Raw genomic sequence first — 57671 nt, forward strand, 5'->3', positions numbered from 1 at the left:
CTACATGGGCAGCTATTCGCTTTATCACGTGCGTCTTCCGGGCGGCAAGGTGGTCGTCTCGAACCTCTCCAGCTCGCACCTCATGAACGAGGGCGCGCCCGCCTGGAACGATGACGTTTATGTGTCCTGGTCGCCGGCCAGCGGCGTCGTGCTCACGCAGTAAGGAGGCCGCGGCTATGAACTCCTCCATTGCTCGCGCGTTCTCGCGATTCGTGCCATCTGGGCGTACTGCTGTCATTGGCGTGCCATTCGTCTGGCTGCTGCTGTTCTTCGCGCTACCGTTCATGCTCGTGCTGAAGATCAGCTTCACCGACCTCGAACTGGGCATCCCTCCCTACACGGCGATGCTGCAGGCGCACGATGGCGTCGTGCACGTCGTGCTGCAGTTCGGCCACTATGCACTCCTGCTGCAAGACAGCCTCTATATCGCCACCTATATCAGCTCGCTGAAGATGGCGGCGGTGTCCACCGTCCTCTGCCTTCTGATCGGCTATCCGATCGCCTATTACATTGCGCGCTCGAATCCGGCCACGCGCAACCTGCTCATGATGGGCGTGATGCTGCCGTTCTGGACGTCGTTCCTGATCCGCGTCTACGCATGGATCGGCATCCTCAAGGACGACGGCCTGCTCAATCACACACTCGTGGCCATCGGCCTCGTCCATTCGCCGCTTCGGCTCTATCACAGCGACGCGGGCGTCTATATCGGCATGGTCTATTCGTACCTGCCGTTCATGGTGATGCCGCTCTACGCGCACCTCGTGAAGATGGACCTCACGCTGCTCGAAGCCGCCTATGACCTGGGCGCGAAGCCCTGGGTGGCGTTCACGCGCATCACGCTACCGCTCTCGAAAAACGGGGTCATCGCGGGCAGCTTGCTTGTCTTCATCCCGGCAGTTGGCGAATACGTGATTCCGGAACTGCTCGGCGGCGCCAATACGCTCATGATCGGCCGCGTCATGTGGGATGAGTTCTTCAACAACATGGATTGGCCGATGGCGTCAACCGTTACCGTGACGATGGTCTTGTTGCTGCTCGTGCCGATGGCCGTGCTCCAGTACTACCAGGTCAAGGAACTGGAGGCAGGCAAATGATCAAGCCAAACCGGCTCATTTCGACAGGTGTACTAATCGTAGGATTCCTGTTCTTGTACGTGCCGATCATCAGCCTCGTCGTCTATTCGTTCAACGCATCCCGCCTCGTGACGGTTTGGGGCGGCCTCTCGACGAAATGGTATGGCGCGCTGCTGCACGACGCCGAATTGCTCAACGCCGCGCTGCTCTCCCTGAAGATCGCGCTGATGACCGCGTTCACCTCCGTCGTGATCGGCACGTGGGCTGGCTTCGTGCTCGCGCGCATGGGGCGTTTTCGCGGCTACGCGCTCTACGCCGGCATGATCAGCGCGCCACTCGTGATTCCAGAGGTCATCCAGGGCATCTCACTGCTGCTGCTCTTCGTTGCCTTGCAACAGATGGTCGGCTGGCCAGCCGGGCGCGGTCTGCTCACCATCTGGATCGGTCACGTGATGCTGTGTCTTTCGTTCGTGGCGGTGATCGTCCAGTCGCGCGTGAAGGAGCTCGACAGATCGCTCGAGGAGGCGGCGCTGGATCTCGGCGCGCGACCACTGAAGGTCTTTTTCGTGATCACCCTGCCACTGATCTCGCAGGCGCTGCTCTCGGGGTGGCTGCTCTCGTTCACGGTCTCTATGGACGACGTGATCCTGTCTGCGTTCCTCTCGGGGCCAGGCTCGACCACGCTGCCGCTCGTCGTGTTCTCGCGCGTGCGAATGGGCCTGAATCCGGAGATGAATGCGCTCGCAACCGTGTTCATCACGGTCGTGACTCTTGGCGTGGTCGCCGTGAACTGGGCAACGCTCGTGCACAAACGTCGCAAGGCGGCTGAAGCCCATGCCGCGTTCGAGCGTCTCGAGGCAGATGCTGCACACATACCGATCGTGGCGTTGCCTGCCGCCCATAGGGCGACGCCCGGCGGGATCGGAGCGGATCGGATTGTTTCATGACAGACGTTCTTATAAAGACGAATGAAAAGGGGAAGAACTCGATGAAGAAGAGACTGTTATGCGCGCTGGTGGCCGGGGCACTGCCTGGGCTTGTCGCGGCAAGTCCGACCAGCGATCAGGTGCAAGGCTTGCAGAATCAACTCGACGCGCTGCAAAGGGAGGTCAGCTCGCTCAAGCAGGAACTGAGGGCCCAGCAGGAAAAAGACGCACATGTAAAGGCCGCAGCACCGACGGTCGACGTCGCGTCACCGGACTACGGCACACAACCCGCGCGGCTGTCCAATGACGATGTGGACGCGATGAAACAGCAGATCGCGAGCCAGCAGCTGAAGGTCGATTCGCTGACCGAGGCGGCCACTACTGGACCCATCGCCGGCCTGTCCATCACAGGCTATATCGATCCGTCCTACGTCTACAACCGCGCGCAGAGCAGTTCGTCGTTCCTGTTCGCGAACCACGAGAACGCCTACCAGTATTACAACAGCACCATAGGCGACCTGTACCTCGACATCAAGAAGACCTTCGGGGTTGGCCCCACTGCGCCGTCGGTCGAGGTGTCGCTGATGCCGAACCGAGGAGCGGGCATCTTCATGATGAACGAGCACGGCGACAGCGGGTTCAACATTCTCAATACCGCTTTCGCCACGGTGCCGCTCACATCGAAAACGGCGGTCGTCGCCGGCCTGATGCCAGGGCTCTCAGGTTACGAGTATCAGCAATCGAACCTCATGCTGACGCTCACGCACAACCTGCTGTACGACTTCTCGGACCCGGGTAGCTCGATCGGCGCGGGCGTCAACTATACGGGCGACCAGTGGGCCTGGAAGTTTCTGCTCGCCAACGAGCAGTTCCGTTCAAATGGCGCAGTCACGCAGACGGGCGTGAACGCGCTGGGCGACCCCATTACGACCAGCAACAAGATGCCGGCGTTTAGCGCGCGTGTCGACTATCTGCACGGCAGCGCGCTCGACATTGGCGGGTCGTTCACGATCGCGAGGCAGACGCTGCCGAGCGCGTTCGATCCGGCGACGGGCCAGACCGCTTACGGCTGGGGCGGCCAGGCGCCTGGCGCCTATGGCACGTTCTTTTTCACCGAGGCCGACGCCACCTACACGCTCGCCGACGTGCAGTACAACGCCGAACTCGACTACGGCCAGCAGGCGCACGCGGCGTTCAATGGCGGTCTCGCGCAGTGGTACGGACTCTCGCTGCTCGCGCACCGCAAGTTCAACGCGCCGCTCGTGGGCCACATGGGTGTGACGGCGCGCTACGACGTGCTCGTGAACAACAAGAATGGTGGCGGCGGGGGCGGTATCGCGCTCAATGGCAACGGTATGGACCCGTACAACGGGTTTGGCATCGACGCCGACTGCCTCGCCCGCTCGAAAGCAGGCGGCGGGTTCGGCTTTGAATGCAACGGTGCGGTTCGCCAGGATGTCGCGCTCGATGTGCTGTTTTTCCCGACGCAGAAAATCATCGTGAAGGTCGAGTACCGGCACGACTGGTCCAACAACCGGGTGTTCCTGCGCAATGATGGATCGTACGCGAAGTCGAACGATCTGCTAGCCGCGCAGTTCATCTACTCGTTCTAATGCGGAACCCATGGCCTCGCACCTCAGGTGCGAAGCCATTCATCGCAACTCGTGGCTTATGCTCAAATTCAGGAATCAGGCGCACGCGCCCTCGTATTACGCAGCCAGCGCCAATGACACGGCGCATCACGCGCCACTTGCGGGACGCGTGCACGTGGACGTCTGTGTCGTCGGCGGCGGGTTCACCGGTCTTTGCACGGCGCTCAACCTTGTCCAACGCGGTTTCTCAGTGGCGTTGCTCGAAGCTTCGCGCATAGGCTGGGGGGCGAGCGGCCGCAATGGCGGTCAGTTGATCACCGGTTATTCGTGTGGCATCGACACCTTCGCGCAATCGATGTCTCCGGAAGACGTACGCCGCATCTGGGACATGGGGCTCGAATCGGTCGATATCGTCCGCGAGCAGATCGAGGCGCACGGTATCGACTGCGATCTCACCTTCGGCTACCTGAACGTGGCCAACAAGCCGCGCCACGCCGACGCGCTTCAGGCGTGGTGCGACGAGGCGGCGTCGCGCTTCGGCTATCGCGGCTACCGCTATGTCCAGGCGGCGGATCTGGGAAGCTACGTCGAGTCGAAACGTTACGTGGGCGGTCTTTATAGCGAGGACAGCGGCCACCTGCACCCGCTCAACTACGCACTGGGGCTCGCGCGCGCTGCGAAGGCAGCGGGTGTTTCGCTCTACGAAGACACGTGCGCGGTGTCCCTGCGCAAGAACGCTGTGGGACATGAGGTGCTGTGCGAGAAAGGGCTGGTGGAGGCCCGCTACGTCGTGCTCGCGGGCAACGCCTACCTGGGGCAGCTCGCGCCCGCGCTCAAGCGCAAGATCCTGCCCGTGGCGACTTACGTGATCGCCACCGAGCCGCTCGGAAAGGCGAGGGCGCGCGCGCTGATGCCCGCCGATGCCGCGATTTGCGACAGCAATCATGCGCTCGAATATTTCCGGCTGTCGAAAGACGGGCGGCTGCTGTGGGGCGGCAGGGCCAGTTGTTCGACCCGGTTGCCGCCCAATACAGGTGAGGCTATGCGCCTCGACATGCTGAGGACCTTTCCGCAACTGGCGGACGTGAGGATCGACTACGCGTGGGGCGGCCTCATTGACGCGACGATGAACCGCGCACCGCACTTTGGCCGCCTCGCGCCGAACGTTTATTTCGCGCAGGGCTTTTCCGGCCATGGCGTGAACGTTACGGCGCTCGCGGGCAGGCTCATCGCGGAGGCGATCGACACACAGGCGGCGCGCTTCGATCTGTTCGGCCGGATCCAGCATCGCGAATTCCCGGGCGGACCGCTGTTGCGAAAGCCGATGCTGGCACTGGCGATGGCGTGGCATGCGATGCAGGACCTGTTGTGAGCGCAGGGGCGGCTGCAGTAGGCGCCGCCCCGCAGGATTCCGGAACGTGAAGAAAACTGGAGAATAAAGATGCTGAACGTCGCGCATATCGTCGACCTGATGAAGGATGAAGGCGAAGTCACCCAATACCGTCTGCCGCGAGGACTCCTGCTGGCGGGCAATCCCGTGCAGACACTGAGACACCGGTACATCAGTCCGTGCGGACAATTCAGCAGCGGCCTGTGGGAAAGCACATGTGGACTATGGACTGTGGAGTACGAAGAATCTGAGTACTGCGAAATGCTGAGCGGCGTTTGCGTGGTGCGCGACGCACTAGGCGGGGAGAAGATACTGCGCGCGGGCGACCGGTTTGTCATTCCGCATGGCTTCCGGGGTACGTGGGAGGTCGTGGAAGCGTGCCAGAAGATCTTTGTGTCGTACGCGCCCCAGGCGAAGCAGGCCGGGGCGTAGCGGAACAACACGCGCTGGCTGGAAAGTGGCCAGCGATCAGGCGCGGGGCCATCTGGCCTTCGCGAGGCCCCATTGCTTTGCACAGCAAGGAGTAGCGTAACGTGAAAGAGAATTTGTGGCGCTTGAGCGCAACCGAAATGGCGGCGCGTGTCGCGTCTCGAGACGTGTTGTCGGTGGAACTGGTCGAGAGCAGCCTGCAACGGCTCGAGGCCGTCAACCCGCACATCAATGCGATTGTCGACGTACTGGCGCAAAGCGCGCTGGCGGCCGCACAGGCAGCCGACGCGGCAGTGGAGCGCGGCGATCCGCTCGGCCCGCTGCACGGCGTACCGGTAACGGTCAAGGTGAACGTCGACATGGCCGGCTGCGCGACTACCAATGGCGTCGTGGCGTTCAAGGATCTCGTCGCGCGCGAAGACAGCCCGGTGGTGGCGAACCTGCGCAGGGCCGGTGCGATCATTATCGGCCGGAGCAATGCGCCAGCGTTCTCGTATCGCTGGTTCACCGACAACGCATTGCACGGTCGAACGCTGAACCCGTGGAATGCGCAACTCACGCCCGGTGGTTCGAGTGGCGGTGCCGCCGCGGCGGTTGCCGTGGGGATCGGAGCGATCGCGCACGGCAACGACCTGGGCGGCTCGATCCGCCACCCTGCCTATGCGTGCGGCGTGGCAGGCCTGCGTCCGACCTCGGGCCGTGTGCCGGCGTACAACCCGACCCAGGCGCGCGAGCGCACGCTCGCGGTTCAACTCGCGTCTGTGCAGGGACCACTGGCTCGGACGGTCAGCGATCTGCGCCTCGCGCTTGCCGCCATGGCGGCGCCAGACGCGCGCGACCCGTGGTGCGTGCCCGTTGCGCCCGGTGCGGTTGAGCCGCGGTTTCCCGCGCGCGTGGCCGTGTGCGCGGAATTGCCCGGCGTGCCTACCGACGCTACCGTTGCCGACGCGGTGCGGCGCGCCGCGCGGTGGCTGGAAGAGGCCGGCTGCATTGTCGAGGAAGTGGCGCCGCCGAGTCTGAACGAGGCTTGCGAGCTTTGGCTCAACCTCGTCACGACTGAAGCGTTGAGCGGGCTTGCCGAAACGATCGAGTCCAGCGGCGACGCCGCGATACGCAACGCGTTCAGCAGTCAGCGGCGGCTCGCGTCGCCATTCGATCTGGCTGGCTACGTCAACGCCCTCGCACGCCGGACCAGCCTTGTGCGCGAGTGGGAGTCGTTCTTCCAGCGCTACCCGTTGCTGCTGATGCCCGTTTCGTGCCAGCGGGCATTTCGCATCGACGAGGATCAGCGAGGCGATGCGCAAATGCGCAGCATCATCGAAGCGCAAAGCCCGCTGACCGCAACGGCGATCCTCGGCCTGCCGGGCCTTGCCGTGCCGACCGGCTTGAGCGCGGGGCTGCCGACGGGCGTGCAGATCGTCGCCGGACGGTTCCAGGAGGCGCTGTGCCTTGCCGCCGGCGAAGCGATCGAGGCGCGCGCCGGTCTTTGCACGCCGATCGAGCCGGTGCGCGGGCAATGAAAATCAACTGGAACTGACCGCGCGAAGCGCAGGTGCTCCCCCGTGCCGCCTGTTTTCGAATATCCAATCTGGAGAGATGCCATGCTGGAAAAAAAATACTTTTATATCGATGGAAAGTGGGTAGCCCCGGCAGCGAACGTCGAGTTGCCCGTCATTGATCCCTCCACGGAGCAGGCCTGCGCCGTCATCTCCATCGGCAACGCCTCGGACGCGGACCGTGCGGTCGAGGCGGCTCGTGTCGCGTTTGACGGCTGGTCGCGCACCGATGCCGCCGAACGTCTTCATCTCGTTGAGCGCCTCCTTGAAATCTACAAGCGACGCGCTCCGGAGATGGCCAGCATGATTAGCCTCGAGATGGGCGCCCCGATTGACATGGCTTTGTCGGATCAGGTCGGAGCTGGCACTTATCACATCGAGAACTTCATCAGGGCGTTCCGGGACTTTGAATTCGAGCGTCGTCTCGGGCCGCATGCTCCCAATGACCGTATCCTCATGGACCCGATAGGCGTTGTCGGTCTGATCACGCCCTGGAACTGGCCGATGAATCAGGTGACGCTAAAGGTCGTCCCGGCACTCCTCGCGGGTTGCACCATGGTTCTCAAGCCTTCCGAAATTGCTCCGCTCTCGTCCACGCTTTTTGCCGAGTATGTTAACGAAGCAGGGTTCCCCAAGGGGGTCTTCAATCTGGTCAACGGCGATGGCGAAGGCGTGGGCACGCGACTTTCATCGCACCCTGATGTCGATATGATCAGCTTCACCGGCTCGACGCGCGCCGGAATTGCCATTTCCCGGGCTGCCGCTGAGACGCTTAAGCGGGTGTCGCTTGAACTCGGCGGCAAGGGTGCCAATCTCGTGTTTGCGGACGCAGACCCCTCCGCGGTCAAACGAGGCGTGCTCCATTGCTTCCATAACACCGGTCAAAGCTGCAACGCGCCCACACGGATGCTGGTCGAGCGGCCCATCTACGATCACGTTGTTAGTGAAGCAACGAAGATTGCAGAAGCGGTGACTATAGACGCCGCTCACAACCCGGGTAAGCACATCGGACCGCTCGCGTCCGAAGCTCAGTTCCAGAAGGTTCAGGAAATGATCAAGAAAGGCATCGACGAAGGTGCGCGACTGGTCGTCGGCGGGCTCGGTCGTCCAAAAGGTCATCAAACGGGTTACTTCGTCCGGCCCACGGTCTTTGCCGACGTCAATAATCAGATGGCCATCGCTCGTGAAGAGATTTTCGGGCCGGTGCTGTCAATCATTCCATTTGAAAGCGAAGAAGAGGCGATTGCGATCGCCAACGACACCCCTTACGGCCTCACAAACTATGTTCAGTCGACCGACGGCGCGAGGCGCAATCGCGTGGCCGCACGACTGCGTTCCGGCATGATCGAAATGAATGGACAGCCGCGCGGAGCCGGCTCGCCATTCGGCGGAATCAAGTCTTCCGGTCGCGCGCGCGAAGGCGGTGTGTTCGGTATCGAAGAGTTCCTCGAATCCAAGGCTGTCTCGGGTTGGGCCTCGAGTCAGTAGCGCCTGATTTCGATTCGAAGCGAACGCATGCTGATGGAGCAGGTCGGCAATGTCGAGTCGATGCAAAGGGTGTGAGTCATCTCGACAAAATACGGCCTCCTGATTGATTTGCATGGAACGCTCTTTCGACGATCCAGCACAGCCACGTGAGCAGGCGCGCCGGAGTTCCGCGTAATGGCAGTCCCCGTTCACAATTTGACGTTGCCTTTTTGACCTGTGCGTACAACGAAGCAACATGCTATCGAATACCTCCGATCTCGACCTGCGGCTTATCCGCGTATTTCTCGCCGTGGTGAACGCGCGAGGCATCACGGCGGCCGAAGCGACGCTAGGCGTGCGACAGTCCACCATCAGCACGCAGCTCCTGGCGTTGGAGGCTCGCGTCGGCTTCAGGCTCTGCGAGCGCGGGCGCGGCGGCTTTCGCCTCACGTCGAAGGGCGAGCGCTTTGTGCCGTCGGCGCGCGCGCTCATCGCGGCCACGTCCGAGTTCGTCGAGCGCCTGCGAGAGATTGACCGCAAGCTCGTCGGCACGCTCGCAATTGGCGTGATCGGGCAGGCCTCGCATATCGAGAGCGCGCGCCTCGCGCAAGCGCTAGGCGCGTTTCGCAAGCACGACCAGGCCGTGCGCTTCACGATGAAAGTGGTTGCGCCGCAGGAACTCGAAGACAGCCTCGTCAATAACCGGCTCGATATCGCGATCGGCTACTTCTGGCGCCGCGTCGCCGGCCTCGACTACACGGAACTCTTTAGCGAGCGCCAGGAGCTCTACTGCGGGCGTGGGCATGCGCTTTTCCACAAGGCGCCCCACGTCAATATCGACGGGCTGCGCGAACAGGACTGGGTCTGGCGCAGCTATCCGATTCCCGAGGAATTTGCGGGCATTGGCGACCGGCAGGTGACGGCGCGTGCCGACAGCATCGACGCGGCCACGGTCCTGATCCTGTCGGGCAGCCATATCGGCTATCTGCCGGCCGTGCACGCCGAACCGTTCGAGCAACGCGGCCTCGTCCGGGCGTTAGGGCGCGCAACGTTTGGCTACGACGTGGCGATGCATGTTGCGATCAAGCGCGGTGCCTCTGAAAATCCCATCGTGCGCACGTTCTGCGACGAACTGCTCAACGTATATGGAAGGCATGCCGCGACGCCTGCGGATTCACCGGCCCCCCTCAGCGCTAGTTACCAGAGACACTGCGCAGGCGTTTGAAAATTTGGTCGGTCCGTTGGCTGGCATAAAACGGTCGTTTAATTGTCGCAAACCAGGAGCAGGCCAATGTCCGCAGATGGCTGCGGATTCAACCCGTCGATGCGACACAATCAAAGCCGCGCTCAGAGGAAGCTCCTGATCAGCATCGTCACCCAACGCCAGGCACCGCCGCAGCCGGCGGCCCGGCAGCGCGCATCGGGATCCGCCAGCAGGCGGCTATTGGCGTCGCTCACCGAACTTGAGTTGCGCAGGTAGTACGCCACGCTGTCCTGCAAGGGATCGAGCCCGTCCTCAGGGATATCTATCCACAGACCGTTTTCGGTATTCAAGCGGGCCGACAGCGAATCGAAATTGAAGCTGCCGAGATAATATCGATGGTTGTCGATGAGGACCAGCTTGGCGTGCATCATGCGGTTGTCTTGGTCGGAATACTCGCGCACCTCGATCCCGGCATTCACCAAGCCGGGCAGATCGTCGGCATAGGCGCGACCGACTGCGGGGAATTCCTGCGTGATGCTCGCCAACGAGGCGCTCACCAGGATCACGTGGACGCCGTCGCGCCGCTTGCGCTCGAGCGCCTCGCGCAGTTCCGGCACCAGGATCAGGTAGGGGTTGATGATCAGGATCTCGTGCTGCGCCGTATCGAACGCTTGCAGCATGTCCTGCAGTGTGCCTGGCGAGCGCTTGTCGGGCCAGTCGTGGACATAGCGCAGGCGATCGCAGGCGATCGGCATCCAGGCAGGATCAAAATCCTCCCCGGAAGCGGGCGCAGCGGCGGGGTCATCAGGCGTATCGGAGGCGGTTGGTGTATCGCTAGCGGCCAGGTCCGTCGCCCGGGCTGCGCCGTCGAGCGGAGCCAGCAGCCATTCGCGCCAATAGTGGATGCGCGCCGGGTCCAGCGTCGCATAGCCGTGCGAGACGCGATAAGGACTTGCGATTTCGAGGAATTTTTCCGGCTCGGGGCGAACCACTTCCGGGCTATTCCAGAACAAGGCGAAATGCTGGTACATGGCGTGCAGGGAGGAGGCGTCCTGGCTGGCGTTGCCCGACACCATCAGATCGCGCTCGCTGAGCCAGTTGCGGAAGCTCGCATCCCAGATCGAGGTACTGCCGATCACGGCCGTGTCGCCAACCAGGAACAGCTTGTCGTGCATGCGATGCGAAATCTCGATGAGATCGGATCGTGGATGGAAGATTCGCAGTTCGATGCCGGGAGCCACCTCGTGCAGGGCGACGATCAACTCGTCCTCGAACGCGAAGTGCGGCTCGGGGCCGATGCCATCGATCAGCAGCTTGACCGGCACGCCGCGGCGCGCGGCCTCGACCAGATGCCGCAACAGCAGGCCGCCGGTCTGATCGATTTCGAAGATGTAGGCGAGGACGCGGATCTGCTCGGCAGGCGTGGCACGGTCGACCAGCGCGATCCGCGACTGCATCAACTGACCGTCCTCAAGACTGGCGACCAGGTCGACACATTGCGCGTGGCCGTGCAGAGAAGTGGCAAGCACGCATGCCGGAATGAGCGCCAGTCTTCTTGCTGTGGTCATGATGTGGCGAACTGGTTCAATGTGTCTCGGGCCCTACATTCTTGAGGGTCTGGAAGGCATTGTCGCGTGAGCGCGGTCAAGTAGCTCGCTGCTACTTCGAGAAGGTAAACAGAACGGCGAGCCCGAGATAATTACCGTCGACAAGAGCGGCGCGAATCTGGCTGCACTTCAAGCACTCAGTAGACAGGACATCAGCGCAGTTGAAAAAATGGCTTTCCAGAAGGTCTGATTGTCGCCGATCTATGAGCACTGGGTCAGATGCTGAGTTGATGGCAACGAGTGGCGGCGGAACGGCTTTTCTCGGGTGAGTTGCTAGTCCCCGTAATTGCGCAAGCCCGCGCCTCCGAGCGCCTGTCGGCCGCCCAGGATCACGCGAGGAGATAAAAGAACGTGCCCGCCAACGCGATTGTGACTGGCAACGTAATCAGCCAGGTCGCGGCGATCCTGACGAGGGTGCGCCTCTGCACGCCTTGCCCGCTGGCAGCCATCGTGCCCGCAATGCCCGACGTAATGATATGGGTCGTGCTGACGGGTAACCCCGTCAAACCCGCCGTGCCGATCAACAGTGAGCCAACGAGTTCCGAGCTTGCGCCTTGTCCTGGCGTCATTTTCTGGCGCCCGAGCCGTTCGCCGAGCGTGCGGACGACGCGCCGGTATCCGACCATCGTGCCCGCGCCGAGACAGACGGCGCTGAGTACGCGCACCCACCAGGGAGCGTATTCGACCGGCGTGCTCATCGATTTGAGCAGCATGGATGCCTGTCTGCGCTCGGCTTCGGGCACGTTCTTCTTTTGGCTGACGTATTTCATCTCTGAAACCACGTCGTACACATAGCCGCGCAACTGGGAACGGGTTGCGCGATCACCAGCTTGCACAGGCTGGTTGGCGCTGAGTGCATCTGCTTCGCGTAGCGTATCCGGCCCGGCGCGCTGAAGTGCTTGTGCGGCATTGAGACCCTGCGTCTTGACGTCGTCGCCATACTCGGCGATCAGCGGTACGGCCTGCGATCCGTATTCGCTCAATTGTTTGATCTGTCCTGCCGACTGCGGGTTTAGCGCATAAGTCGCCGGCAGCAGGCCGATAACGGTCAACATGATGAGGCCGATGCTTTTTTGTCCGTCGTTCGTGCCATGCGAAATGCTCACTGTCGTGCACGTCGTAATCAACAGCGCGCGCATCCACCATACGGGTCTCTTTCCGTCGCGAGGCGCTTCGAGCAGATCTCCGCGTCGCACGACCATCCGCAGGATCCAATAGAGGCCTCCGGCAATAGCGAATCCGAGCACAGGGGAAACCGCAAGCGCTTTGAGAACGGTCACGATCTGGTGCCAGTCCACGCCTTCGGCGAGGTTGCGCGATTTGAGCAACGCATCGGCGGCCGCGACGCCAATCAACGAACCAATCACACAATGGGAACTGCTGTTCGGGATTGCGAAGTACCACGTCAGTACATTCCAAAGCAGTGCAGAAGAAAAGATCGATACGAGCATCGGGACCGCGGGCGAGCCGTCAGGGGGCGTCAGTACGTCGGGGGGCAGGATCGTGACGAGGGCGAACGCCACCGAAATGCCACCGACAAGCACGCCAACCAGGTTCATGAGACCCGACCAGACGACTGCGGGCACCGGTTCGAGCGAGTTCGTATAGATGACGGTCGCGACTGCATTTGAGGAATCGTGGAATCCGTTGCTCACCTCGAAGGCAAGTACCATGATCAGGCAAACGACCAGCATGGCAACGACGAACGGCGACGAGGGAGCGAAATGAGCGAGCATGGTGCACTCCAGAGTGCGGGACTGCAGCGATTGCCCTTTGTGCCGCCAATGGCATGCCCAGGCGCGTGAAGATTTTGTGACCGGTTGTCTGGAAGAGGTCAGCAGATTGGTTGGAATCGCAACCTCGCAATGACGCGCACAGCCGCGTTCAATGCGGGCTGCGACAGCAGCCAGTAGAGTTACATTCGTGTACGCCCAGGAGGCGTGCGCGGGGGCGATCTGACCGCAGTAACTGCGGAATGCGTATGGAAGCCGTGCTGGGCGATGTCTTCGGCGATCTACCACTGGGCAGGCGTGCGGGTGCGCAGGGCGTCGATCCGGCGCAGCGCAGGCAGACGGTCAAGATATAGGTTGCTGCGACAGGAAGAACTGGCGCGTGGATTGCCCTGCACAATCGAGCACAGGGTCACCGCGTGCAACCAATGTCATGGTGGTTGCGGCAGCGGCAATGCTTGCATTTCCAGCGCTTTGCGGGCCGACCGTGAAGTCGGCCGCGACGCTGATCAGCCGCGCCATTCTTCGTTAATGAAAGATGAGATACAGAATGACAAGAACCACTAACGGTACGCCAAGAAGCCAGCCAAGCAAGTAAGGCATGATGTGTTCTCCCGCGAAGGGCTATGTAGACCCCGCAGTGGAGAAGTCGCATGGGGCGTGCCCGGAGTCCTTGCCGGTCGCGGCGAGGCAGTGCAACCGTCTGGATGATTGAAGTTGATGAGAGGGAGAAGCGCACCTCACTCGAAACCGGTCGAGGCTCCAGAAAGATTCGCGCCGATTCTGGGCCACCCCCGTGGAGCAACTGGATCAGGCGCAGTCACGAGCGGTTATCGGCTGCGCCCCCCGTCAGCCTTGGCAGTTAAGGACTGGTTCCTGAAGTCCGCGGTATCCGGTGCAACAGGCTTCAGGATCAGGCTGATCTGGCCGTTCCGTTCAAGTAATGCTGAGTCGACCGCGTCGAGCGAGGTAGCGTGAAGTTTGTCGCGTACCGTTTCGTGCACGTCATCACGTGTGATAAGTGCAGCAGTCATCTGGGCATCGTCAAACTCTCCGTTCTGGTAAATCCTCCGGACCGCGCCCCCAAGCAGCCCGTCAACGAAGCTCGAACGCACGCACAGCCATCCCAGAGCCCGATGCAAAAGTACCAGCATCAACGACGCAGCTATCGTCGGAACCGCCGGAGATGCGCCCACGATGAACCGGCTCAGGGTCGCGCCAAGCAGAATTGCCACGACGTAATCGAAGGCGGAGCGTTGTCCGAAGGACCGCCTGCCCGAGATCCGGATGAGCACCAGGGCACAAAGGAAGGCCACCACTGCCCTGGCCGACATTTGCAGCGCATCGAGATCTTTTCCTTCTCCGAACAATGCAATCAGGACATTCATTTTGATTTGCCTCCTCTGCCTCCCACGTGGCCAGGGAGGCCGATGGCTCGTTCGCTTTTAGCCAGCCGCACAGCTTTTCTTATAAGTGTGTTAAACGCTGAATCGCTTTCAGGGAAGGGAAGCGTGGCACGAAAGAAGTCCGCCCACCGGAACTCCGCAAGGGGGACGGTGGTCGGCTCATAGGCGCCTGCGTCGCGTACGAACGCGGCGAGGCTACGATATTCATCATCCGCCAGGTCGCGGACGTGCCGCGGCAGAGCGACGAATGGAATTCGCCTACCTTGACTGTCGTACGGGTGGACCCAGTTGCGGTTTTCCATCGTCAGCCAGAACTGTGTCGGTAAAAGGGAAGACAGGTCCGCAACGAGAACGCAGGGAGCATCGTAGATGTCGGCCTTCCACAAGGCGGCTGCGACATGATGATGGTCGATCGCGAAGGGGGTTTGTCGTGGTCCGAGAACCACGGGTATGGGCTTCTCGGCGATCGCCATCTGCAGATCATGACCTGACAGCGAGCGAAATTCGTTAGTCTTCTGTTCCACCCCGCGCAGCCCGTGGGTCGCCTGCGTTGGACGGAGCTGGTTCAGGGAAACGTTCTTCATCGAGTATCGAGGCTTGGTAGATGGAGGACGCGGGCGTCTTACGGTAGGTGATTGCCGCCTGTAGCGCCGTAAATCTCGCCAGTCACGAAGCTCGATTCCTGCGAGGCCGGTACCACGTAGATTGGCGCAAGCTCGGCTGGCTGGCGCGCGAACTCCGGCCCGGGATACTGATTTGTCGGGTCTTGCATGGCGTACTGGTTGACGGTCGGTGACATGAGCGCTCCTGAAAGTGCGTTGCGCGTGTGGGGTGCGTACGCGGGTTAGCGCAATCGGCATTCCCTCCGTCCTGACACTTGTTGTTTCGGAGTATCGCCGCGGGCAGCCAGCGCACGAATGCGACCGACAATACGGCAAGTAGTCGCCTGAATCGTCAACGCGGGATCAACGCGTTGCAGCGCTGGGCCTGAATACTGGCGACTCGATAGTGTCGAGAGCAGATGAATGCGCTCCCGACATTTCGTATCAACAGTTAAGGCTGCGCCCGCTACCGACACCTGGGACTGCTGTCGGAATTTAATGAGCCAGCGCGTTTGCAGGTGAAGCGTTGCAGCGAATCCGTGGCGCAACACTCGCCGGTGCCAGGGTGCATGAAAAGAGCACCGGACGACCCGGTGCTCCTGACGCTTCGAAAAGCGGGTGGGCTGAAATGACAACGCCTAGAGATCCATCGGGTCGCGGGGAGGAACGGCACGCTCTTCGGGCAACCCAGCGGTCGACCAGTACGGGCGGCGGTGGTAGTAATCGTGCAGCTGGGTTCCCCACGATACGTCAGCCATCGACGGCCAGTGGTCCTTGTCGAAACCCGGATCGTCCTTGATCGCCTGCGCCGACAGGTCGACGCGGAAGCACTTTTCGGCCGTGTCCAGCGTTAGCGCGCTCCACGGAATCGCGTGAAGCGTGTTGCCCATGCCGAGAAAGCCGCCTTCGGAGAGAACGGCATAGGCGATGCGGCCGCTGCGCACATCGAGCATGATGTCGGAGATCTTGCCGATATGCTCATCGTCAGCCGAGATGACCTTGTCGCCGTCGAGGGTGGCCGCAGCCATGATTTCCGGGCCCGGGCCGGCACCCGCACCGCCGCCCGTGATCTGGGCGCCCGCGCCGGTTGGTTGAGGATTGAAGGTAGTCATTGCATTGCTCCTTGGGGTTGGAGGAAACGTAAGCGCATTCGCCATGCCGCGAGGTTCGCGTGGACGGCGGAAAGAAGCGTCGGGGCTGGGAGGCGATCTGCAGCGGATTGACCGGGAACCCGAAGTGCGGTGTAAGGGGAGTGAGGCAGTTCAGGGCGCCGCCGACCGGCACGTTGATGGACTGCCAGACAAGGACAGCCGTGGCGAACGTACTCATTGTGGATGACGACCAGCGGCTCCTTGAAGCCACTGCCGCACTTCTGGAGTCGGCGGGGCATACGGTGAGGTGTGCCGGAAATGGCGAACACGCCTTGCGGCTCGCGCGGGCGGAAAGAATCGATATCGTCCTCACGGACTATACGATGCCCGTGATGGACGGACTGCAACTGGCACGGGCCATTGATCTGGATCCCGAACTGTCGGCTATCCCCGTCGTGCTTGTTTCCGCCGTCGCGACGCCTCCAGTTGGATCGCCCATCCGTGCCAGTCTGCGCAAGCCCTTTACCGGCGAACGTCTGCTCGAACTCATTGCGCGCCTCGCGCTATGCCGGTCTTGAGAATCCTCAGCCGGGTCGGGCAGATTCACGCGTTGGGCTGTCGTTGCTCCGCTTGTTCTCCGGTGCGGCCTCCCAATTGCCTCCGCTCCGGGGAGAGGTTCGTTGTGTCCGATCACGTACGTTAGCAGCTGCGGGCCCGGCCCAGCCGCGCAAGGGGCAGATCGCCCGCCGTCAGCGTTTTTCGGTGACTTCCTTCGCCGTACGTGTCACATTGACCACGCGTACGATTTTCCAGCCGCGACGGAGAACGGGATGATCATTGATTCTGTGCCGCCACAAGACCTGTACATTACCGCCGATCTGCATCGAAGAATTCCGAGGGTTACTGATTATCTCGGCGAAAAGCTTGCGCTTCAGGATATCGGAGGGCAAATGCTCGATCATCCTGAACAGGTCCTTCCGAGGCTCGTCGAGCGCGCCATGCAGATGACCGGCGCGACGTCCGCCGGGATCAGCGCTTTCGAGCCACAAGAAGGCACGCCAGGCATTTTTCGATGGCGAGACCTGTACGGCGATCTGGCGTGTTTCGAAGGGGCAACCACGCCTCGGAATTACAGCCCATGCGGGGTTTGCCTCGACCGTTTCGAGCCGACGTTGACGCGGCGCCCGGAGCGGTACTACTCATGGATCGCGGACGCGGGCGTGGTATGCCCGGAGGTACTTCTCGTCCCGCTCTATGTCGCGCACGGTCAGCCACTCGGCACCTTGTGGGTCGTCTCGGAAAAGGAGGGGCAGTTTGATAGCGGACATGCCCGAATCATGCGGGAGCTGGCCTCCTTTGCAGGGATCGCCCTCGCTGTCCTGCAGAATCAGCAGCAGCTACAGGATGCTCTCGCTCACCAGGAGCTGGTGAGCCGGGAAATGGAGCATCGCGTCAACAACGTATTCTTCGTCATTGATGCGATGATTCACGTGGGCAAACGCACCGCGACGTCAACGCCGGAATTTGCCGATACGCTTTCCGGGCGCCTGCAGGCATTGGCAGCCGCACATGCCCTTGTGCGTCGTGGTTTCGGACTTGAGCCTCCCGGCTCCCAGCGCCCGGCCGCTACCTTGCACGAGCTCGTCGATGCGATCTTCAAACCGTACGCGACAGCGAATCAAAGTCGCCGTACGGTGAATGGCAAGGATTTCGACCTTAACGGCCGCGCCATCACCAGTCTTGCGCTTGTGTTCCATGAACTCGCGACCAATGCGGCGAAATACGGCGCACTCTCCGCAGAGGCGGGCCACGTTTCATTGAGCTGGGAAGCGCAGGGCGAAACGCTCGCCATCCAATGGCTGGAAGAGGGCGGTCCGCCAATCACGGCAACTCCTGCGCATGAGGGATTCGGCAGCACGCTGTTGCGCAACACGCTCATCAGACAGCTGGGCGGCAATTTTGTTACACACTGGCGCGAGGCCGGCTTGACAGTCGAAATCTCCCTGCCGCTGATGAGACTCACGAACTGTTCTTGACCGGGCGCCGGGCGGCTGTGATTGAGCAAAGAGGGCACAAGACTATCAAAGCCCCCTGCTGCTTCGAGGGCCGGTACATCATCAGCGGCGCTGTCCAGCGACTGAGGTCTTCGCGGCCAGGCGTCGAACCACATCGTCGAGGTCGACCGGCTTGGTGAGGTGATGGTCGAATGCCGCCTCGGCTGTATCCGCGGTGAAATTGACCATCAGTGCGAGCGCCCAGCCGGTCGTCACGCGGGAATCGGCAACGTTCGTACTATCGGCTGCTGGCAAACGAAGGCGGGATTCCACTATCGGCACCCGGAGGTTCTGCCGAGCCGCTTCATGGCGCGCTTCCCATGCCGCCCGCGCGTGGCCCGTTGTGCAAGTCAGGCACCGCGCGAGATCCCGGGAACACGTGTTGCGCTCCCATGTGCCACTGCCGACCGTACTACGCCGCAGCGCCGATCGAAGATGACGTCGCGTGCCGGCCTGGTTTTGCACCGCAAGAACAATGTCACACCGTCTATGGAAACCGGCTGGGTCCTCCGGCCGCGGCGCCACCGTCTGAAACACAGCGACCGCCCGGCACATGCCTGGGCTGCCAATATGGGGCCGGGACTCGTCACGATCGGCGCAGACAATGACCCGAGTGGCATTTTCACCTACACCCTCGCCGGGGCACAGTTTGGCTTCGATCTGCTGTGGGTATGCGTGCTCTCGTATCCATCGATGGTTGCGCTCCAGCTGATTGCGACGCGCGTCGCGGCCGTGACGGGTAAGGGACTTACGGAGAACATGCGGACGTACTACGCGCGATGGCTATTCGCGCTCGCTGTTGCGCGTTTCCTTCTGGCTAACACGTTCAATCTGGTCGCAGACATGCTGGCGATGGGTGAGGCCGCGCGGCTCATGTTCCACGGACCCGTCGGTCTGTTCGCAGTCGTATTCGCGAGCGCATCGATGGCGCTCCAGTGGTGGGTGCCGTACGCGCGCTACGCGGGCATTCTCAAATGGCTTTCCCTCGCGCTGTTCTGCTACGCGGGTACGCTGCTCATGACGGGCGTGGCATGGCGCAGCGTGGCATGGCACAGCGTGATGCCACACGTTACCTGGTCGGAGGGCTTTCTGGCGATGCTGATCGCGGTACTGGGCACGACCGTGAGTCCGTATCTCCTGTTCTCTCAAGCTGAACAGGAGGTGGAGGCGGGAGCCCAGGACAGTGCCTCGGCTCATGGCGAAGACGCCCGGTCATCAGGAGAGTCACCGCAGTTGCGAAAGATGCGTCGGGAGACGTTCATCCGGACGCTGCTCTCAAATGCCGTCGGCGCGCTAATCCTCTGCGCAGCCGCGGTGACGCTGCACGGCGCGCAGGCGCCGTCCACTTCCACTCCCGATGCCGTGAAGGTGCTTCTTCCGGCCGTGCACGGGTACGCGGCACAGGTGCTCGGTCTCGCGCTTCTTGGCACGGCGCTTCTGGCGCTGCCACCGCTCGCCGGCTCTGCGGCGCACGCCGCCGCGAGCTCCTTTGGCTGGCCTCGTGGCGACCAGCGCGACCACCGCATCGCTCGTGTTCTCGTCGCGCTCATGGCAACGAGCGCCGTCGCCGCGTGGCTGCTTGGGACACTCGGCGTTGACACGATGACAGTTTGCTACTGGAGTGCGCTGGCCAATGGCATGACCGTGACGCCTGTGCTTTTTCTGCTCGTGCTGTTGAGTAGCCACCGCGCGGCCGTAGGCGAGCTGAAATCACATTTGTTCGTGCGCGCGCTCAGCTGGCTCGCGGTGATCGTCACGGGAGTCGTGTTGACCGCCCATACGCTGCTGCAGTTCTTCTGACGATAGCCGGATCAGGCAATGCCACGTCATACCACCCGCCACTGCCGTACGCAGCCGCGCTCGCGCTGCCTGCCGGCAGTACGGGACTGCGGTACGCCGGGCGCCTTCGCCTTGCGATCCCGGAGCGTGGCATCGGCGGGTACTGAAGTTGCGGATACGCTCGCGTGCGGCCCTCGAGGGCTCACTGGCGGCAATCACCTTCCCTCCAATGGCAGCCCGAGGATCTCGCATGATTGGCTTCGTCATTCCCGCGCACAACGAAGAGCGTCTGCTTGCGCCATGCCTCGCCGCCGCCCTGCAGGCCGCGCAACACGTCGCGCTGCGTGGCGAGCCGGTGCGCGTGCTCGTGGTACTCGACGCCTGTACCGACGGCTCGGCGGTCATTTCGCAACGCAAGGGCGTAGAAACGCTGACCATCGATGCCTGCAACGTGGGCGTCGCGCGAGCGGCGGGCGCGCAGTATCTGCTCGACGAGGGCGCACGCTGGCTCGCGTTTTCCGACGCCGATAGCCGTGTTTCGCCGGATTGGCTAGCCGCGCAACTGGCGCTGGATGTCGACGCCGTATGCGGGCCTGTGATGGTGGACGACTGGAGCCGCCATCCGGCGCACACACGCGAGGCATGGCAGCGGCGCTATCGCGACGCCGACGGCCATCGCCACGTGCATGGCGCGAACCTCGGAGTCTCCGCTAAGGCGTACCGGCGCGCAGGCGGCTTTGCGCCGCTCGCGTGTGGCGAGGATGTCGCGCTCGTCGAAATGCTGGGAGTGACGGGAGCGGTGATTGCATGGAGCGCCGCGCCGCGCGTCGTCACGAGCGCACGGCTCGACGCACGCGTGCAGGGAGGCTTCGGCGACACGCTCGCCACGTGGGCGCGCGGCGAAGCCGAGGACGGGGAGGCGCCCGAGATTGCCATGCCATAGGGCTATTCACGTTAGTAGACAAGATCGATTGGGCGCGAGCGCGCCGCTTCAATACGCAAATAGTGCCTTCGTAACGCCTAAAAGACCGCCATGCGAATCCCTTCCTTGAAGCCCGAAAAGCCTTGTGCCTCGCCGCCGCTGTTCGTGGTCTCCCCACATCTCGACGACGCGGTGTTCAGTTGTGCCGCGCTGCTCGCGGCGCATGCGGGCGCACGCGTTTGCACGGTGTTCGCGGGCACGCCCGCCGATAAGCGAAGGACACCGTGGGATCGCGCGGCCGGCTATGACGACTCGACGCAGGCCATGCGCGGCCGCTGGCGCGAAGACGATCGCGCGCTCGAATGTTGCGGCGCGCAGCCGCTGCGGCTCGATTTTCTCGACGGGCAATATGGCCCGCTACCCGATGTCGACGCGCTTACCGAGGCGCTGAACGTGGAATTCGGCCTGGCGCGCGGCTCGACGCTCGTCGTGCCCCTCGGCGTGCATCACCCAGATCATGTGCGCGTGGGCGAGGCATGGGTTGCGTTGCTGCGTGCGGGCCTGGTGGCGTCCTGCATCGTTTATGAGGATGCGATTCATCGCGCGGCGCCCGGCGCGGTGGCGAAGCGGCTGGCCGCACTCGGGGCTGCCGGGCTGCACGCGACGTCACTCGACGACACCTGGTCACCCGAGCGCCTCGGCGCACGCGCACAGGCGCTCCGGCTCGATGGCATTGGCGCGTATGAGAGCCAGCTGCGCGCATTCGGTGCGGGCTTTCCCGCCGATCTCGCAAGACCCGAACGCTACTGGCGCGTCGCGCGCACATAGCGCAAGGCTCACAAGGGATGCTCGCCGTGCTCGCGCAGCTCGGGCTCGAAGTACACCCAGCGCGCCGCCGGGAAAGCTTCCTGAAGCTCATTCTCGATGCGGTTGATGGTCCGGACGAGTTCGACGGCGTCGCGGCGTTCCGCGAGTTCGGCTTGCACCGCCACGAGCAGACTGTCCGACCAGCGCAGCACGACGAGGCTCACGATATGACCGATCTCGGGCCGCGCATCGAGCCACGCGCGCATCGATCTGCGAACGCTTGCGCGCGCCGCTTCGCCAACGATCAACGACTTGATCTCGCGTAGCGAGAACACGGCCGTCGCCATCATCACAAGCCCCACGCCGATGCTGCCGAGCGCATCGAACCCCGCCCAGCCGGTGAGGGCCGCGAGCCCGGTGCCCGCGATGGACACGAGCACGCCCGCGAGCGCGGCGACGTCCTCGCCGATCGAAAGCATGATCTTCAGTTCCCCGGTTTCGCGAAACCAGCGCCATAAGCCACGCACGCCGCCCGCGCGCCGCTTCCTGTCGATCGAGCGGATTGACGCGCGCAAGGCACCGCCTTCAACGAGCGCGCACACGAAGAGCACGCCCACGGCAACTTCGGGACGCTCCAAGGTGGCGCCATGCCAGAGCCGCCACGCGCCGATCGCCATCGAGACGAGGCCGCCCACGGTGAAAAACTGCAGCGCGACGAGCATGGCGTAAAAGTGCGTCTCTCGCCCGAAGCCGAGCGGATGCTGCTCATCGGGCCGACTGTGGGCTGCGCGCCGTCCGGTGATGAGGAACACCTGATTCAGGCAGTCGGCGCTGGAGTGGGCCGCCTCCGCGAGCGTGGCGCCGGAGTTCGTGTACGCGGCGGCGGCGAACTTGCGGATCGTGACCACGACATTCGAGGCGAGGGCGTAGTAGACGGCACGAGGGACCGAGGCTTGCATCTTGCGGGACGGGCGTGCTCAGCCCGTGCGTTCGCACTGTGCGACGCTCAGTGCCTCGGCGCTCCACACGTCGAGCAGAAAATCGGCATCTTCGGCATGCACGACACGATGCAATGAGGCGCGCTGTGCCTGCGATGCGAAAGCGTCGTGCACGTCGGCGCTATCCACCATCCACGCTTCGCCGCCGTGCCGCCAGTGACAGCACACAAGCGTGCCGTCCTCGTCCAGCGCCGCCGTAGCGAGTGCCGCAAGCGCCTCGCAACCCGCTTCGCCGAGGTAATAGGCGATCTCACTCACCACGATGAGATCGAAACGTCCAGCGGGCCACTCATCGGGCATGGCAAGGCGCTCCACGCGCACGTGTCCGAACGCCGCGAGCCGCAGGCGCGCGATCTGCACCGCGCGCGGCGCGAAGTCGGCGCACAGCAATGCGTCGCAGCGTGGCGCGAGCACGGCTGAGAGTTCGCCGCTCGCGCAGCCCGGTTCGAAGGCACGGCGGTAACGGGCGCGGGGCAGCGCTGCGAGCGTCAGCGCGCGCTTGCGCGCTTCGTACCAGCTCGTGCGGTAGCGCCAGGGATCGGCGTCTTGCGCGAATTGGGCGTCGAAGTAGCCGGCGAAGGACGAGGGTGCGCTTTCCATGGCGTCAGCGCGGCTTACAGCGCCCAGTCCTCGCCGGCAGCGGCGAGTTGCTTCGCGAGAGCCGCGAGATCGTGCTCGGCGTGGCTTTGGCGCACGAACACGGGGAGATCGGCCGCCATGCGCGCGAACCAGCGGTCGCGGCACAACGGTCCCGCGCCTAGCGAGCGCGCGCACGCGCGCAAGGTCGCGTCCACGGCGTTTTCCACGGCGGCGCGCACGCGCAGTGCGAGCGTCATCGCGTCGGCCTGCGGGCAGGCGTCGATCGTGTGCGCCGCTTCGCGCAGCAAGGCGCGCGCGGCGCATAGCGCAGTGTCCGCCGCGCCAAGGTGGGCGTTCAGATGCGGATCGTCGCGCCGTTGCGCCGCGTTGCGCAGCCGCACAGCAAGCGCGGCCGCGGCACCATACCAGCAGGCGGCGATGCCCGCGCCGCCGTGCCAGAAGCCGGGCCGGTTCAGGTACGCCCCGCTCGGGCCGATAAGCGTTGCGCGCGCGTCTCGCACGTCGATTTCCACACTTCGAGTCGCCGCCATGCCGACGGCTTCCCAGCCGCGTGCCGTCACGCTCACGCCGGGCTGATCGAGGGGGAGAGCGGCCAGCCAGTCGCGCCCCTCGTTGTCGACGCAAGTCACGAGCGCGTGCGTGACGAATGCCGCACCCGAGCACCAGGGTTTGATGCCGGAGAGCGATACCTGCTCTCCATGCGTCGAGGCGAAGCTCAACTCGTCATGCGGCGAGCGCGCGGCCCACACGGCCCAGATTTCGGGCTGGGCATCCCCAGCGGGAACCGCACGCGGCATTGCGAGTTCGGCTTGGATGGCGAGCGCGTCGGCGTGCGCCTCGTAGATTTTCACGAGTGAAAGGTCATAACCCGCGAGGGCCGCCAGAAACTGCCAGCGCGCCAGCGTCCGGCCGCCGCCGGGCTGCGGAAGCGAGGGGTACGCTGCGATGACCTGGCGCGCAGCACGGGGGAGCGTCAGCGCATCGAGCGGCAGGGCGAGGCCCTGAAGCAGCGCAGGAAAATCTGCCGGGCTACGATCGGCGGCGGGCGAGTGTGCGGAAATTCGTGCGTGCGGTTCCATCACAGCCCCAGGATGGACCGCGCCGAATCGATGGATAGATGCTCGCGCATGCGCACGCTCAGCAGCGCCATCTCGCGCTCATAGCCACAGGCAAGCGCCGCCTGGAGGTGGCCGAGGCGGGAGTAGAGGATACCGAAGCGTTCGTCTCCGGGACGACCCGATATCACCAGGTCGTCCCAATGGTCGGCATGGCCCAGGTAATCGATGCGCCGGCCGTAGTGCTCGGTCCAGAAAAACGGCACGCCTTCATAGCGCACGTTGTGACCCAGCATATTGAGCGCGGCAATACGCGCCTGCTGCTGGGCGACGCGCCAATGCTCGATGCGGATCCACTGCGGCGTACCAGCCGCGCTGTCCAGTGGAAAGCGCGCGATGTCACCCACGGCATAGACGTCCGGCATGGCACGCATCGTTTCATCGACAGACACGCCGCCGTCCTCGTCGAGCTCGATGCCGGTCACGAACTGCGTCGCGGGACGCACGCCGATTCCAGCGATTACCGCCTTTGCACGAAGCGCGCCTCCATCGTCGAGGCAGACGGCTTCGACATCATGCGCGCCCTCGAAGCGCGATGCCTTTGAGCGCCGGAACACGACGCCGTTCGCCTCATGCCATTCGCGAAACAGCGCGCCCACGCGCGCGCCGAGCGCTCGCTGCAACGGCAGGCCGCCAGGGGCGACGATCGTGACTTCGACGCCGCGCTTGCGCAGGGCCGAGGCCGTTTCGAGGCCGATGAAGCTGTCGCCCAGAATCACGGCGTGCTCGCCGGGCGAAAGCGCGTTGAGGATAGCCGCGGCGTCGCCCACATTGCGCAACGTGTAGATTCGGCCGAGGTCCGCTCCAGGTACGGCGGGGCGCGTAGCGGCCGAACCACATGCAATCAGCACCGCATCGAACGTGGCGACGCGGCCATCGGCGAGCGTCACCTGTTTGGTTGGGACATCGAAGCGCTTGACTTCGACATGTTCGATTCGCATGCGCGGGTCGCTCTCCACCGATCCGGGCAGGATGGGCGGGACATCGTCGGGCGCCATCTCGCCGGCGGGTACGAATTTGCTGAGGCAGGTGCGGTCGTAGGGCGCCTGCGGCTCGGCTGCGAACATCGTGACCTCTGCGTCACAGTCGCTTTCGAGCAGTGTGGCGGCGGCAGCCGCGCCCGCCGCGCCGCCGCCGATGATCGCGAAACGCCGCGCTGCGCCACCATCCGCGCGAGCGATGGGCATCACGCGTGGGCGCTTCGGCTCCAGTTCGACGAACACCCCGTCGCCATCAACGCGCACGGGGTACGTGGAGAGCCCTTCGAGCGCGGGCGGTTCGAGCCAGCGTCCATCGTCGATCGAGAAAACCGCCTTGTGCCATGGGCAAACGATGCGGCCCTCGCATAACGCGCCCTGGTCGAGCGGCGCGCCAGCGTGCGGACAATTCCCGGTGAAAGCGCGAATCTGCCCGCTGGTGTTGACGAGCAGGACCGGGGTGCCCTCGATTTCGACGCGCCGCATTCCCTGCGCTGGCAATCCCGCCATGTCCATTGCCTTGATCCAGCCAGCCATCACGCACTCCCGTTCGCTCGTTCTTGCGGGGGCAGCCCGCAAACGGCGTGCCGTGAAACGCGTCTGGCGAAATGGACAACCGAAACATGCGAAGAGAACGCAAAAAATGGCGCAGCGGCACATCGCTTGCGCTCCTGGGAGGCCAGTCGTCCCGAGCATCCACGAGGAGCCTCCCATGCCACACCGCAATCGCCCCAACGGCAAGCGTTCAGGTGCCGACGCGAAATCGCAAAGCCTCGAGTCGTTCCGCGCGCACGCGGACGGCGAGGCGCTGCGCACGAACCAGGGCGTGACGATCGCTGATAACCAGAACACGCTGCGCGCGGGCCCGCGCGGCCCGTCGCTGCTGGAAGATTTCATCATGCGTGAAAAAATCACGCACTTCGATCATGAACGCATTCCGGAGCGCATCGTGCACGCGCGCGGCTCGGCGGCGCATGGTGTGTTTCGCGTGTACGAGTCGCAGTCCGAACTGACGCGCGCTGACTTTCTACAGGACCCGGCGAAGGAAACACCTGTGTATGTGCGCTTTTCTACGGTGCAGGGTCCGCGCGGCTCGTCGGACACCGTGCGCGACGTGCGCGGCTTTGCCACGAAGTTCTATACGGAAGAGGGTAACTTCGATCTGGTCGGCAACAACATGCCCGTGTTCTTCATCCAGGACGCGATCAAGTTTCCCGACTTCGTGCATGCCGTGAAGCCCGAGGCGCCCGATGAAATGCCTACTGGGGGAACGGCGCACGACACGTTCTGGGACTTCGTCTCGCTCGTGCCGGAGAGCGCGCACATGGTCATCTGGGCCATGTCCGATCGCGCGATCCCGCGCAGCCTGCGTACGATGGAAGGCTTCGGCGTGCATACGTTCCGCTTCATCAACGGAAAGGGAAAAGCGCGCTTCATCAAGTGGCACTGGCGGCCCGTGCTGGGTTCGTACTCGCTTCTCTGGGACGAGGCGCAGAAGATCGCGGGCAAGGACCCCGATTTCCACCGGCGCGATCTCTGGCAGGCAATCGAGCGCGGCGACTATCCCGAGTTCGAGCTCGGCGTGCAGGTCATCGAAGAGAGCGACGAGCATGCGTTCGGCTTCGATCTGCTCGATCCGACCAAGCTGATACCGGAAGAGCTGGTGCCGGTAAAGATCATCGGCAAGATGACGCTCAACCGCAATCCCGACAACTTCTTTGCCGAAACCGAGCAGGTCGCGTTCCATCCTGGACATATCGTGCCGGGTATCGACTTCACGAACGATCCCTTGCTGCAGGGGCGTTTGTTCTCGTATACCGACACGCAGATCAGCCGGCTCGGCGGCCCGAACTTCCACGAAATTCCGATCAACCGGCCCGTTTGCCCATTTCAGAACAACCAGCGCGACGCCATGCACCGGCAGACCATCAACGTGGGCCAGGCGTCGTACGAGCCGAACTCGGTGAGCGAGGGTTGGCCAAAGGAAACGGCGCCGAAGGACGGCGGCTTCGAGAGCTACCAGGAGCGCATGGATGGCGTGAAGATTCGCGTGCGTAGTGAGTCGTTTGCCGACCACTTCTCTCAGGCGACGCTGTTCTACAACAGCATGTCCGAACCGGAGAAGGCGCACATCCAGGCCGCCTATGCGTTCGAGCTGGGAAAGGTCACGAAGCCCGAGATACGCGAGCGCACGGTCAATGAGATTCTGGCGAACATCGACGCCGATCTTGCCGCGAACGTCGCGCAGGCGCTCGGCCTGGCGAAGCCGAAGCGGGGCAGCAAGCCGGGCAAGCCCGAACCAGCCAGTTCGCCCGCGCTCAGCCTGCTCAATCGCGGGCAGCCCGGCATCAAGACGCGGAAGATCGCTGTGCTTACCGCCCCGGGCGCGGACGCGGCACTGCTCAAGCAGTTGCGCGATGCGTTCGCGAAGGAGGGCGCAACCACGCTCGTCGTCGCGCCCACGCTCGAGCCGATCGGCGATATCGCGCCTGATGCGACGATTGCGGGCATGCCTTCGGTCATGTTCGACGCGGTGTTCGTGCCTGGCGGCGAAAAGGCCACCGAGGCGCTCACGCAGTCGGGCGACGCGCTTCACTTCGTGCTCGAAGCGTTCAAGCATCTCAAGGCGATTGGCGCGATCGATACGGGCCGACTGGTGCTCGCGGCCGCGCAGCTTCCCGATCAGGCGGAGGGTGTGGCGACCGGCGACGATGCCGATCTCAAGCGCGTGCTCAAGGCATTCATCGAGACGGCGGCGCAGCATCGCGTCTGGTCGCGCGCGGCGCAGGCGCAGGCCGTGCCGGCCTGAATGGGGGTGCATTACGAGGCGACGGAGACCGGCTTCTCACCGCGGGAGGTACACATGAACCCACAGGACAATCGGCGCAAGGACGCCCAAGGGGCGTTCTCCCGTTACGCGAGGCCACTTGTCGACGAGGCGATTCAGCGTGCCGCCCATCTCGATCCCGAGGCAGAAGACCTGCACAAGCTGCGCGTTGCCTTGCGCCGGTTGCGAACGCTGTTGTGGGCCTGGCGGCCGCTGCTCGGGAGCGAGTTCGTCGAGCTGGAGCGCGCGTACCTCAAGCGAGCGGCGGCGGCGGCCGGCGAAGCGCGCGACTGGGATATCGCTATTGCGCTGCTCGATGCCGATGGCGCACAACTGGATGGCGAACGAGCAGAGGCTGCGCGCCGCGAGGCCCGTCAACGAGCCACGCTGACGCTTTCCGGCGCCGACCTGAAGCACACGTTGCCCGACACGCTGCACAAGGTTCACCGCGAACTGAACACCGCGCCGCGCCGCACGAGCGTCAAGCGCCTCGCCCGCGAGCGTGTGCGCGCAGCACGGCGAACCTTGCGAAAGCGCATGCGGCGCGCGCGGGGCGCAAAGCGCAGCGATTATGGCGCCTGGCACGAGGTGCGCAAGGGCGCAAAGAAACTGCGCTATCTGCTGGAATTCTTCGAACCCATTTTGCCGCGCCGCGAGACACGCTATTTGAAGCCGCTCAGGAAGCTTCAGAATCGATTCGGCCTGCTCAACGATGCCGTCGCTACCGAGCACCTCGTCGCGAACCATCGCGAAGTCTTCGCCGACGAAGCGAGCGCGAACGCCGCGCTCGCGTTGCTCAAGCGGGAGCGCAAACGCCGCCGTCGCGCAGCGGCGAAACTGCTCGGCTAGCGCGTCGCGCCGGGTTCGACGCTTGCGCCATCGGTGCGTGGCAGACCGGTTGGTAGAGACCGGTTCAATCGTTCAAACGGTTCAAATCGGACCCCAAGGGAGAAGGGCAAATGGCGACCACCACCGTGAGCGACTTCATCGTCGAGCGGCTGTACGAATGGGGGGTGCGGCGCATCTTCGGCTATCCCGGCGACGGTATCAACGGTGTGTTCGGCGCGCTGCGACGCGCGCAGGACAAGATCGAATTCGTCCAGGCGCGTCACGAGGAAATGGCCGCCTTCATGGCGAGCGCGCATGCGAAGTTTACCGGTGAGCTGGGCGTCTGCATCGCCACCTCGGGGCCGGGGGCGACGCACCTGCTCACGGGGCTCTACGACGCCCGGCTCGACCATATGCCCGTGCTCGCCATCACGGGCCAGCAGGCGCGCGCCGCGCTCGGCGCGCACTATCAGCAGGAACTCGATCTCGTCTCCCTGTTCAAGGACGTGGCGGGAGCCTACGTGCAACAGCCGAGTGTGCCTGCGCAGGTGCGCCACGTCGTGGACCGCGCGGTGCGCATTGCGCTCTCGCAGCGCACAGTCACGGCGATGGTGCTGCCCAACGACCTGCAGGAACTCGACTATGAGCCGCCCGCGCGCAAGCACGGCACCGCGCATTCTGGCGTAGGTTACGCCACGCCCGAGGTCGTGCCGCGCGAGGCAGACCTCAAGCGTGCGGCCGAGGTGCTCAATGCGGGCCATCGCGTGGCTATCCTCGTGGGCGCCGGTGCGTTGCATGCCACTGACGAAGTCATCGCTGTGGCTGAGCGGTTGCATGCGGGCGTGGCGAAGGCGCTGCTCGGCAAGGCCGTGGTGCCCGACGATCTGCCTTGGGTGACGGGCTCCATCGGACTGCTAGGCACCAAGCCAACCGACGAGATGATGTCCTCGTGCGACACCTTGCTGATGATCGGCTCCGGCTTCCCCTATTCGGAATTCCTGCCGAAGGAGGGTGACGCACGTGCGGTGCAGATCGACATCGACGCGGGCATGCTCAGCCTGCGCTATCCGATGGAGGTGAACCTCGTGGGCGACAGCGCGGCCACGCTGCGTGCTCTCTTGCCGCTGCTGGAGCAGAAGAACGCACAGGGCTGGCGCAATCGCATCATTCACGCGGGCGAGCGCTGGCAGCGCGTGCTGCAGGAGCGTGCGCTGGCGGCGACGGGCGGCAAGGTCAATCCTCAGCGCGTTGTGACCGAGCTTTCGCCGCGCCTGCCCGATGGTGCGATCGTCACGAGCGATTCAGGCTCGTGCGCGAACTGGTATGCGCGCGACCTCAGGATCCGCCGCGGCATGATGTGCTCGCTTTCCGGCGGCCTCGCTTCGATGGGGGCGGCGGTTCCGTACGCCATCGCAGCGAAGTTCGCGCATCCCGAACGGCCCGTGGTCGCGCTCGTGGGCGACGGCGCCATGCAGATGAACAACATGGCCGAACTCGTGACCGTGGCGAAATACTGGCGACAATGGGCGAGCCCGCGCTGGATCTGTTGCGTGTTCAACAACGAGGACCTGAATCAGGTCACGTGGGAGCAGCGCGTGATGCAGGGCGATCCGAAATTCGAGGCCTCGCAGGATATTCCGAACGTGCCGTATCACCGCTTTGCGGAGCTTATCGGCCTCACAGGCATTTATGTCGACGACCCGGAGCAGCTCGGCGACGCGTGGGAGCAGGCGCTGGCTGCGCAGCGGCCCGTGGTGCTCGAAGTCAAGACCGATCCCGAGGTGCCCCCGCTGCCGCCGCACGTGACGCTCGACCAGGCGCGCCATTTCGCGCGCGCGCTCATGCAGGGCGATCCGGCCGAAACTAGCGTGATCGCCAACACGGCGCGCCAGGTCATGGCGTCGGTTATTCCCGGCAAAAAGAGCTGAGTGTGGCAAGGACCATGGCGCCGGCACGTGTATGTGTCGCGCGCCGGAGGAAAGGCGTTGGGGAACGCGACGTGCGCTGCTGAAGGGACGTGCGTGGGCCGCCTGTCGGATGCCGCACGTTTCTTTCAACGCGATGATGAGGAAAGCCAATCATGAAACCCCTTCACTATCTCTTGCCGGCGCTCCTGAGCGCTACGTTTGCCGTATCGGGCGTCGCTGTGGCGCAGGGCGCAGGTGGCGGCAGCAGTGGCACCGGTCCGGGTCAAGGCAGCGGCGACCAGGCGATGGCCGCTGCGTCCGGCACATCCGCGACGCATCACAAGGCCCACAAAAAGACCGCGCATGCGAAGAAGCCGATGAACGATACGACCAATACGCCGGGCGCGGATGCGAGCAGCGACACCAAGGGTCAGTAACGCCCTAGGGGCAAGCGCGCGGCGCGGCTCGAATCGTGAGCGCGCTTGCTCGGTGGTGTACGGCGTCGCGGAGGTGCGCCATCGTCGGGCGAGAGAAATAAGGCGGGCGGTGGCGCGAAATCGCATATGCGCGACGGTAAGAGCGGGGTCCGGCTTGCGCTGCTTGACTGAACTTTCGTATCGGCCACGAAGCGGCTTATGACGCTCGCGGCGGTTGGTTTCCGGTCCGCGGCCGTGCATAACGACCGCAGGAGTGTGCGTGACGGCTCACCCGCTGGCGGGCAGCCCGGAAGGTTCGCCGCATGACTGTCTTGTATTGATCTTGCGCGCGCGGCGGCCTGCTCAACGCCCGACGAAAGTGCGGACGCTCCGCGCAACCCACCCCGTAACTCCTGCCCGCATGACCACGGGCGCGATGCGCTTCGGGCCGACGATCAGTGAGCCGAGGAGGATCGAAGCGAATAGCGTGACAGTGGGCGCATCCAGCAACGCGCGACCGAGATTCGAAATGGTTAGTGCCTTATCCGACATCCGCTTTTTCCGGGCCCGCGTGGCGCGCAGTTCAAGATTCGCAGCGAGCAGCTGGGCGCGCGCGAGCGCCATGCGATCGATGATGGCAGCTTCCCGCTGGCGCCGTTGTTCGCTTTGACCGTTCACTTGAGTGCCTCCTTGAGCGTTTCGAGATCGGCGCGAAGCTCGCGCTTCAGGATACCGAACGACTGCACTGGCCGCTGCGCCCGATACGACAGCCAGGCGGTGATCGACAGGGCAAACCAGGCAATCGCGACTGCCCACACAACCGCGAGAGAATAGCGGGTGTTCCACGCGGACGCGATCAGCGCGATGCAAAAGAACGAGAGGGAAAAAAGCCCGCTGACGGCCAGGGCGACCAGCGCGATGATTTCGCGTGTCAGGCGGGCGCGCGTTTCGGCGAGTTCGACCGAAAGTAGTTCGCCGTATTCGCCGACGCACAGCAGCGCAAAGCGCGAGACATTTCGCCAGCTGTCCAGCTTCGATTGGATCAACATCACAGTCTCCTGCATCGCCCGTGCGTTGCGGACGGTCAGTCGCGTCCCGACGCCCAGAGCGCGCCCAGGACGAAACCAATGGCCGCCGTCGCGCCGAGCACGAGCAAGGGGTTCTCGGACATCACGTCGCGCGCGACGATCGCGGCGTCGGCCATCAATTGTTTCGACTCGCCGCATAATGCTTTCGCCTTGCCCGAGATGCGCATCGCAGGATCGTCCAGTATGGCTCCCGCGGCGTCTTTCAAATCGCCCGTCGCTTCGTCGATAATTCCTTCCGTTTTCGTGGCCATGGTGTTCTCCTTCGGCGTGTATCTGCGCCAGGTAGTGGTCTGTGATTCGCTAGCAGCAATGGGTGTGCCACGTGCGACCGACGCCCTTCACCAAGTGACGCAACTCATATCGCGCCAAGCCAGGGAAGTCCGTCCCGCGAGACATCCTCGTCGTCGACGACAATGCGGGGGTCCTCGAGAATTGGCGCCCCATCATCGCACTGATCGACATCGGTATGCCCGGCATGAATGGCTTCGAACTGGTACCCGAGTGTGAACGCCACGGGCAATAACTTGCTCAAGGTGCGATCCAGGTTGATTCCCAGGTGCTGTCGTGGCGCGTAAAGCGGGCGCGTCGTGGACAGTCGGCCGCCGATTCGTCCAGCCAGTCAAAATGATGCGGGCGCACTTCAACGACACAAAAGTGCGAAAGTCCCTCGTCGGCCCCCGGCGCATGCGTCCCGCCGAAGGCATCCTCGGGTTGTGCGATCGGCACACCTGGCGAAATCGAAGTCCTGTAGGCGATAAGTGACCGATCGGGGCTCGAGTTCCACGCATCGCGTCGGGTTTGGCCGTCACGCAAAATCTGGGCTTCGCCAAAAATGCGGAGTTGCAGTTTGAGATCTGCGGCCACGCCAACAAGCGCGACGCGCGATTGCCGGGCCAATTCCGCAATCTTTGGCGAACGGATATCGGTATGGAAGCGGATGACGTTGTCCCGCTCGCTGGCGTGACGTAACAAGACGGTACGGATATTGGGGCAGCCATTGAGGCCGATCGTCGCGACCTGAATCGTCTTGAACGGGCGGTTGCCATCGAGTGTTGCGGCATGCAAATGTGCCCAGATCTGCGTAAGGATGGTGTCGAGGCTCATAGCGTCACTCCCGTTGGGTGTAGAGCGTTCATGCCTGTGGACAGGAAACGTCCGCGCGTATCAGAGAAGGTTGGTTTATTCATGCGCAAAGCAATCGGGTTTGCGAATGTCGTCAGTGGACTGATGGCGTCGTGGCCTTTGTGCGACGGGTCATCCACCTCAATTGAATGGACCGTAGAGCGGCAGAGTCATGGCCCCTGATCGTCCCGCTGGCGTAGAGTCATCTCATTTCAAACGACCCGGCGAGCATGCCAACATCGGGCACCGTTACTGACGGGTCGAGCGGTAAGTACGCCGAACAATGCGGCTTCGGCACTCAGAGTGCAGCCAGCGCGAGGCGCGAATTGACCTTGAGCGGCGGGACATTGTCGCGGTAAGGCGGGCGCGGTTCGAGCGCACGGAGCACGCCAGGCTGGAAGATCAGGCAATACGTGCTGCCTCCGTATTGGAAATAGCCAAGCTCGTCTCCCTTGGCCACGTGTTGGCCCTGCATTGCGACGATACGACACGACGAGACCTCGGCCATGCCGACGAAGACGCAGGCGACGAGCCCGAGCGAGCGTTCGTCCGCTTCGATCACGAGGACTGCCCGCGCCGCAACCGCCGTTGTGTAGCCCTGCGAATCGTTCAGTCCGCGCGCGTCGGTACCCTCAGCCTCGATTTCGGAGTAGTACGTGCCGTCGACGTTGTACGCTTCGCGGATGGTGCCCGCAACCGGCGCGTGCCAGCGGTGGTAGTTGAACGCGCTTAGATAGCCCTGGTACACGCTGCCACCCACGAAGCGCTCTGCGACGTCGGGCGCGGTGCCGGCCAGGATTTCGCGCAGTGAATAGGGCTGTGCCTTGATCCAGAAGCAATCGTGAAGCTGGCATTGCTCTCTCAGGTCATAGGGCGCCGCTTCGCAGGCGTTGACAATAATGGCGGGGTTCGATGGCTCATCGACAGGCCGCGCGCCCTCGCGCAGGCGGCGCGTGAAAAAGTCGTTCCACGACGCGAAGCCCCAATGCGCCAGCGAGCGCTCGCAGAGATAGTCGTCGAGATGCATTTTCTCCTGCGCGGCCTCGCAGAACCAGCCGTCCGGCTCGGCGCTCGTGAGGTGCGTGCGCGAATGCGGTCCGCTCAGAAACCCGCACCAGTGCGAGAGCACCTTGCGCAATTGCGTGTTGAACGCAGGATCGCGGAACACGGCATAACCCGAGGGCATGCACATCGGCCAGTCGAGCACGAGATTCAACGGCGTGGCGATCGGCACCGATGCGTTAAAGGGCGGTGCGTAGGTTGTCAGGTAATCGACGATGTTCATCAGTTCGTCGATATTGCCGTAACCCAGCGCGAAGCCCGCGTGCCGCGCCTCGTCGATCGCGCGCGAGAGGTTCATGCGCAGCACGGTGTCGCCCTGCACGAGTTCGGCGAGCGCACGCACCACATTCGCCCTTGGGGCGCAGCGCGTATGCTCGCGTGCTGCGGCGGCGATGCGCAGACGGAAGTCCGCCGCGACGGCTTCCTTTTGTGGCATCCAGTTACCAAGGCGGCGCTTGGTGTTCATCGCAGGTCGAGCCGTTGCGTCCATGGGGTTGCCCCTGTGCATCGTGACTGTTGCGCTGTAACAGCAAGCAGGATGCCTCGTTCCGGTGTAGGCGCCGTCGAATGCTCTGCACCATGCCTGTCACCCCGCAAATGCACCGTGACAGGGTGTCAGGTCCGCTGTTTGCTTCTATTGTGGCTACCGGGTGCGTGCCTCCGCATGCCGATTCCGCGGGCATCGCGCGTTGATCTTGATTCGGCGCGTTGACTTTGACCTGTCCTCGGGGCCGAGCGAGGCGCAATGCGGAAAGCAAATGGAACGGATGGGTCAGTTCATGTGCGAAATGAAATCAGATGGCCATTAGGCATGGATTTCGCCGCGAAGTGAGGCGGCTCAGAGCGGAGAGGGCGACGCAGCTTGCCGCGAGGCAACGTCACGGTAACGTGCTCAGTGCGGGCCGGCGTGGGTGAAATTGCCTTCGCTGGACGTTGATCTGTAGCCGGAAACGTCGCGCACGCCGCTCCGTCTTGAGTAGCTAAGCCCAGCCCGCAACACCAGCGACGCCGGTCACGCGAACGCAGGAAAAAGGGGTCTCTTTTGAGCAGGACCAGCAAGCCATCTGGGCACGCGTTGCACTTCGTTACAGTGCATCCCGTCCGGTTCGTGTTCCTTGTGTGCAAGGCGTTTCGCAGCAACCAGGGATTTCTGCTCGCGGGCGCGATCGCATACTATGCGTTGCTCTCGATCATTCCGCTACTGATACTCGTCGCGATTGCATTCAATCACTTCGTCGGCGAGCAGTTGCTGCTCGATACCCTTGCACATTTGCTCCAATGGCTAATACCCGGGCAGTCTGGAGCGATTGTGGCCGAGCTTGCAAACTTTCTGGCACATCGAGCGGTGATTGGCTGGTATCTCGTTGTCACGATGATCTTTTTCAGTTCGCTCGCGTTTACGGTGCTTGAGAACGCACTGTCTATCATCTTCGTGCACCGGGTCGTGATCCGGCGCAGACACTTCCTGCTGTCGGCGATACTGCCTTATCTGTTCAGCCTGTCACTTGGTATCGGCATCCTCCTGGTGACGCTTGTGTCTAGCAGTCTTCATGCCATTGCGAGCGACCATGTCGTACTTTTTGGCCGTGTGCTGACGCTGACCGGCGCGACTCGCGTCGTGCTCTACCTGTGTGGCTTCGCAGGTGAAATTCTCGTACTGACAGCGATTTATCTGGTGATACCGGCAGGGCGCACGACGGTGCGTCACGCGCTCCTCGGTGCTGTCGCGGCGGGCGTGCTGTGGGAGATAACGCGACGCGCGCTGGTCTGGTATTTTGCGACCCTTTCCCAGGTAAGTGTCGTCTACGGGTCGCTGACGACTGCGATCGTTGTGCTTTTCAGTCTCGAAGCCTTGGCCACATTAATGCTTTTCGGCGCGCAACTCATCGCAGAGTACGAGCGCATCGATAAGCTCAACGGCGATTCCGCAACACCACCGGCTGTGGCGCGGTGAGCGCAGCGTACGGCTGACTGCCTCGCTGGTATTGTCGCCTGCGTGGTCGCCTTGGCGTCGTCAGTAGTTGGACTGGACCCCTGAGGCTGGACCGATCTGGATCTGCACATTAAACCGGCTGCTGGGCGAGCAGCGCCTCAAACCGTTGAGTGGCAGGCAACGCGCACACGTTCAGTCTCCCTGGATCGCCACCTGAACATCGCCGCCCGGCGCGCGAGGCAACCGGATCGTAAAGACCGTGCCCTCCTTTTCGCTCGACGTGACGCTCACATCGCCGCCGTGCGTGCGGGCGATCAGCCGCACGATATGCAGACCGAGGCCGAGCCCCGAGCCCTGCTGCCGCGCGCGCGTGGCAGTGCTGAATGCGTCGAATAGCAGCGGTACGACGTCCGGCGCGATCGCGCCGTGGTTTGCCACCGTTATGAGCACCTCCGAGGGCGTTTTGCCGCGCGCGCTCACGCGCACGGGCATTTCGGGCGCACCGTGCGTGAGCGCGTTGCTAACGAGGTTAGACACGGCCTGGGCGATGAGGTCGGCGTCCCATTGGCCGCAGAGGTCGCCGTGGCTCTCGAAAACCAGCCGTCCCGCTGCCACTTTCGCGGCGAACTCTTCGATGACCGTCAGGCACAGCGCGTCAAGCTGGACCGCCGAGCGGCGCAGTGGCAGACGACCTCCCTGCAGGCGCGCGAGATTGAGCAGTTGTTCGACCATGTGCGTCATACGACGCCCGCAATTCTCGATGCGTCGTCCCACCGTCACGATTTTTTCGTCCGTCGCGGCACGCTTGAGGAATTCCGCGGAATCCATCACGGCCGAGAGCGGCGTGCGCAGGTCGTGGCTCAATACCGCCATCAGCATTTCATTGGCCTCGAGCATCTGGCGCGTCGCGGCGAGCTGTTCCGCGAGCTGCCGCTTCTGCAGATCCAGTTGCACGAAGATGGCGACCTTCGACTGCACGATGCGCGGCTCGATTGGCTTGTAGAGGAAGTCCACCGCGCCGGCTTCGTAGCCCTGGAACGTGCGAATCGCGTCCTGCGAGGTCGCGGTGAGGAAGATGATCGGTACGTGCGATGTGCGCGGGCTGCCGCGGATCAGCGAGGCCAGCTCGAAGCCGCTCATGCCCGGCATGTTGACGTCAAGGACGGCTACAGCGACGTCGTGTTCGAGCAGCAATTCGAGCGCTTCCACACCGGAGCGCGCAAGCAGCAGCCTGACCTCCGGCCGCGCGAGAAGGGCCGAGAGCGCCGTGAGGTTGTGTTCGATGTCGTCGACGATCAGAACATTGACGGTTCGCTGTGTCATGCGGTGGTCCTGGTCATTCCTTGTCGATTCGTTGTTCGCCCCACGCGGCGAGCCGCGCGGCGATAGCAGCAGGGGTCATCGTCTCGTGCACGGCGCCGAGCGCGATCGCCGCCTCCGGCATGCGCGGCGCGAGCGCGCTTTCGGGCGTCTGCGCCCAGACCGTGCCGCCCGCGGCGCGTATCGCAGCGAGGCCGCGCGCGCCGTCGTCGTTCGCGCCAGTGAGCAGGATGCCGAGCAGACGCGCTCCGTATGCGGTCGCTGCCGACTCCATGAGCGCGTCGATCGACGGGCGCGAGAAGCGCACGGGTGCGTCGATAGATAGCGCGACATTCGCGTCGCTGTCCACCAGCATGTGGTAGTCGGGCGGCGCGACGTAGACGTGTCCGGCCAGGATCGGCTCACCCGCGTCGGGTTCGCTCACCGGCAGCGCGCAAAGATTCGCGAGCGCCTGCACAAGGAAGCTTGGCGTGCCTGGCGGCAGATGCATCACGATCAGTAGGGCCGCGTCGAACGAAGCCGGCACGCTCGGCAGTATCCGGCCCAGCACCTCCACGCCGCCCGCGGAGGCGCCGATCACCACTGCGTCGAACCGCCCCCGGCGCATGCGCCCGCCCGCGCCGGGCGGAACGCGGCGGGCGGCGGGAGGCTTCTGGCGCGAGTCGTCCATGACGATGCGATCCTTGCTGGCGATTCCAGTCAGCGTTTCTGGTAGATGCGTTCGGCCGGGCAGAACTCGTCGAACGCCGCATGATGCCTTGAAAACCTCAGATTTTCCTTGCTGCCGAAGCCGAGAAACCCGCGCCGCACCAGCGCCTGTTCAAAGAGGCCGATGGCGCGGTCCTGCAACCGCCGGTCGAAATAAATCAGCACGTTGCGGCACGACACGAGATGCGCTTCGAGGAACACTTCGTCCGTCGCCAGGCTGTGGTCCGCGAACACCACACGCTCCTTGAGTGCGCCTGAGAGACGCGCGCCGCCATAGGCCGCGTGATAGTAGTCGGAGAGCGTGCGCCGGCCGCCCGCGGCGAGATAGTTCTGACTGAATCCCGTGAATCGCTCCACGGGATAAATGCCCGACTCCGCACGCTCGAGTGCGTCGGGGCTGATATCGGTTGCGTAGAATAGCGTGCGCTCGGCCAGCCCTTCTTCTTCGAACAGGATCTTCAGCGACCACAGCTCCTCGCCTGTGCTGCAGCCCGCCACCCACACCTTGAGCGAGGGATAGGTCTGCAACACCGGCAGGACGTGGCGGCGCAGCGCGAGAAAGTAGTCCGGATCGCGAAACATGTCGCTCACCTGAACGGTCATATAGCCGAAAAGGCGCGAGAAGTCGTCGGCGCTGCGCAAGATGCGATCCTGAAGCTGGCTCAGCGTCGCGACGCCGAAATCCTGGCGCGCCTGCTCCAGACGCCGGCGCAGCGAGGGCAGCGAATAGTGGCGGAAGTCGTGCTGATACTTCAGATAAATCGCTTCGAGCAGCAGGCGCAACTCGATGTCGAAATCGCTCATCGTCCGTCGTGCGCCGCTCGTCACTGGTTCGGTCATGATGGGTTCCCGGAGCGTGGCCGGCTGCGTCATTTACGCAGCCAGACGCGGCACAGTGATACGAGCTTGTCCACGTCGATCGGTTTCGAAACGTAGTCGTCCGCGCCTGCCTCGAGGCAGCGCAGGCGGTCGTCGGCCATCGCTTTCGCGGTTAGCGCGATCACCGGCAGGCGCGCGAAGCGCGGGTCTTCCCGCAGCGCCCGCATGGCGGCGATGCCGTCCATTTCCGGCATCATCACGTCCATCAGCACGAGATCGACCTTGGGCGTGATATTGAGCAGATCGAGCGCCTCGCGTCCGTTGCGCGCGATCACGAGCGTCGCGCCGAGCGGTTCGATCACATGCGAGAGCGCGAAGATGTTGCGCACGTCGTCCTCGGCCAGCAGGATCGTCTTGCCCTCGAACGTGCCGTCGCGCTGGCGCACGGCGCGCAGCATGCGCTGCTGCTCCGGCGCGAGCGAAGATTCCACACTGTGCAGGAACAAGGTCACTTCGTCGAGCAGGCGCTCGGGCGAGCGCGCGCCCTTGATGATGATCGACCTGGAATAGCGGCGCAGGCGCTGCTCGTCGTCGTCCGAGAGCATGCGGCCGGTGTAGACGATCACGGGCAGCGTCGCGTAGCCCGAATCGCCGGCGAGCGTTTCGAGCAGGTCGTAGCCGGTGCCGTCGGGCAGCGTGAGATCGGTGACGATGCAGTCGAACACGCCTTGCGCGATCTGCGTGTGCGCATCGGCGAGGGTGCCCACCGCAACGATTTCCACGCCGTCGCCCACCAGAAGCGCGCGGATGCTTTCGCGCATCGCGCGGTCGTCCTCGATAACGAGCACGCGCTTCACGCGCTGTTCGAGGCGCGTCTCCAGCCGCCGGATCGCCGCTTCGAGCGTGCTGCGCGCCGTGGGCTTGAGGGTGTAGCCGACGGCGCCGAGGTGCAGCGCCTTGTCGGCGTGATCGGTGGCCGAGACGATGTGCACCGGCACATGGCGCGTGAGCGGATCGCTCTTGAGCCATTCGAGCAAGGAGAGGCCGGAGCGGTCCGGCAAGCCGATGTCGAGCAGCACCGCGACCGGCGCTTCGTCCTTCACCATGGCGAAGCCGGTGGCGCCGTCTGCGGCGTGGAGGAAGTCGAAATTCAGCTCCCGCACGAGATCGCGCAGGATTTCCGCGAACGGAAGGTCGTCCTCGATCACGAGAATTGCGCGCTTGCCGTGGGAGCGGCAGTCACGGTCGTCGGCAAGGGCTTGCTCTGGCTGCGCTTTCTGCTGCGCCTCCGGTGTGGCCGCAGCGCCCGATGGCGCGAGCGCCTGCATGAGGGCGACGGCGGCCGGCGCCCGGTCTTCCGGGCCCGCGCTTGCGGGCCGCTTCGACCGCGGTTCGGTCTGCACAGTCGCGTCCCGCGCCACTGCCGCGCTGTCGAGCGGCAGCCAGAGCGTAAACACGCTGCCCATGCCCGGCTCGCTCGCCACGCCGATGCGACCGCCGAGAAGCCGCGAGAGTTCGCGCGAGATCGACAAGCCCAGGCCGCTGCCGCCATATTGGCGGCTCGTCGAGCCGTCGGCTTGCTGGAACGCCTCAAAGATCATTTCGAGCTTGTCCTGCGGGATGCCGATTCCGGTGTCCCGCACATCGAAGCGAACCACCTTCGCATCGACGAGCGAGAGGGTAAGCGCCACTTCACCATGCGCCGTGAACTTCAACGCGTTCGAGAGCAGGTTGCGCAGGATCTGCAGCACCCGCTGGCCGTCGGTTACGAGCGTGTCCGGCACGCCGGGCAGGCGGTCGATCGTGAAGGCGACATTCTTCTCGTGCGCGAGCGGCACGAAGGTTTCCCTGAGCGAGGCCATCACGTCGTCGAGCTTGACGGGTTCGAGCATCAACTGAACCTGGCCCGCTTCGACCTTGGAGAGATCGAGAATGTCGTTGATGAGGGAGAGAAGATCGGTGTTCGACGCGTGGATCGTGGCCGCGTAGCGCACCTGCTCTTCCGTGAGGTTGCCGGAGCGGTTCTGCTGCAGCAGATTCGCGAGGATCAGCGAGCTGTTGAGCGGCGTACGGAGTTCGTGTGACATGTTCGCGAGGAATTCCGACTTGTAGCGGCTCGACTGCTCGAGGCGCTCGGCGTTCTTCGTGAGTTCGTTCTGGGCGACTACGAGTTCGCTCTTTTGTGTCTCGAGGCGCCGCGCGTACTCCTCCAGCTGGACGTTGGTCTGCTCCAGCTCCGTCTGCTGCGCTTCGAGGCGCGCCTGCGAGTCCATCAGCGCGCGTCCGCGCTCTTCCAGGCCCTCGTTCGCGACCCGCAATTCCTCCTGCTGCACCTGCAATTCGTGGTTCAGCTGCTGCGCTTCGCCATAGGCGGCTTCGAGCCGCTCGCGCGACACGGCCGCCTGCACGAGGTCGCCCATGGTGCTCGCCACGCGCGAGAGAAGCTCGCTGTCGCGCGGCAGCAGCGCGTGCATGAAGCCTAGTTCCACGACGCCGTTGACGCGGCCCGAGGCGTCGATGGGCGCGATCAGCAGCGACGCGGGCGCGGCCGACCCCAGCCCTGACTCGACCTTCAGGTAGCCGGTGGGAGCCTCGCGCAGCTCGATGACGCGTCGCGACGCGGCGGCCTGGCCCACGAGCGTCTGGCCGTTTTGGAGTTCCGCCACGTTGTACGCGCTCTCGTTGCCGAACCCGAATGTTGCAATGCGACGAAGCGTCGGGTCGTGACCGTCTCGCACATAGAGCGTGGCAATGCTTGCGTTCAGGTAGCCCGCGAGACAGTCGAGCATCGCACGACCCACGTCTGCGAGCGCTTCCTTGCCCGTGCCGCTCTCGGCGAGCAGGCGCTGCCCGGAACGCAGCCAGACCTGCTCGGTGAGTGCCTCAGACTGTTCGGCCTGACCCCGCAGCGCTTCGTCGTAGGTACGCGAGAGCGCCGTCAATTCGCGGCGGCCGAACCACGCGAGCAGGCCGTTCACGATCACGGTGAGCGCGAGAAAGATGGCCACGGTGGCGAGCGTGAGCTGCCGCGCGGCTGTCGTGCGCTCCTGGCGTAGTCGGTTTTCCACCTCGAGAAAATCGGCAAATTCACTGCGGATCGCGTTGGCGTTCGCTACACCGCTCTCGGTCTGCACGATGGCGAGGTCTGTGTCGTGCGCGCGCCTCAGACGGATCGCCTCGCGTGCGACCGCGTCCCATTGGGTGACGATCGCGCCGATGCGCTTGAGGCGCTCCACCTGGGGCGGATTGTCGGCGACGAGCGCGGAAAGGCTGTCGATCTGCGCGTTAAAGCGCGGACGGCCCACCTCGTAGAGCGATAGCGTGCGCTCGTCGCCGTTGAGGAGGAACCCGCGCAAGCTCGACTCGCGGTCTGCCTGCACGCGCTGGAGTTCGTAGGCTTCCCCAATCACGCGCTCGGAATGCTCGGCCCAGTTCATCGTGGAGACGAGATACGCGATCAACGCGACGAAGACGACGACGGTCGCGAAACCCGCTAGAAGCGGCAGGGCGACATTGCGCTGAATGATGCGTTTGAAGCGGAGCGGATCAATCGCAGTTTGTGCGGGCATTTTTTCCGAATCGTTGTATGACACGCAGAACATCGGAAATGTCGACCGGATTTTGCACGCGACTCGGTGCGCCAGCCGGGGGCTGGAGAGACATTTTCCGCCAGATAAGGGCAAATCGATGCACACGCAATCATACAAAAGCTTGCCGGTTGCACGAAGTCTCAATCGTTTCTCATCGCGCGGCGAGCCTCGGCCACGTATGCCGGCGGCGACGATCTCAGGCCGGGCTCCGGTGGCGGAGCGGGCCACCGAGCGATGCTCAGTGTCCGGAGACTCATTCGATTTACCTCCAGCGGTCACCGCATGTAACGTGATGGCGGACCCTCAACCGGTTGAACGACGACGTGACTAGCCAGCGATGTATATGAGCGGCTGCCTGTGGCCCGACTCGTCGAATTGGTGCTCTCGGCCAGGTTGAGTCATGCATCTGCGTCGATGCGGGCCATCGGGCAGGCAGTTCCTGCTCGCTCAACGGACACTGAGGGACAGGAGTTGGAGTCGCCCCCTTCCAGTTGTCGAACGAATCCTTCCGAGACTCCAGCATCTTGATGCCAAGGGCGCGCGCAAATGAGCACTGGCGGATATTAGCGCTGATATCCGCCAGTGCTCTCGCCCGACTCGCGTGGACTTGCCCTTGCATGACGGGACACGCGGTCACGCTTAGGTTGGAGAATTTGCTCGTTGGCGAAATTCGCGTGGCGAGCGGTACAGGGCGCTGTGCGGATGTGACTCGTTGTCGTAGTCAAACGCAATGGCCAAGCCCCCGCTGCCACCATTGTCGGAGTCATCGCCGTGAACGTCCCGCCGGCACAGATCATGTAGTGCGCGATTGGATGACGTCCGCCTCGTCCTGTGTCGAATCAGCGACGTCTTCAACCGCCCAGTCCTCTCGGGATATCAGTCTTTCTGTGCTGGGCTTTTCGGTGCAACGAAAATGTAAAGAATTGGTAGCCGCAAGCCGATAACCCTAAGGGTAAGCAACAAGCCACCGAAACGTTGCCGACCGGTGGGCGGGAAGCGACCGCATAGCCTGTTTCTGGTCACGTTTGGCGATGCGGGCTTTCAGGGCACCAAATTTCGTGCGCGCGACTTTTCGCGGTGACGATAGCGATCAAAAGTCAGTGGCCCGAGCCACTATTTCATTTAGTGCGCCTTATGTAGTTAAATAACTACAATTCCATGTTGAGACACTACTTCGTCAGATCGACAAACAAGCTCTTTGATAGAGGCCACGTCCGGTACGCGGCGTACCCGCACATCTTACTGCGCGCGATGCTTGCAGTCCTTTCGCCGTTGCTCTGTCTCTGGCCGGCCTGCGCCATGCCGGCCGGCGCATGGGAACTGGCTTATCGGGACAACTACGCCTATTCGGCACAGGACCCTGCTGACACCACTTTCAATACCTGGTTCTGGCGGGAAGATGCGTCCGCAACACATGTTTTTAATATCACTGATATCGACGGCTGCACAGTAGATAAGCCCTGTGTTCGGCTTACCGCCAAAGCGACCGCATCGCCCGCACCGTATACCAATGCGGAGATGTACAACAATTCTTGTATCAAGGACAGCGGAGCAGGATTGTCGAAAAGCGCGTGGGGCCAGGCGCTGGGTCTGCAAATCGACTACAACTGCGCCCAACCCTATCCCTATAGAAAGCCGCTTTCGCCGGCACCGTTCCCCGGTGTTCACTCGTCGTGGGCAACTCCGTCAGCGCCGGTGTATCTGGAACCCAACCTCCTGACTTTCTCCGTCTTCGATACGGAATCTCCCTGGAAAACGATCCGTGACGTTGCTTTCAACAATCCTTGGCAAGCTGGACCGCACAACAACGTCCGCCTTACTACCGAAATCAAGGCCGAGAACGAACATCAGGGCGGAAGCCGGGGCTGGGGTTTCTGGAACACGACGATGGATCCACTCACGATCCAGTTGGCCTGGTTCATGGAGTACAGCGTGCCGGGCAATCCAGCGGCAAGCAGAGTCCTCTTGCAGACCGTCACGCCTTTGTCGAGCAAGGACGGCTTGATGGTTTGTGAAACCACCTTGGCCAATCCGGGCAGCATCTACGCCTGGCATACCTACCGTATCGAATGGCTGGCATCCGTCGTCCGCTATTACGTCGACGATGTTCAAGTTGCGGAGCATCAGGCTGTCTTGAGCCGCCATATGGCTTTCCACAACTGGGTGGACAACCGGAACTATGGCCCGGAGCAGAATGGACTATCCAATTTTCCCCTCACGGGAGATAAATCAAACGTGATTCGCAGTTTCGTCGTCGAGCATCAGCCTACCGTGAACAAAGCTGACGTATCCGGGAAAAAATGGGCGGGGGATGCAATGTGCCGCACGGTGTCGAAAGGTGCACTTGAGAAAGAAAAATTCCAATCGCCGCGCGACATCATTCAATTCATGGTGCAGAAATAATAGTGATGAACCTTGAATCGCATTTCTGGCAGCGAAGGCAATAAAGAGCGGTCGACCGAAAGCAATGGATCGGGGCGGATCCTGTAATTCTCATCAAATCATAAAAATATCAATGAATCACATCTATCGGACTATCTGGAATCACTCGCTCGGGGCCTGGCAGGTGACTTCCGAAATCGCCCGCGCACGGGGCAAAGCATCGAGCAAGGCTGTGGCGGTCGCCGGTCTGATGCTTGGCGGCGTTCTGATGCCAATGACGGGTGCCGTTGCTCAATCGTCGGGCCTGCTTGTGGGCACTGGCGGAAGCGGCGACACGGGTGGGATCAACTACGGCGGCGCCGGTGCTATCGGCGGCGGCGGCGGCGGCGGCGATTTCCAGTACGGCGGCGGCGGCGGCGGTGGCATGGGCGGCGGGGGCGGCGGCGGGATAAATCCATCTACCCTCACCCCAAACCCATACGGCGGTAATGGCGGAGGCGTCGCTGGCGGCATTGGCGATACGACAGGCCACGGCGGCGGCGGCGATACGAACGGCATCTTGGGCGGGACAGGTAACGGCCAGAACGCTAGTGCCGCAATTTCTGTCACGAGTTACGGCAGCACCCTGGCGATCGGCTCGTCGGCGAGTTACGACTATGTGGGCATAGGCGGTGGTGGCGGCGGTGGTGCCGAAGAGTCGGTTTCCAATGCTGCTGATGGCGCGAATGGCACATTGACTGTCAACGGTCGAGGCGTTCAGTTCACCGTCAACTCCGATCTGCTGGTCGGCGGCGGTGGTGGTGGCGCCGGTGCTCTGAATAATATTGCCGGCGCAGAAAACGGCGGCAGTGGCGGGAGCGGCACGCTTACTGTCTCCGGTGGCGCGACGATTACCGTAGGCGGGAGCATGCAGGTTGGTGCTGGCGGCGGCGGTGGCGGCTCCATGCCTTATTACGGCGAGAACGGTGGCAATGGCGGCACCGGCACTGTGCTCGTCAATGGGGCAACGCTGACGGTCGAAGGCACGCTGGGTATCGGCGGCGATGGCGGCGGTAGCGGCGGCGGTACTAACCTTGGCGGCAATGGCGGTAATGGCGGTAATGGCACGCTCACAGTTGCAGGCCAGTCTGTTGTCAATGTTCACCAGTTGATTCTGGGGGGTGACAGCGGTGGAGCCGGCACCTATGGTAGCGCAGGGGGAAGCGGCGCGACTGGCGTATTTAACCTCGGCGGGGGGAGCATGCTGAACTTCACGGGTTCGGCGACTGCCTTCACCATCAACAGCGGCAGCACCTTCAATCTGGGAGACGCCACGGTCAACGATACGACCGGGGGCGCGATGACCGGCCTGAACAGCCTCGTGAATAATGGCACGGTCAATTTCAATCAGACCGACACGTCCACGATCTCGGCCAATATCAGTGGCAGCGGCGGCGTCAATCAGCGCGGGAGCGGCACGACGGTCCTCACGGGCGCGAACACCTATACGGGTGGAACGACCATCACGGGTGGCTTGATCAACTTCAACGACGCCAGCAATTTCGGTATGGGTGGCATCACGCTGAACGGTGGCGGCGTGCAATGGGCAACCGGCAACACCGTGGATATTTCCTCCCGGTTGAACGCGCTTGGTGCCAATGGCGGCACGTTCGATACGAACGGCAACGCAGTTACGCTGGCATCGGTCATCAGCGGTGCAGGCGGCCTGACCAAAACCGGCTCTGGCACGCTGACGCTCACCGCCAGCAATACCTATACGGGTGGTACCACCATTACCGGCGGTCTGATCAACTTCAGCAATCTCGGCAATCTGGGTGGCGCCAGCAATCGCATTGCGCTGAACGGGGGCGGCCTGCAATGGGCGAGCGGCAATGCACTCGATGTGTCGGGCCAGTTGAGCGCGCTCGGCGCCAATGGCGGCACGTTCGACACGAACGGCAACAACGTGACGCTGGCTAGCGTCATCAGCGGGTCCGGTGGCATGACGGTGGCCAATAGCGGGAATGGCGGCGCTCTGACGTTGACGGCAAACAACGTCTTCACTGGCGCAACCGTGATCAATACTGGCGCGACGCTTGCACTGTCCGGTGCAGGCGGCGTGTCTGCATCGAGCGGCGTGACGGACAACGGCACGTTCGACATCTCGAACACGACGAACGGCGCATCCATTGCCAACCTCTCGGGCGGCGGCAGCGTGTACCTTGGCAGCCGGACGCTGACGATCAACAATGCGAGCGGCACGTTCAGTGGCGCCTTCACGGGTTCCGGCAAGCTCAAAACCGCGGGCAGCGGTTCGCTGATTCTTGACGGCAACAGTGCGTCGTTCACGGGCACGACGGAGATCGCGAGCGGCCTGCTCGAAGTGGGCGACATCAATACTCCGCAAGCGACGCTCGGCGGCGCCGTGCAAGTCGATGCAGCGGGCACGCTGCGCGGCCACGGCATGGTCGAAGGCGACGTGAACAACAACGGCACCGTCATGCCGGGTGGCTCGATCGGCACGCTGACGGTCGGCGGGAACTATACGCAGGCCAGCACAGCGACGCTTTCGATCGAAGTCAGCCCGACCGACGCCTCGCAACTGAAGGTCAACGGCAGCGCGACGCTGAACGGCGTGCTCGCGATCACCTACGACCCGGGCACCTACACCGTGAAGTCGTACACGCTGGTCTCGGCGACCGGCGGCGTGAGCGGCACGTTCAGCAGCACGACGAGCACGGGCGCAGCGAATCTCGGCACGCTGACGCCGAGCGTCACCTATGGCGCGGACTCGGTCGTTCTGGCGCTCGCGAATGCCGCAGAGGGAACGGGCGGTTCCGGTGGATCGGGGCCGGTGGTCGTCGCGCCGATCGATACGAGCATTTACACGGCGCTTGGCACGACCGCCCTACTCGGCGCCCAGGCGCAGAGCAGCGCGCTGCTCGGACGCCTGAGCGGCATGTCGGCCGCGTCAACCAGCGCGACCGGCTGGATCACCGCGACGGGCAACCTGACGAACGTCGGCGGCACGAACGGCGCGCCGGGCTTCCAGAGCCAGCGCTATGGCTTCCTGGCAGGCCTCGAGCGCAAGCTCGGCGACTATACGGTGGGGGTCGCGGCCGGTTACGACCACGCCGATATCGACGAGCAGAACACCGGCGACTCGGGCACCACCGATACGCTGCGTGTAGCGCTGTACGGCGAGCGCAGCGTCGGGCCGGTGAATCTGGCGGCCACCTTCGGCGCGGGACTCGATTTCCTGTCGCAGAAGCGCCCGTTCGGCCCGGTCAATGCCGAAGGCGATCACATGGGCCAGGAGTTCGACACGGGCGGCCAGGCCAGCTTGCCGATGCAACTGGGCAGCGTGACGGTGACGCCGAGCCTCGGACTGCGCTACGCGTACTTCCACGCGAACAGCTTTGGAGAAAGCGGCGCGGGCGGCGAAGACCTGAACGTCGGTACGGACAACGTGCACAGTCTGCAACCCTATGTGGGCGTGACGCTCGACAAGGCGTTCGGCGACAGCCTGAAGCCGGTCACCGCGGAACTGCGTTTTGGCTACGCGCACGAACTGCTCGATACTAGACGCGCGATGAGCGTGGCTTCACAGGACGGCACGCTGTTCGCCGCGCCGGGCACGACGCTACCGCGCGGGTATCTGACGGCGGGCGCAGGCGTGACGATGCATCCGGCGAAGCATCTCGACGTCTCGCTGAGCTACGACACGGTGTTCAACACCACGCATGCTTCGGTGCAACAGGGCAGCGTGTGGGTCGGGTATCGGTTCTAGCAGACCGGATGGCGCAGCGGCGAGTAACACGATTCGCCCGGAACCAAGGGACGAGCGGCCGGTTGACCACAAAATCCGGCCGCCCATTCACCGCGAGACAGAATGACGGGTCAGGGTCGTCATGACTCATTCGACAGCGATGAGAATGGGCATTCGTTGACGCCGGCTTGCGAATGGCCGCAAAGGAATGTGCAGCAGCCTCGCGCCGCCCATCATTGACCGTCGGCTCCGGCCGAATACGCACACAGAGGCAAAATCGAACCGCGCTGAAAACTTGCAGGCTTGGCTGCACCTCATCCCCTTCCGATTTCTCTCTTGACAAAGTTACAGACCTGTTTCTATTATTAAAGTTAGTTACAGGTTAGTCACTTTATTGAGGATGGCCATGCAGCTGAGAGAAGCGGGGACTGTGTCGGGCTCCGAGCGCTATCTGGAAGACTTTGCAGAGGGGCAGACGTTCAGGTCAGGGCGGCTGCGCATCGACAAGGAGCGGGTCCTTGCGTTCGCTGCCGAGTTCGATCCGCAGCCCTTCCACCTCGATGAGGCGACGGCGCGCGACTCGATTTTCGGTGGACTGGCCGCCAGCGGTTGGCACACTGCTGCCGTGACGATGCGGTTGATGATTGAAACCGGACTCAAGCCGGCAGGCGGTTTCGTCGGCGCAGGGCTCGACGAGTGCCGCTGGCCCCGGCCAGTGCGACCCGGTGACGAGTTGCGCGTCGAGTGTGAAGTGCTCGAGGTGCGACCGTCGAAGTCCCGTCCGGAGCAGGGTCTGGTCAAGCTCCGAACGACTACGCTGAACCAGGACGACGAGAGCGTGCTGGTGCATGTCGTGAACATGATAGTGCCGCGCCGCAAACAGGATTCGTGTTGACACGCAATGCGGGATTGCAAGAGAACAATGTTCGCGATTGAAATTTCGGACTCCGACAGGTTTCCGAGTCTGCCCGCTACATTTGACACCCGCGCCTGGTATTCGCGCCAATTTGGCCGACTGTGCAACCTCAAGCGCCAACCGTGTCGGGATCGAGGTGAATATGGACATCGGTTTCATCGGCTTAGGTGTCATGGGGCAACCCATGGCGCTCAATCTGGCCCGCGCGGGCACACCACTCATTGTCTGGAATCGCTCCGCTGACAGATGCGAGTCTTTGCGAGCGGCGGGTGCAACTGTCGCGATGAATCCCGTCGAGATATTTGAACGGACCTGCGTGGTATGCCTGATGCTCGTCGACGGCGACGCAATCGACGCCGTCCTCAGCCGCGGCACAGCGCAGTTCAGTGCAAACGTTGCGCACCACACGATCGTCCAGATGGGAACGACCTCGCCCGACTACTCACGCGGACTCGACGCCGATATCCGCAACGCCGGCGGCATCTACGTGGAAGCACCGGTGTCGGGCTCGCGCAAGCCCGCCGAAGCGGGCCAGCTCGTGGCGATGCTGGCAGGCGAAGACGCAGCCATCGAAAGCGTCCGCCCGCTGCTCGCGCCCATGTGCCGTCAGACGATGTTGTGCGGCCCGGTTCCGAACGGACTTCTCATGAAGCTCGCGGTGAACCTGTTTCTGATGACCATGGTCACCGGCCTTGCGGAAGCGGCTCATTTTGCTGAACGACATGGCCTCGACCTGCAGCAGTTCCGCGCCATCGTCGACGCCGGTCAGATGTCGAGCGACACCTCACGCGTGAAGATGCTCAAGCTGGTGACGCGCGACTTCGAAGTCCAGGGGTCGATCAGCAATGCGCAAAAAGTCAATCGATTGATTGCGCAAGCGGCCAGGGAGACGGGTGTCGCGTCGCCGCTACTGGATGTCTGCTATGCGCTATTCGATGAGGCGCTGGCGCTGGGGGACGGACAGTCCGACATAGCGGCTGTCGTCCACGCACTCGAGGCAAGAACCGATTCTGGCAGATGATCGCGTTCGGCTAGACCAGCAATTTCGACGCAGCGTCGATGAGGTCGCCCCGTAGATCATACGACTGCGCTATCAAACCGGTGACGTATGCGCCGTTGATGATCAGCGCTATCTGAGAAGCAGTGCGGTCGGGGTCGCGGACGCCTACCCTCGCAACTATCGTCGCGAGCCTCGCCTGCAATTCTTCCTTGTTGTTTCGGGCGATGACCCGGCCCGGATGGCTGTCGTCAGGAAACTCCGTCACCAGGTTAAGAAAAGGGCAGCCGCGAAAGGCGGGATGCGCAATCCGTTTCGCGATTCCAGACAGCAGCGCGTCCAACAGGGCGCGCGGGTCTTCAGCGTGCTTCTCTTCAACGCCATCCCACCACGCCCAGAACAACTGATCTTTCTCGGCTGCGAAGGCGCAGATCAAAGCGTCCTTGGAGTCGAATACGCGATAGAGACTCGTCTTCGATACCCCGGACTGCTCGACGACCGTGTCGATGCCGATGGCACGGATGCCCTCGCGGTAGAACAGGTCGCTTGCCGTTGCGAGGATGCGCTCGCGCGCGCTCACTTCGCCCTTTCGCGGGGCTCCCCGTCGGGGTCGGGCTTCTGCTTTCATATCCGCCATCTCCTTTCATCCGGATTTTCTGATTGACAAAGTAACAGACCTGTACCTAGTATAAAAGTAACGTACAGGTTTGTCACTTTAAAGGATGCCAGCCATGCGTGTGATCGAAGCGGAAACCTTTTCGGGCTATAACGGATTGCGGCAGATCGAATTACCCAGGCCGCAACCGGCGAAGGACCGGGTGCTGGTCCGCGTGACGGCCGCCGGCGTCACGCCGCTCGAATACACGATCCTGTCGGGCGCACACCCACGAGCGAAGGCACCGCTTGTGCTCGGCAATGAGGGTGCCGGTGTCATCGAGGATGCTGGCGATTCAGGACTCGCGGTGGGCCGCCGGGTGATGTTCACGGGACCCTACGGTGTTCGTGAGAATGGCGCGTGGCAGGAATGGCTGCTGGTGAGACCCGAAGAGCTGGCGTTCGTACCAGACGCGATGGACGACATATTCGCGGCCAGCCTTCCAGTCGCCTGGCTGACGGCACAGATCACGCTAACGCTCGCCGGATTCAAGCCGGGCATGACGGTGCTGGCTCCCGGGATCGGCGGGTCGGTCGGCAACGCAACCTATCAACTTGCGCGGGCGCAGGGCGCCGCCAAGGTGCTTTCGACGGCCGGAAGTTCGACGAAAGCCGCCAGGGCGCGCGAGCTTGGCTTCGAGCACGTGGTCGACCTTGGCGCAGAAGGTCTCGCCGACGGCGTTCGCCGGATCACGGACGGCCAGGGCGTCGATATCGTCATCGAGAGCATCGGCGGCACCGTGACGAGTGAGGCATTGAGCAGCCTGGCTCCCGGCGGCGCCCTGATCACATTGGGCTACTCCGCTGGCCGCAGAACCACGATCGATGTCACAGACCTGATCTGGAAACGCGCGTGGATGGCCGGCTTCTCCCTGTTCGCCCAGTCACCGGCCACGATCGCCACTGCGTGGCGGGACATCATTGCGTTGATCGTAAGCGGATCGGTCAAGCCGATCGTCCATCGGGTCTACCCCCTCGCCAAAGCAGGCGAAGCCCTGCGTCACCTGATAGAGGACCGGCCGTTTGGCAAGGTCGTCCTGGCGATGTGACCATCAGGAGGTCGTCATGTTGAATTGGCAAGTGGGCGCGGTGAAGATCACCTGCGTGGTCGAGACGTTGATGTGCCTCCCCTACGATCCGGAGAGCTTCTTCCTGCGGGATGCGACGCCGCAGGCGCTGAAGGCCAGCCCGTGGCTCTATCCGCACTTTGCCAACGAGGATGGTTCGCTCAACGTTTCCGTCCAGGCGTTGCTGGTGGAGGCGCCGGGGCTGCGGCTGGTGGTCGACACCTGCATCGGCAATGACAAGCCGCGCCGTCTGGTCGGCGGTAACCCGCTGGCGACGCCGTTCCTGCAACACCTGGCGGATGCGGGCTGGAGCCGCGATGATGTCGACGTCGTGATTTGCACCCACTTGCACGTGGACCATGTGGGTTGGAACACCATCCTCGTGGACGGCAAGTGGGTTCCGACCTTCCCCAAGGCCCGCTACCTGATCGGCAAGCGCGAATTCGAACATTGGAGCAACGAGGGCGACGAGGAGCAGCAGGCGATCATGGGCGACAGCGTGCGGCCGATCTTCGATGCGGGCCTGGTCGACCTGGTGGAGATGGATCACCGTATCTCGCCTGAGATCCGCCTGAGGCCAACCCCCGGCCACACGCCCGGCCATGTCAGCGTGATGATCGAATCGGAAGGGCAGCGCGCAGTGATCACCGGTGACATTGCCCACCATCCCTACCAAATGGCGCACCCCGAGTGGGCGACGACCCTCGACAGCGATACCCAGGTCGCGACGACCACGCGCGCGACGCTGTTCGCCGAATGGGCCGACCAGCCAATCCTCGTCATCGGCACCCACTATGCCGCGCCGACAGCTGGACATGTGGAGCGGGACGGGGTGGCGTTCCGGTTCGAAGTCTAGCCGCCAGACGGCCAACGAGATGATCGGCTGACCCGAGGCGCCGCAAACCGGAATTGGCAATCAATGGAGTCATCGCTATGGGCAAGTTGCAGGGAAAGCCGGCCGTCATTACGGGTGGCACGTCGGGGATAGGCTTTGCGACGGCAAAGCGCTTCGTCGCCGAGGGCGCGTACGTCTTCATCACCGGCCGTCGCCAGAAGGAGCTCGACGAAGCCGTGAGCGCCATCGGGGCCAATGTGACTGGCATCCAGGGAGATGTCGCGAGGCTGGCTGATCTTGAGTCTCTATGAGAACGTCAACGCGACGGGCCGAAGAATCGACATTGTCTTCGCCAACGCCGGCATCGCTGAGTTCGCCGCATTGGGCAACATCACTGAAGCGCATTTCGACAAACTGTTCAGTACCAACGTGAAGGGCGTGCTCTTCACCGTCCAGAAGGCGCTGCCGCTCTTGAATGACGGTGCGTCGATCATTCTCACGGGCTCCGTCGCGAGCGTCAAATGGACACCCACCTTCTGGGTTTACGGCGCGACCAAGGCGGCGGTCCGCAATTTCGTTCGAGGATGGACGTTCAACGGAGAGCAGATTTACCAAGTCTTTTCGTACGTCTATCCGCTGCTGACATCTCGCGATTTCCAGGGCGGCCGTGCGAGCTTCGAAACGTTTCCCGATGCCGTGACCTGTGCGCTCCGGGGCGAGGAGGGAACGTCTGCGAAGGAGAAGCGCTGGCAACGCCCTGAAGAAAGGTGCGGAACGTAGATTTTTTAAGCATCCCCGTGTCGAGTCGACAGGAATTGTTTGTCTTGGGCCGCTTCGAGTTGTCACTAGGGCGAGTTTCACTCTTCAAAACGACAAGCATTGGTTGTCAAATCGCGACATTCATTGATGAACTCTACACAGTATTTTCATGCCATCCGCTTTTTTATCTGAGCGTGCCGGCGGGCAGGCCGTTGGGTAACGGCTGCGCCGGCGCGCTCCGGGCCGTCAGCGCGGCCGGTTCCCCGTGATCGAGGAAGTCGATCGTCAGGTTGCCTTCTCCCGAACTGGACAGGAGAATCTTCGCGGGCGCGGTGCCACTGGCCATGCGCGTGAGCAGCTCACGGGAGACCGCGGGCAGGATGCGCTTGTTGAGGAAAGCGTCCACGTTGCGCGCACCGGACTCGCGCGCGACGCACAATTCGGCCATCGACCCGATGAGCGTTTCATTGCAGATGAGTTCGACCTCGTGTTGCCGGCGCAGGCGTTCGGCGACCTTCGCCAGCTTCAGGCGCACGATGGCGGCGAGCGCGGCGACATCAAGCGGGCGGTACACCAGTGTCTGGAAGCGTGCAAGCAGGGCGGGCTGGAAGTGCGCGACGAGTTGCGGATGGACAGCCTCGAGGAGTGCCGCCTGCGCAATGTCCGGGCTGTCGGTCGTGGCCTCGTCAATCTGCGCGCTGCCGAGATTGGACGTCATGAGGATCACGCAGTTGCGGAAGTCGATCTCGCGTCCTTCGCCATCACGCATCGTGCCGCGGTCGAACACCTGATAGAAGATGTCGAGCACGTCGCGATGGGCCTTTTCGACCTCGTCGAGCAGCACGACGCTGTAGGGGCGCTGGCGCACCGCCTCGGTCAGGACGCCGCCGCGGCCGTAGCCGACATACCCCGGCGGCGAGCCCTTGAGCTGCGACACCGTGTGCGATTCCTGGTACTCCGACATGTTGATCGTCGTGAGCGCGGCTTCTCCGCCAAAAAGCAGGTCGGCAAGTGCGAGGCCGGTTTCCGTTTTGCCGACGCCCGACGGGCCTGCGAGCAGAAACACTCCGAGCGGCGCGTGCTCGTTCTTGAGACCCGCCTTCGCGGTGCGCAGGCTTTCGGCGAGCGCTCCGAGCGCCTCATCCTGTGCGCAGACGCGCTTCGCAAGCTGGTCCTCCAGCGTGAGCAGTCCCTGCAGTTCGTCTTCGAGTAGGTTGCCGACCGGCACGCCGGTCCACTCGGCCACTACGCGTGCGATTGCCTGCGCGTCTACGTCCGCAAAGATCAGGGGTGCCTTGCCCTGTGCCTGGGAGAGTGCATCACGCGTCTGGGTCAATGCGGTCGCATTGCCGGCCGCCGTGTTTTCTCGCTGTTCGAGCAGCGACTGGACGAGGTCCAGTTCCCGCCCGTAGCGTTGTTGCAGGGTTTCCAGCTGGTCCTTCGCATCGACGAGTGCATGATCGAGCGATGCACGACGCGCGCCGACGACTTCGACGCCGGCGCGCGCGTCGTCTTCGAGCGTGGCAAGCTCCAGCTCCAGTGCCGCGACCGAGGCGCTGGCACGCTGCAGGTCCGCCGGCGGCGATTCGAGCCCCATGCGCACGCGCGCGGCCGCCGTATCGACCAGATCGACCGCCTTGTCGGGCAACTGCCGGGCAGGAATGTAGCGACGCGAGAGCTTGACGGCGGCCACTAGGGCCTCGTCGCGGATGTGCACGTTGTGATAGGTCGCGTAGCGCTTCTTGAGGCCGCGCAGCATCAGGCAGGCCGCGGCGTCATCAGGCTCGTCGACCTTGATCATCTGGAAGCGTCGCTCGAGCGCCGCGTCGCGCTCGAAATACTCCTTGTATTCCGACCAGGTGGTGGCGGCAATCGTGCGCAGCTCGCCACGCGCGAGCGCCGGCTTGAGCAGGTTGGCCGCATCGGCGCCGCCCGCGGCATTGCCCGCGCCAATCAGGGTGTGAGCCTCGTCGATGAAAAGCAGGATTGGGAAGCTCGATGCCTGCACCTCGTCGATCACATTCTTCAGGCGCTGCTCGAATTCGCCCTTGACGCCCGAACCTGCCTGCAGCAGGCCCAGATCAAGCGTGAGGATGCGCACGTCGCGGATCACGTTCGGGACCGTGCCTTCGGCCACGCGCAGCGCGAGACCTTCCACGAGCGCGGTCTTGCCCACGCCCGGCTCGCCCACGAGAATCGGGTTGTTCTTGCGGCGGCGCGCGAGTACGTCGACCATCTGCTGGATTTCGCGATCGCGCCCGAACACGGGGTCGATCTTGCCGTCCCGCGCCTTTGCGGTAATGTCAATCGCAAAACGGGCGAGGGCGTCGCCATCCACGCTGTGTTTTGCGGCCGATGTCGCGTTCCCTTCCGGCGCGTGACTGACGGCACTGGTCTGCGACGGCACCGCGGGTTGCTCCGCAGGTACCGGTTGATTCTCACAGGTACGCTGCCCGAGCCGTGGCAGCAGGCGTTCGATCTGCGCGCTGCTGACCGACAGCAGTTGCCAGGCGTTGGTGGCGCGCAGGATATGCGGCGCCTCAACGATGGCCTGCAGGATGTTGGCTGAACGGATGGTCGTCTCGCCGGTATCGGCCAGGGTCATGGCGTGAGACCACGCGTCCTGGAGAACCGTGGCCATTTGCAGGGAGAGGCTTGGTTGGCCACGCAGGTTGCGCGGTGTGTGGTCGATGGCTTTGAGCAGCGCATCCCACACGGCGTCGATGTTCAGATCGTAATGCCGGATGATGGCCGGGATATCGCCGTCCGCGGCCTCGATCAGCTTGAGCAGCCAGTGCTCGACCGTGATCTCGTCCGCGAGCCGTGTCTGGCACAGGCTCGCCGCGGCCTCGAGCGCCTTCGCGCAATGTGGATTAAGCCGCTGCAGAAGCTGGCTGGCGTCGCGAAAGGAGGGATTTCGGTCGTGGTGCACGGTCATGTTCGGGCGGTTCGCACATCGGGAGATGGGGCGCGCCAGGTGAGGAGCGGCGGCCCCGTGCAGGGAAAAGGCAAGTCCGGCCATGCGGACTGGCAAATGGGGCCGACGCTACCCACTGGCAGGTGTTGCCGGCCTCCAGACCATCAGTGGATCAGGAACGCTCGTTCCAGGTGTCCGAATGGATGATGTTGCCGTCCTTGTACGACCAGGTGATCTTTTCGTAGCGCAGTTCGACTTCCTCGAGGTGGTTGTGCTTCTCAAAGTCCGGGACCTTGATGTCAAGCATCTTCGGACGTACGGCGACGACCTTCACGTTCTCGAGCTTCGTATTGAAGTACTCTTTTTCCTTGCCCGCGTCGTCGATCTTGTACCACTTGATTTCAGCCGACTTGAGTGTCTGGCCACTCGTGACGGCCTTGTAGAGGTACGG

At 63.3% G+C, this 57671-nt stretch carries 48 protein-coding genes and 4 pseudogenes (1 of these 52 running past the window's edge); 28 read left to right on the plus strand and 24 right to left on the minus strand.

Translation table 11 applies throughout. The annotated features are described in order from the left end of the window. From JMY28_RS30420 to JMY28_RS30460, 9 genes are all read left to right on the plus strand, one after another. On the plus strand, positions 1–163 hold a 163-nt coding region (locus tag JMY28_RS30420; protein ID WP_201699629.1), incomplete at its 5' end, for a TOBE domain-containing protein. A gap of 13 nt (positions 164–176) precedes the next feature. Next, positions 177–1094, plus strand: coding sequence for an ABC transporter permease subunit (locus JMY28_RS30425; RefSeq protein ID WP_201699630.1), 918 nt, complete (start codon positions 177–179; stop codon positions 1092–1094). Continuing rightward, positions 1091–2020, plus strand: coding sequence for an ABC transporter permease subunit (locus JMY28_RS30430; RefSeq protein WP_201699631.1), 930 nt, complete (start codon positions 1091–1093; stop codon positions 2018–2020). The genes JMY28_RS30425 and JMY28_RS30430 overlap by 4 nt, the downstream gene beginning before the upstream one ends. Before the next feature lie 41 nt (positions 2021–2061). After that, the gene (locus tag JMY28_RS30435; protein ID WP_201699632.1) at positions 2062–3612 is read left to right on the plus strand and encodes a DUF3138 family protein; all 1551 of its coding nucleotides are present in this window, start codon (positions 2062–2064) and stop codon (positions 3610–3612) included. Positions 3613–3670: 58 nt separating this feature from the next. Then, entirely contained in the window at positions 3671–4963 is a 1293-nt protein-coding gene (locus JMY28_RS30440; protein ID WP_201699633.1) for an NAD(P)/FAD-dependent oxidoreductase, read from the plus strand. A gap of 69 nt (positions 4964–5032) precedes the next feature. After that, complete coding sequence (locus tag JMY28_RS30445; RefSeq protein WP_201699634.1) at positions 5033–5413, plus strand: cupin domain-containing protein; 381 nt, start codon at positions 5033–5035, stop codon at positions 5411–5413. Between the two features lie 101 nt (positions 5414–5514). After that, entirely contained in the window at positions 5515–6930 is a 1416-nt protein-coding gene (locus JMY28_RS30450) for an amidase family protein (RefSeq protein WP_201699635.1), read from the plus strand. A gap of 81 nt (positions 6931–7011) precedes the next feature. Next, positions 7012–8454 carry an aldehyde dehydrogenase family protein gene (locus tag JMY28_RS30455; RefSeq protein ID WP_201699636.1) on the plus strand — a complete coding sequence of 481 codons (1443 nt, stop codon included), beginning with the start codon at positions 7012–7014 and terminating at the stop codon, positions 8452–8454. Positions 8455–8689: 235 nt separating this feature from the next. Beyond that, positions 8690–9658 (plus strand): LysR family transcriptional regulator, encoded by a 969-nt coding sequence (locus JMY28_RS30460; protein ID WP_201699637.1) that lies wholly within the window; start codon positions 8690–8692, stop codon positions 9656–9658. A gap of 122 nt (positions 9659–9780) precedes the next feature. Here the strand turns inward: JMY28_RS30460 and JMY28_RS30465 are convergent, their stop codons facing one another. Further along, positions 9781–11205, minus strand: coding sequence for a phospholipase D-like domain-containing protein (locus tag JMY28_RS30465; RefSeq protein ID WP_201699638.1), 1425 nt, complete (start codon positions 11203–11205; stop codon positions 9781–9783). An 83-nt stretch (positions 11206–11288) separates the two neighbouring features. Here JMY28_RS30465 and JMY28_RS30470 point away from each other — a divergent pair. Continuing rightward, positions 11289–11386: pseudogene (locus JMY28_RS30470) on the plus strand (IS6 family transposase); the annotation flags it as partial. 187 nt (positions 11387–11573) lie between these two features. Here JMY28_RS30470 and JMY28_RS30475 read toward each other — a convergent pair. The 5 genes and pseudogenes from JMY28_RS30475 to JMY28_RS30495 form a co-directional block, all read right to left on the minus strand. Beyond that, positions 11574–12980, minus strand: coding sequence for an inorganic phosphate transporter (locus JMY28_RS30475; RefSeq protein ID WP_201699639.1), 1407 nt, complete (start codon positions 12978–12980; stop codon positions 11574–11576). An 824-nt stretch (positions 12981–13804) separates the two neighbouring features. Further along, a complete protein-coding gene (locus tag JMY28_RS30480) occupies positions 13805–14362 on the minus strand; it encodes a DUF421 domain-containing protein (protein ID WP_201699640.1) in 558 nt (185 codons plus the stop codon). After that, positions 14359–14964 carry a ParB-like protein gene (locus tag JMY28_RS30485; protein ID WP_201699641.1) on the minus strand — a complete coding sequence of 202 codons (606 nt, stop codon included), beginning with the start codon at positions 14962–14964 and terminating at the stop codon, positions 14359–14361. The genes JMY28_RS30480 and JMY28_RS30485 overlap by 4 nt, the downstream gene beginning before the upstream one ends. A 38-nt stretch (positions 14965–15002) precedes the next feature. Continuing rightward, positions 15003–15107: pseudogene (locus tag JMY28_RS30490) on the minus strand (NAD(P)-dependent dehydrogenase); the annotation flags it as partial. Between the two features lie 513 nt (positions 15108–15620). Further along, the gene (locus JMY28_RS30495) at positions 15621–16094 is read right to left on the minus strand and encodes a PRC-barrel domain-containing protein (protein WP_201699642.1); all 474 of its coding nucleotides are present in this window, start codon (positions 16092–16094) and stop codon (positions 15621–15623) included. Between the two features lie 200 nt (positions 16095–16294). Here JMY28_RS30495 and JMY28_RS30500 point away from each other — a divergent pair, with 200 nt between their 5' ends. After that, positions 16295–16651: a response regulator gene (locus JMY28_RS30500; RefSeq protein ID WP_201699643.1), complete on the plus strand. Its 357-nt coding sequence runs from the start codon at positions 16295–16297 to the stop codon at positions 16649–16651. Between the two features lie 252 nt (positions 16652–16903). Further along, on the plus strand, positions 16904–18109 hold the full coding sequence (locus JMY28_RS30505; RefSeq protein ID WP_201699644.1) for an HWE histidine kinase domain-containing protein: 1206 nt from the start codon (positions 16904–16906) through the stop codon (positions 18107–18109). Positions 18110–18190: 81 nt separating this feature from the next. On the opposite strand, the gene JMY28_RS30510 is transcribed toward JMY28_RS30505, so the two are convergent. Next, on the minus strand, positions 18191–18400 hold the full coding sequence (locus tag JMY28_RS30510) for a hypothetical protein (RefSeq protein ID WP_201699645.1): 210 nt from the start codon (positions 18398–18400) through the stop codon (positions 18191–18193). A 297-nt stretch (positions 18401–18697) separates the two neighbouring features. Between JMY28_RS30510 and JMY28_RS30515 the strand changes: the two genes are divergently transcribed. The 3 genes from JMY28_RS30515 to JMY28_RS30525 all read left to right on the plus strand — a co-directional run bounded on the left by JMY28_RS30515 (position 18698) and on the right by JMY28_RS30525 (position 21656). Beyond that, on the plus strand, positions 18698–19927 hold the full coding sequence (locus tag JMY28_RS30515) for an NRAMP family divalent metal transporter (RefSeq protein WP_201699646.1): 1230 nt from the start codon (positions 18698–18700) through the stop codon (positions 19925–19927). Positions 19928–20156: 229 nt separating this feature from the next. Continuing rightward, on the plus strand, positions 20157–20849 hold the full coding sequence (locus JMY28_RS30520) for a glycosyltransferase (protein WP_201699647.1): 693 nt from the start codon (positions 20157–20159) through the stop codon (positions 20847–20849). Positions 20850–20939: 90 nt separating this feature from the next. Next, positions 20940–21656: a PIG-L family deacetylase gene (locus JMY28_RS30525; protein ID WP_201699648.1), complete on the plus strand. Its 717-nt coding sequence runs from the start codon at positions 20940–20942 to the stop codon at positions 21654–21656. Between the two features lie 8 nt (positions 21657–21664). On the opposite strand, the gene JMY28_RS30530 is transcribed toward JMY28_RS30525, so the two are convergent. From JMY28_RS30530 to JMY28_RS30545, 4 genes are read right to left on the minus strand one after another with little or no spacing between them, the layout of a single operon-like run. Continuing rightward, a complete protein-coding gene (locus tag JMY28_RS30530) occupies positions 21665–22594 on the minus strand; it encodes a cation diffusion facilitator family transporter (RefSeq protein WP_201699649.1) in 930 nt (309 codons plus the stop codon). Positions 22595–22612: 18 nt separating this feature from the next. Continuing rightward, positions 22613–23233 carry an SAM-dependent methyltransferase gene (locus JMY28_RS30535; RefSeq protein WP_201699650.1) on the minus strand — a complete coding sequence of 207 codons (621 nt, stop codon included), beginning with the start codon at positions 23231–23233 and terminating at the stop codon, positions 22613–22615. 14 nt (positions 23234–23247) lie between these two features. Then, positions 23248–24312 carry an acyl-CoA dehydrogenase gene (locus JMY28_RS30540; RefSeq protein WP_236597120.1) on the minus strand — a complete coding sequence of 355 codons (1065 nt, stop codon included), beginning with the start codon at positions 24310–24312 and terminating at the stop codon, positions 23248–23250. Then, on the minus strand, positions 24312–25862 hold the full coding sequence (locus JMY28_RS30545) for an FAD-dependent oxidoreductase (protein WP_201699651.1): 1551 nt from the start codon (positions 25860–25862) through the stop codon (positions 24312–24314). Before JMY28_RS30545 ends, JMY28_RS30540 begins: the two co-directional genes overlap by 1 nt. 175 nt (positions 25863–26037) lie before the next feature. On the opposite strand from JMY28_RS30545, the gene katE reads away from it, so the two are divergent. The 4 genes from katE to JMY28_RS30565 all read left to right on the plus strand — a co-directional run bounded on the left by katE (position 26038) and on the right by JMY28_RS30565 (position 31324). Continuing rightward, complete coding sequence (gene katE, locus JMY28_RS30550; protein WP_201699652.1) at positions 26038–28134, plus strand: catalase HPII; 2097 nt, start codon at positions 26038–26040, stop codon at positions 28132–28134. Between the two features lie 54 nt (positions 28135–28188). Beyond that, positions 28189–29001: a CHAD domain-containing protein gene (locus JMY28_RS30555; RefSeq protein WP_201699653.1), complete on the plus strand. Its 813-nt coding sequence runs from the start codon at positions 28189–28191 to the stop codon at positions 28999–29001. Between the two features lie 110 nt (positions 29002–29111). Beyond that, on the plus strand, positions 29112–30908 hold the full coding sequence (locus JMY28_RS30560) for a thiamine pyrophosphate-requiring protein (protein ID WP_201699654.1): 1797 nt from the start codon (positions 29112–29114) through the stop codon (positions 30906–30908). 152 nt (positions 30909–31060) lie between these two features. Further along, positions 31061–31324 carry a hypothetical protein gene (locus JMY28_RS30565; RefSeq protein WP_201699655.1) on the plus strand — a complete coding sequence of 88 codons (264 nt, stop codon included), beginning with the start codon at positions 31061–31063 and terminating at the stop codon, positions 31322–31324. A gap of 342 nt (positions 31325–31666) precedes the next feature. Here the strand turns inward: JMY28_RS30565 and JMY28_RS30570 are convergent, their stop codons facing one another. The 6 genes from JMY28_RS30570 to JMY28_RS30595 all read right to left on the minus strand — a co-directional run bounded on the left by JMY28_RS30570 (position 31667) and on the right by JMY28_RS30595 (position 35041). Continuing rightward, positions 31667–31981 carry a hypothetical protein gene (locus JMY28_RS30570; RefSeq protein WP_201699656.1) on the minus strand — a complete coding sequence of 105 codons (315 nt, stop codon included), beginning with the start codon at positions 31979–31981 and terminating at the stop codon, positions 31667–31669. After that, on the minus strand, positions 31978–32352 hold the full coding sequence (locus JMY28_RS30575; protein WP_201699657.1) for a phage holin family protein: 375 nt from the start codon (positions 32350–32352) through the stop codon (positions 31978–31980). Before JMY28_RS30575 ends, JMY28_RS30570 begins: the two co-directional genes overlap by 4 nt. Positions 32353–32387: 35 nt before the next feature. Further along, positions 32388–32642 carry a CsbD family protein gene (locus tag JMY28_RS30580; RefSeq protein WP_201699658.1) on the minus strand — a complete coding sequence of 85 codons (255 nt, stop codon included), beginning with the start codon at positions 32640–32642 and terminating at the stop codon, positions 32388–32390. A gap of 104 nt (positions 32643–32746) precedes the next feature. Beyond that, a complete protein-coding gene (locus JMY28_RS30585) occupies positions 32747–32923 on the minus strand; it encodes a hypothetical protein (RefSeq protein WP_201699659.1) in 177 nt (58 codons plus the stop codon). Beyond that, positions 32920–33495, minus strand: coding sequence for a pyridoxamine 5'-phosphate oxidase family protein (locus JMY28_RS30590; protein WP_201699660.1), 576 nt, complete (start codon positions 33493–33495; stop codon positions 32920–32922). The genes JMY28_RS30585 and JMY28_RS30590 overlap by 4 nt, the downstream gene beginning before the upstream one ends. Before the next feature lie 316 nt (positions 33496–33811). After that, a complete protein-coding gene (locus JMY28_RS30595) occupies positions 33812–35041 on the minus strand; it encodes a phosphatidylserine decarboxylase family protein (protein ID WP_407945557.1) in 1230 nt (409 codons plus the stop codon). A 576-nt stretch (positions 35042–35617) separates the two neighbouring features. On the opposite strand from JMY28_RS30595, the gene JMY28_RS30600 reads away from it, so the two are divergent. After that, complete coding sequence (locus JMY28_RS30600; RefSeq protein ID WP_201699662.1) at positions 35618–36529, plus strand: YihY/virulence factor BrkB family protein; 912 nt, start codon at positions 35618–35620, stop codon at positions 36527–36529. A gap of 171 nt (positions 36530–36700) precedes the next feature. Here the strand turns inward: JMY28_RS30600 and JMY28_RS30605 are convergent, their stop codons facing one another. The 4 genes from JMY28_RS30605 to JMY28_RS30620 are packed head-to-tail and all read right to left on the minus strand — an operon-like array spanning position 36701 to position 42924. Then, complete coding sequence (locus tag JMY28_RS30605) at positions 36701–37831, minus strand: hybrid sensor histidine kinase/response regulator (protein WP_201699663.1); 1131 nt, start codon at positions 37829–37831, stop codon at positions 36701–36703. Between the two features lie 13 nt (positions 37832–37844). Next, positions 37845–38498: a chemotaxis protein CheB gene (locus JMY28_RS30610; protein WP_407945558.1), complete on the minus strand. Its 654-nt coding sequence runs from the start codon at positions 38496–38498 to the stop codon at positions 37845–37847. 29 nt (positions 38499–38527) lie between these two features. Further along, on the minus strand, positions 38528–39376 hold the full coding sequence (locus JMY28_RS30615; RefSeq protein ID WP_201699664.1) for a CheR family methyltransferase: 849 nt from the start codon (positions 39374–39376) through the stop codon (positions 38528–38530). 29 nt (positions 39377–39405) lie between these two features. After that, the gene (locus JMY28_RS30620; protein ID WP_201699665.1) at positions 39406–42924 is read right to left on the minus strand and encodes a response regulator; all 3519 of its coding nucleotides are present in this window, start codon (positions 42922–42924) and stop codon (positions 39406–39408) included. Between the two features lie 1320 nt (positions 42925–44244). Here JMY28_RS30620 and JMY28_RS30625 point away from each other — a divergent pair. The 5 genes and pseudogenes from JMY28_RS30625 (at position 44245) to JMY28_RS30640 (ending at position 51012) form a co-directional block, all read left to right on the plus strand. Next, positions 44245–45348, plus strand: coding sequence for a hypothetical protein (locus JMY28_RS30625; RefSeq protein ID WP_201699666.1), 1104 nt, complete (start codon positions 44245–44247; stop codon positions 45346–45348). 112 nt (positions 45349–45460) lie between these two features. Then, positions 45461–45523 (plus strand): annotated as a pseudogene (locus tag JMY28_RS39570) (ESPR domain-containing protein); the annotation flags it as partial. Between the two features lie 1044 nt (positions 45524–46567). Continuing rightward, positions 46568–49096: an autotransporter outer membrane beta-barrel domain-containing protein gene (locus tag JMY28_RS30630; protein WP_236597121.1), complete on the plus strand. Its 2529-nt coding sequence runs from the start codon at positions 46568–46570 to the stop codon at positions 49094–49096. 385 nt (positions 49097–49481) lie between these two features. Continuing rightward, positions 49482–49970 (plus strand): MaoC family dehydratase, encoded by a 489-nt coding sequence (locus JMY28_RS30635; protein WP_201699668.1) that lies wholly within the window; start codon positions 49482–49484, stop codon positions 49968–49970. 163 nt (positions 49971–50133) lie between these two features. After that, the gene (locus JMY28_RS30640; RefSeq protein ID WP_201699739.1) at positions 50134–51012 is read left to right on the plus strand and encodes an NAD(P)-dependent oxidoreductase; all 879 of its coding nucleotides are present in this window, start codon (positions 50134–50136) and stop codon (positions 51010–51012) included. A 10-nt stretch (positions 51013–51022) separates the two neighbouring features. Here the strand turns inward: JMY28_RS30640 and JMY28_RS30645 are convergent, their stop codons facing one another. Beyond that, complete coding sequence (locus tag JMY28_RS30645) at positions 51023–51616, minus strand: TetR/AcrR family transcriptional regulator (RefSeq protein ID WP_201699669.1); 594 nt, start codon at positions 51614–51616, stop codon at positions 51023–51025. Between the two features lie 103 nt (positions 51617–51719). Between JMY28_RS30645 and JMY28_RS30650 the strand changes: the two genes are divergently transcribed. The 3 genes and pseudogenes from JMY28_RS30650 to JMY28_RS30660 all read left to right on the plus strand — a co-directional run. Then, positions 51720–52691 (plus strand): quinone oxidoreductase family protein, encoded by a 972-nt coding sequence (locus JMY28_RS30650; protein WP_201699670.1) that lies wholly within the window; start codon positions 51720–51722, stop codon positions 52689–52691. A 16-nt stretch (positions 52692–52707) separates the two neighbouring features. After that, positions 52708–53565, plus strand: a complete 858-nt coding sequence (locus JMY28_RS30655; RefSeq protein WP_201699671.1) for an MBL fold metallo-hydrolase — start codon at positions 52708–52710, stop codon at positions 53563–53565. Positions 53566–53642: 77 nt separating this feature from the next. Continuing rightward, positions 53643–54132: pseudogene (locus JMY28_RS30660) on the plus strand (SDR family NAD(P)-dependent oxidoreductase); the annotation flags it as partial. Between the two features lie 355 nt (positions 54133–54487). Here JMY28_RS30660 and tssH read toward each other — a convergent pair. After that, a complete protein-coding gene (gene tssH / locus JMY28_RS30665; RefSeq protein ID WP_201699672.1) occupies positions 54488–57241 on the minus strand; it encodes a type VI secretion system ATPase TssH in 2754 nt (917 codons plus the stop codon). 151 nt (positions 57242–57392) lie between these two features. After that, positions 57393–57671, minus strand: the 3' portion of a protein-coding gene (locus tag JMY28_RS30670; RefSeq protein WP_201699673.1) for an Hcp family type VI secretion system effector. 207 nt of this gene lie beyond the right edge of the window; only the last 279 of its 486 coding nucleotides appear in the window; the start codon falls outside the window, past its right edge; its stop codon occupies positions 57393–57395.

The organism is Paraburkholderia hiiakae (assembly GCF_904848665.1).
Taxonomy (GTDB): Bacteria; Pseudomonadota; Gammaproteobacteria; order Burkholderiales; family Burkholderiaceae; genus Paraburkholderia; species Paraburkholderia hiiakae.

Excerpts from the sequence above, each read along its gene's own strand:
- JMY28_RS30610 (WP_407945558.1), bottom strand. The coding sequence starts at position 38,498 with ATGGACGACTCGCGCCAGAAGCCTCCCGCCGCCCGCCGCGTTCCGCCC.
- JMY28_RS30575 (WP_201699657.1), bottom strand. The coding sequence starts at position 32,352 with ATGTTGATCCAATCGAAGCTGGACAGCTGGCGAAATGTCTCGCGCTTT.
- JMY28_RS30430 (WP_201699631.1), top strand. The coding sequence starts at position 1,091 with ATGATCAAGCCAAACCGGCTCATTTCGACAGGTGTACTAATCGTAGGA.
- JMY28_RS30555 (WP_201699653.1), top strand. The coding sequence starts at position 28,189 with ATGAACCCACAGGACAATCGGCGCAAGGACGCCCAAGGGGCGTTCTCC.
- JMY28_RS30455 (WP_201699636.1), top strand. The coding sequence starts at position 7,012 with ATGCTGGAAAAAAAATACTTTTATATCGATGGAAAGTGGGTAGCCCCG.
- JMY28_RS30545 (WP_201699651.1), bottom strand. The coding sequence starts at position 25,862 with ATGGCTGGCTGGATCAAGGCAATGGACATGGCGGGATTGCCAGCGCAG.
- JMY28_RS30525 (WP_201699648.1), top strand. The coding sequence starts at position 20,940 with ATGCGAATCCCTTCCTTGAAGCCCGAAAAGCCTTGTGCCTCGCCGCCG.
- JMY28_RS30535 (WP_201699650.1), bottom strand. The coding sequence starts at position 23,233 with ATGGAAAGCGCACCCTCGTCCTTCGCCGGCTACTTCGACGCCCAATTC.
- JMY28_RS30480 (WP_201699640.1), bottom strand. The coding sequence starts at position 14,362 with ATGAATGTCCTGATTGCATTGTTCGGAGAAGGAAAAGATCTCGATGCG.
- JMY28_RS30630 (WP_236597121.1), top strand. The coding sequence starts at position 46,568 with ATGCTGAACTTCACGGGTTCGGCGACTGCCTTCACCATCAACAGCGGC.
- JMY28_RS30635 (WP_201699668.1), top strand. The coding sequence starts at position 49,482 with ATGCAGCTGAGAGAAGCGGGGACTGTGTCGGGCTCCGAGCGCTATCTG.
- JMY28_RS30605 (WP_201699663.1), bottom strand. The coding sequence starts at position 37,831 with ATGACACAGCGAACCGTCAATGTTCTGATCGTCGACGACATCGAACAC.
- JMY28_RS30515 (WP_201699646.1), top strand. The coding sequence starts at position 18,698 with ATGGGGCCGGGACTCGTCACGATCGGCGCAGACAATGACCCGAGTGGC.
- JMY28_RS30640 (WP_201699739.1), top strand. The coding sequence starts at position 50,134 with ATGGACATCGGTTTCATCGGCTTAGGTGTCATGGGGCAACCCATGGCG.
- JMY28_RS30565 (WP_201699655.1), top strand. The coding sequence starts at position 31,061 with ATGAAACCCCTTCACTATCTCTTGCCGGCGCTCCTGAGCGCTACGTTT.
- tssH (WP_201699672.1), bottom strand. The coding sequence starts at position 57,241 with ATGACCGTGCACCACGACCGAAATCCCTCCTTTCGCGACGCCAGCCAG.
- JMY28_RS30445 (WP_201699634.1), top strand. The coding sequence starts at position 5,033 with ATGCTGAACGTCGCGCATATCGTCGACCTGATGAAGGATGAAGGCGAA.
- JMY28_RS30655 (WP_201699671.1), top strand. The coding sequence starts at position 52,708 with ATGTTGAATTGGCAAGTGGGCGCGGTGAAGATCACCTGCGTGGTCGAG.
- JMY28_RS30615 (WP_201699664.1), bottom strand. The coding sequence starts at position 39,376 with ATGACCGAACCAGTGACGAGCGGCGCACGACGGACGATGAGCGATTTC.
- JMY28_RS30645 (WP_201699669.1), bottom strand. The coding sequence starts at position 51,616 with ATGAAAGCAGAAGCCCGACCCCGACGGGGAGCCCCGCGAAAGGGCGAA.
- katE (WP_201699652.1), top strand. The coding sequence starts at position 26,038 with ATGCCACACCGCAATCGCCCCAACGGCAAGCGTTCAGGTGCCGACGCG.
- JMY28_RS30560 (WP_201699654.1), top strand. The coding sequence starts at position 29,112 with ATGGCGACCACCACCGTGAGCGACTTCATCGTCGAGCGGCTGTACGAA.
- JMY28_RS30495 (WP_201699642.1), bottom strand. The coding sequence starts at position 16,094 with ATGACTACCTTCAATCCTCAACCAACCGGCGCGGGCGCCCAGATCACG.
- JMY28_RS30485 (WP_201699641.1), bottom strand. The coding sequence starts at position 14,964 with ATGAAGAACGTTTCCCTGAACCAGCTCCGTCCAACGCAGGCGACCCAC.
- JMY28_RS30530 (WP_201699649.1), bottom strand. The coding sequence starts at position 22,594 with ATGCAAGCCTCGGTCCCTCGTGCCGTCTACTACGCCCTCGCCTCGAAT.
- JMY28_RS30520 (WP_201699647.1), top strand. The coding sequence starts at position 20,157 with ATGATTGGCTTCGTCATTCCCGCGCACAACGAAGAGCGTCTGCTTGCG.
- JMY28_RS30590 (WP_201699660.1), bottom strand. The coding sequence starts at position 33,495 with ATGAGCCTCGACACCATCCTTACGCAGATCTGGGCACATTTGCATGCC.
- JMY28_RS30425 (WP_201699630.1), top strand. The coding sequence starts at position 177 with ATGAACTCCTCCATTGCTCGCGCGTTCTCGCGATTCGTGCCATCTGGG.
- JMY28_RS30580 (WP_201699658.1), bottom strand. The coding sequence starts at position 32,642 with ATGGCCACGAAAACGGAAGGAATTATCGACGAAGCGACGGGCGATTTG.
- JMY28_RS30440 (WP_201699633.1), top strand. The coding sequence starts at position 3,671 with ATGCTCAAATTCAGGAATCAGGCGCACGCGCCCTCGTATTACGCAGCC.
- JMY28_RS30620 (WP_201699665.1), bottom strand. The coding sequence starts at position 42,924 with ATGCCCGCACAAACTGCGATTGATCCGCTCCGCTTCAAACGCATCATT.
- JMY28_RS30595 (WP_407945557.1), bottom strand. The coding sequence starts at position 35,041 with ATGAACACCAAGCGCCGCCTTGGTAACTGGATGCCACAAAAGGAAGCC.
- JMY28_RS30540 (WP_236597120.1), bottom strand. The coding sequence starts at position 24,312 with ATGGAACCGCACGCACGAATTTCCGCACACTCGCCCGCCGCCGATCGT.
- JMY28_RS30475 (WP_201699639.1), bottom strand. The coding sequence starts at position 12,980 with ATGCTCGCTCATTTCGCTCCCTCGTCGCCGTTCGTCGTTGCCATGCTG.
- JMY28_RS30435 (WP_201699632.1), top strand. The coding sequence starts at position 2,062 with ATGAAGAAGAGACTGTTATGCGCGCTGGTGGCCGGGGCACTGCCTGGG.
- JMY28_RS30625 (WP_201699666.1), top strand. The coding sequence starts at position 44,245 with ATGCCGGCCGGCGCATGGGAACTGGCTTATCGGGACAACTACGCCTAT.
- JMY28_RS30650 (WP_201699670.1), top strand. The coding sequence starts at position 51,720 with ATGCGTGTGATCGAAGCGGAAACCTTTTCGGGCTATAACGGATTGCGG.
- JMY28_RS30465 (WP_201699638.1), bottom strand. The coding sequence starts at position 11,205 with ATGACCACAGCAAGAAGACTGGCGCTCATTCCGGCATGCGTGCTTGCC.
- JMY28_RS30505 (WP_201699644.1), top strand. The coding sequence starts at position 16,904 with ATGATCATTGATTCTGTGCCGCCACAAGACCTGTACATTACCGCCGAT.
- JMY28_RS30460 (WP_201699637.1), top strand. The coding sequence starts at position 8,690 with ATGCTATCGAATACCTCCGATCTCGACCTGCGGCTTATCCGCGTATTT.